Annotated in this window: 57 protein-coding genes (1 of these 57 only partly in view); 26 read left to right on the top strand and 31 right to left on the bottom strand. The window is 75.4% G+C overall.

Features of this window, described 5'->3' with window-relative positions:
- The 4 genes from K4S16_RS09260 to K4S16_RS09245 form a co-directional block, all read left to right on the top strand.
- Positions 1-761 carry the 3' portion of an SDR family NAD(P)-dependent oxidoreductase gene (locus K4S16_RS09260; protein ID WP_149258436.1) on the top strand. The gene continues 22 nt to the left of window position 1, outside the view, so the window shows 761 of its 783 coding nt (coding positions 23-783); the start codon falls outside the window, past its left edge; the stop codon is at positions 759-761.
- A gap of 26 nt (positions 762-787) precedes the next feature.
- Positions 788-3721 carry a BTAD domain-containing putative transcriptional regulator gene (locus K4S16_RS09255; RefSeq protein WP_149258435.1) on the top strand — a complete coding sequence of 978 codons (2934 nt, stop codon included), beginning with the start codon at positions 788-790 and terminating at the stop codon, positions 3719-3721.
- A 61-nt stretch (positions 3722-3782) separates the two neighbouring features.
- Positions 3783-4979 carry an FAD-dependent monooxygenase gene (locus K4S16_RS09250; protein WP_149258434.1) on the top strand — a complete coding sequence of 399 codons (1197 nt, stop codon included), beginning with the start codon at positions 3783-3785 and terminating at the stop codon, positions 4977-4979.
- 101 nt (positions 4980-5080) lie between these two features.
- A complete protein-coding gene (locus K4S16_RS09245) occupies positions 5081-5599 on the top strand; it encodes a MarR family winged helix-turn-helix transcriptional regulator (RefSeq protein WP_149258433.1) in 519 nt (172 codons plus the stop codon).
- Between the two features lie 65 nt (positions 5600-5664).
- Here the strand turns inward: K4S16_RS09245 and K4S16_RS09240 are convergent, their stop codons facing one another.
- Entirely contained in the window at positions 5665-6654 is a 990-nt protein-coding gene (locus tag K4S16_RS09240) for a YafY family protein (protein WP_149258432.1), read from the bottom strand.
- 106 nt (positions 6655-6760) lie between these two features.
- On the opposite strand from K4S16_RS09240, the gene K4S16_RS09235 reads away from it, so the two are divergent.
- Positions 6761-7186, top strand: coding sequence for a VOC family protein (locus K4S16_RS09235; protein WP_149258431.1), 426 nt, complete (start codon positions 6761-6763; stop codon positions 7184-7186).
- A 48-nt stretch (positions 7187-7234) separates the two neighbouring features.
- Here the strand turns inward: K4S16_RS09235 and K4S16_RS09230 are convergent, their stop codons facing one another.
- Positions 7235-9544, bottom strand: a complete 2310-nt coding sequence (locus tag K4S16_RS09230; RefSeq protein WP_149258430.1) for an excinuclease ABC subunit UvrA — start codon at positions 9542-9544, stop codon at positions 7235-7237.
- Between the two features lie 82 nt (positions 9545-9626).
- On the opposite strand from K4S16_RS09230, the gene K4S16_RS09225 reads away from it, so the two are divergent.
- Positions 9627-10445 carry a TetR/AcrR family transcriptional regulator C-terminal domain-containing protein gene (locus tag K4S16_RS09225; RefSeq protein WP_149258429.1) on the top strand — a complete coding sequence of 273 codons (819 nt, stop codon included), beginning with the start codon at positions 9627-9629 and terminating at the stop codon, positions 10443-10445.
- Between the two features lie 6 nt (positions 10446-10451).
- On the opposite strand, the gene K4S16_RS09220 is transcribed toward K4S16_RS09225, so the two are convergent.
- On the bottom strand, positions 10452-10949 hold the full coding sequence (locus tag K4S16_RS09220) for a nuclear transport factor 2 family protein (protein WP_149258428.1): 498 nt from the start codon (positions 10947-10949) through the stop codon (positions 10452-10454).
- An 89-nt stretch (positions 10950-11038) separates the two neighbouring features.
- Between K4S16_RS09220 and K4S16_RS09215 the strand changes: the two genes are divergently transcribed.
- Positions 11039-11893 (top strand): LysR family transcriptional regulator, encoded by an 855-nt coding sequence (locus K4S16_RS09215; RefSeq protein ID WP_235036671.1) that lies wholly within the window; start codon positions 11039-11041, stop codon positions 11891-11893.
- A gap of 144 nt (positions 11894-12037) precedes the next feature.
- On the top strand, positions 12038-12679 hold the full coding sequence (locus K4S16_RS09210; protein WP_149258427.1) for a hemerythrin domain-containing protein: 642 nt from the start codon (positions 12038-12040) through the stop codon (positions 12677-12679).
- Positions 12680-12705: 26 nt separating this feature from the next.
- Here K4S16_RS09210 and K4S16_RS09205 read toward each other — a convergent pair whose 3' ends face one another.
- From K4S16_RS09205 to K4S16_RS09175, 7 genes are read right to left on the bottom strand one after another with little or no spacing between them, the layout of a single operon-like run.
- Positions 12706-14547, bottom strand: coding sequence for a complex I subunit 5 family protein (locus K4S16_RS09205; protein WP_200841762.1), 1842 nt, complete (start codon positions 14545-14547; stop codon positions 12706-12708).
- Entirely contained in the window at positions 14544-14897 is a 354-nt protein-coding gene (locus K4S16_RS09200) for a sodium:proton antiporter (protein WP_149258426.1), read from the bottom strand. The genes K4S16_RS09205 and K4S16_RS09200 overlap by 4 nt, the downstream gene beginning before the upstream one ends.
- Positions 14894-15616 carry an MnhB domain-containing protein gene (locus K4S16_RS09195; protein ID WP_149258425.1) on the bottom strand — a complete coding sequence of 241 codons (723 nt, stop codon included), beginning with the start codon at positions 15614-15616 and terminating at the stop codon, positions 14894-14896. The genes K4S16_RS09200 and K4S16_RS09195 overlap by 4 nt, the downstream gene beginning before the upstream one ends.
- Positions 15613-16032 (bottom strand): DUF4040 domain-containing protein, encoded by a 420-nt coding sequence (locus K4S16_RS09190; RefSeq protein WP_235036670.1) that lies wholly within the window; start codon positions 16030-16032, stop codon positions 15613-15615. The genes K4S16_RS09195 and K4S16_RS09190 overlap by 4 nt, the downstream gene beginning before the upstream one ends.
- A 7-nt stretch (positions 16033-16039) precedes the next feature.
- Positions 16040-16333 (bottom strand): monovalent cation/H(+) antiporter subunit G, encoded by a 294-nt coding sequence (locus K4S16_RS09185; RefSeq protein ID WP_149258424.1) that lies wholly within the window; start codon positions 16331-16333, stop codon positions 16040-16042.
- A 13-nt stretch (positions 16334-16346) separates the two neighbouring features.
- On the bottom strand, positions 16347-16613 hold the full coding sequence (locus K4S16_RS09180) for a monovalent cation/H+ antiporter complex subunit F (RefSeq protein WP_200841761.1): 267 nt from the start codon (positions 16611-16613) through the stop codon (positions 16347-16349).
- On the bottom strand, positions 16610-17227 hold the full coding sequence (locus K4S16_RS09175) for a hypothetical protein (RefSeq protein ID WP_149258423.1): 618 nt from the start codon (positions 17225-17227) through the stop codon (positions 16610-16612). The genes K4S16_RS09180 and K4S16_RS09175 overlap by 4 nt, the downstream gene beginning before the upstream one ends.
- 209 nt (positions 17228-17436) lie before the next feature.
- Between K4S16_RS09175 and K4S16_RS09170 the strand changes: the two genes are divergently transcribed.
- From K4S16_RS09170 to gvpO, 5 genes are all read left to right on the top strand, one after another.
- Positions 17437-17865, top strand: coding sequence for a hypothetical protein (locus tag K4S16_RS09170; RefSeq protein WP_149258422.1), 429 nt, complete (start codon positions 17437-17439; stop codon positions 17863-17865).
- A gap of 228 nt (positions 17866-18093) precedes the next feature.
- Positions 18094-18528, top strand: coding sequence for a gas vesicle protein GvpJ (gene gvpJ / locus K4S16_RS09165; RefSeq protein WP_149258421.1), 435 nt, complete (start codon positions 18094-18096; stop codon positions 18526-18528).
- Positions 18525-19313, top strand: coding sequence for a GvpL/GvpF family gas vesicle protein (locus K4S16_RS09160; protein ID WP_149258420.1), 789 nt, complete (start codon positions 18525-18527; stop codon positions 19311-19313). Before gvpJ ends, K4S16_RS09160 begins: the two co-directional genes overlap by 4 nt.
- Before the next feature lie 6 nt (positions 19314-19319).
- Positions 19320-19571, top strand: coding sequence for a gas vesicle protein GvpG (locus tag K4S16_RS09155; RefSeq protein ID WP_149258419.1), 252 nt, complete (start codon positions 19320-19322; stop codon positions 19569-19571).
- An 11-nt stretch (positions 19572-19582) separates the two neighbouring features.
- Positions 19583-19840 carry a gas vesicle protein GvpO gene (gene gvpO / locus K4S16_RS09150; RefSeq protein ID WP_149258418.1) on the top strand — a complete coding sequence of 86 codons (258 nt, stop codon included), beginning with the start codon at positions 19583-19585 and terminating at the stop codon, positions 19838-19840.
- 144 nt (positions 19841-19984) lie between these two features.
- Here gvpO and K4S16_RS09145 read toward each other — a convergent pair whose 3' ends face one another.
- A complete protein-coding gene (locus K4S16_RS09145; RefSeq protein ID WP_149258417.1) occupies positions 19985-20818 on the bottom strand; it encodes a class I SAM-dependent methyltransferase in 834 nt (277 codons plus the stop codon).
- A 28-nt stretch (positions 20819-20846) separates the two neighbouring features.
- Between K4S16_RS09145 and K4S16_RS09140 the strand changes: the two genes are divergently transcribed.
- A complete protein-coding gene (locus K4S16_RS09140) occupies positions 20847-22445 on the top strand; it encodes a PLP-dependent aminotransferase family protein (protein WP_149258416.1) in 1599 nt (532 codons plus the stop codon).
- Between the two features lie 31 nt (positions 22446-22476).
- On the opposite strand, the gene cydC is transcribed toward K4S16_RS09140, so the two are convergent.
- The 6 genes from cydC to K4S16_RS09110 all read right to left on the bottom strand — a co-directional run bounded on the left by cydC (position 22477) and on the right by K4S16_RS09110 (position 30414).
- Positions 22477-24189: a thiol reductant ABC exporter subunit CydC gene (gene cydC, locus K4S16_RS09135; RefSeq protein WP_235036669.1), complete on the bottom strand. Its 1713-nt coding sequence runs from the start codon at positions 24187-24189 to the stop codon at positions 22477-22479.
- Entirely contained in the window at positions 24186-25802 is a 1617-nt protein-coding gene (cydD, locus tag K4S16_RS09130) for a thiol reductant ABC exporter subunit CydD (protein ID WP_235036668.1), read from the bottom strand. The genes cydC and cydD overlap by 4 nt, the downstream gene beginning before the upstream one ends.
- Positions 25803-25820: 18 nt before the next feature.
- The gene (locus tag K4S16_RS09125; protein ID WP_149258414.1) at positions 25821-26564 is read right to left on the bottom strand and encodes a cytochrome d ubiquinol oxidase subunit II; all 744 of its coding nucleotides are present in this window, start codon (positions 26562-26564) and stop codon (positions 25821-25823) included.
- Positions 26565-26577: 13 nt separating this feature from the next.
- Positions 26578-27828 carry a cytochrome ubiquinol oxidase subunit I gene (locus tag K4S16_RS09120; protein WP_149258837.1) on the bottom strand — a complete coding sequence of 417 codons (1251 nt, stop codon included), beginning with the start codon at positions 27826-27828 and terminating at the stop codon, positions 26578-26580.
- Between the two features lie 118 nt (positions 27829-27946).
- Positions 27947-29035: an MFS transporter gene (locus K4S16_RS09115; protein ID WP_149258413.1), complete on the bottom strand. Its 1089-nt coding sequence runs from the start codon at positions 29033-29035 to the stop codon at positions 27947-27949.
- Between the two features lie 191 nt (positions 29036-29226).
- The gene (locus tag K4S16_RS09110; RefSeq protein ID WP_149258412.1) at positions 29227-30414 is read right to left on the bottom strand and encodes an MFS transporter; all 1188 of its coding nucleotides are present in this window, start codon (positions 30412-30414) and stop codon (positions 29227-29229) included.
- A gap of 127 nt (positions 30415-30541) precedes the next feature.
- On the opposite strand from K4S16_RS09110, the gene K4S16_RS09105 reads away from it, so the two are divergent.
- The gene (locus K4S16_RS09105) at positions 30542-30892 is read left to right on the top strand and encodes a helix-turn-helix transcriptional regulator (protein WP_149258411.1); all 351 of its coding nucleotides are present in this window, start codon (positions 30542-30544) and stop codon (positions 30890-30892) included.
- A 184-nt stretch (positions 30893-31076) separates the two neighbouring features.
- Here the strand turns inward: K4S16_RS09105 and K4S16_RS09100 are convergent, their stop codons facing one another.
- From K4S16_RS09100 to K4S16_RS09080, 5 genes are all read right to left on the bottom strand, one after another.
- Positions 31077-31643 (bottom strand): TIGR03086 family metal-binding protein, encoded by a 567-nt coding sequence (locus K4S16_RS09100; protein WP_149258410.1) that lies wholly within the window; start codon positions 31641-31643, stop codon positions 31077-31079.
- A gap of 200 nt (positions 31644-31843) precedes the next feature.
- Positions 31844-33181: a phenylacetate--CoA ligase family protein gene (locus K4S16_RS09095; RefSeq protein WP_149258409.1), complete on the bottom strand. Its 1338-nt coding sequence runs from the start codon at positions 33179-33181 to the stop codon at positions 31844-31846.
- A gap of 102 nt (positions 33182-33283) precedes the next feature.
- Entirely contained in the window at positions 33284-33781 is a 498-nt protein-coding gene (locus tag K4S16_RS09090) for a GNAT family N-acetyltransferase (protein WP_200841760.1), read from the bottom strand.
- A 175-nt stretch (positions 33782-33956) separates the two neighbouring features.
- Complete coding sequence (locus tag K4S16_RS09085) at positions 33957-34667, bottom strand: DUF72 domain-containing protein (protein ID WP_149258408.1); 711 nt, start codon at positions 34665-34667, stop codon at positions 33957-33959.
- Positions 34668-34719: 52 nt separating this feature from the next.
- Positions 34720-35178 (bottom strand): hypothetical protein, encoded by a 459-nt coding sequence (locus K4S16_RS09080; RefSeq protein WP_149258407.1) that lies wholly within the window; start codon positions 35176-35178, stop codon positions 34720-34722.
- 50 nt (positions 35179-35228) lie between these two features.
- Here K4S16_RS09080 and K4S16_RS09075 point away from each other — a divergent pair, with 50 nt between their 5' ends.
- Complete coding sequence (locus K4S16_RS09075; protein WP_149258406.1) at positions 35229-36299, top strand: tyrosine-type recombinase/integrase; 1071 nt, start codon at positions 35229-35231, stop codon at positions 36297-36299.
- A 76-nt stretch (positions 36300-36375) separates the two neighbouring features.
- Here K4S16_RS09075 and K4S16_RS09070 read toward each other — a convergent pair whose 3' ends face one another.
- The 3 genes from K4S16_RS09070 to K4S16_RS09060 form a co-directional block, all read right to left on the bottom strand.
- On the bottom strand, positions 36376-38766 hold the full coding sequence (locus K4S16_RS09070) for an excinuclease ABC subunit UvrA (protein WP_149258405.1): 2391 nt from the start codon (positions 38764-38766) through the stop codon (positions 36376-36378).
- Positions 38767-38841: 75 nt separating this feature from the next.
- Positions 38842-39318 (bottom strand): helix-turn-helix transcriptional regulator, encoded by a 477-nt coding sequence (locus K4S16_RS09065; RefSeq protein ID WP_149258404.1) that lies wholly within the window; start codon positions 39316-39318, stop codon positions 38842-38844.
- 91 nt (positions 39319-39409) lie between these two features.
- A complete protein-coding gene (locus K4S16_RS09060; protein WP_149258403.1) occupies positions 39410-40048 on the bottom strand; it encodes an HAD family phosphatase in 639 nt (212 codons plus the stop codon).
- A gap of 224 nt (positions 40049-40272) precedes the next feature.
- On the opposite strand from K4S16_RS09060, the gene K4S16_RS09055 reads away from it, so the two are divergent.
- From K4S16_RS09055 to K4S16_RS09040, 4 genes are all read left to right on the top strand, one after another.
- Positions 40273-40980, top strand: a complete 708-nt coding sequence (locus K4S16_RS09055) for a DedA family protein (protein ID WP_149258402.1) — start codon at positions 40273-40275, stop codon at positions 40978-40980.
- 126 nt (positions 40981-41106) lie between these two features.
- Positions 41107-41868 carry a phosphatase PAP2 family protein gene (locus tag K4S16_RS46405; protein ID WP_149258401.1) on the top strand — a complete coding sequence of 254 codons (762 nt, stop codon included), beginning with the start codon at positions 41107-41109 and terminating at the stop codon, positions 41866-41868.
- A gap of 197 nt (positions 41869-42065) precedes the next feature.
- The gene (locus K4S16_RS09045) at positions 42066-42983 is read left to right on the top strand and encodes an ATP-binding cassette domain-containing protein (protein ID WP_149258400.1); all 918 of its coding nucleotides are present in this window, start codon (positions 42066-42068) and stop codon (positions 42981-42983) included.
- 3 nt (positions 42984-42986) lie between these two features.
- Positions 42987-43799, top strand: coding sequence for an ABC transporter permease (locus tag K4S16_RS09040; RefSeq protein ID WP_149258399.1), 813 nt, complete (start codon positions 42987-42989; stop codon positions 43797-43799).
- A gap of 22 nt (positions 43800-43821) precedes the next feature.
- Here the strand turns inward: K4S16_RS09040 and K4S16_RS09035 are convergent, their stop codons facing one another.
- Both K4S16_RS09035 and K4S16_RS09030 read right to left on the bottom strand, forming a co-directional pair.
- A complete protein-coding gene (locus tag K4S16_RS09035; protein WP_149258398.1) occupies positions 43822-44490 on the bottom strand; it encodes a response regulator transcription factor in 669 nt (222 codons plus the stop codon).
- Positions 44487-46286, bottom strand: coding sequence for a sensor histidine kinase (locus tag K4S16_RS09030; RefSeq protein ID WP_149258397.1), 1800 nt, complete (start codon positions 46284-46286; stop codon positions 44487-44489). The genes K4S16_RS09035 and K4S16_RS09030 overlap by 4 nt, the downstream gene beginning before the upstream one ends.
- Positions 46287-46415: 129 nt before the next feature.
- Between K4S16_RS09030 and K4S16_RS09025 the strand changes: the two genes are divergently transcribed.
- From K4S16_RS09025 to K4S16_RS09000, 6 genes are all read left to right on the top strand, one after another.
- A complete protein-coding gene (locus K4S16_RS09025; RefSeq protein WP_235036667.1) occupies positions 46416-47810 on the top strand; it encodes a sensor histidine kinase in 1395 nt (464 codons plus the stop codon).
- Entirely contained in the window at positions 47807-48472 is a 666-nt protein-coding gene (locus tag K4S16_RS09020; RefSeq protein WP_149258396.1) for a response regulator transcription factor, read from the top strand. Before K4S16_RS09025 ends, K4S16_RS09020 begins: the two co-directional genes overlap by 4 nt.
- A 95-nt stretch (positions 48473-48567) precedes the next feature.
- Positions 48568-49278 carry an RNA polymerase sigma factor gene (locus tag K4S16_RS09015; RefSeq protein ID WP_149258395.1) on the top strand — a complete coding sequence of 237 codons (711 nt, stop codon included), beginning with the start codon at positions 48568-48570 and terminating at the stop codon, positions 49276-49278.
- Complete coding sequence (locus K4S16_RS09010; RefSeq protein WP_149258394.1) at positions 49275-50108, top strand: methylated-DNA--[protein]-cysteine S-methyltransferase; 834 nt, start codon at positions 49275-49277, stop codon at positions 50106-50108. Before K4S16_RS09015 ends, K4S16_RS09010 begins: the two co-directional genes overlap by 4 nt.
- Before the next feature lie 156 nt (positions 50109-50264).
- Positions 50265-51341, top strand: coding sequence for an NAD-dependent epimerase/dehydratase family protein (locus K4S16_RS09005; protein ID WP_149258393.1), 1077 nt, complete (start codon positions 50265-50267; stop codon positions 51339-51341).
- Positions 51342-51405: 64 nt separating this feature from the next.
- The gene (locus K4S16_RS09000; protein ID WP_149258392.1) at positions 51406-51657 is read left to right on the top strand and encodes a hypothetical protein; all 252 of its coding nucleotides are present in this window, start codon (positions 51406-51408) and stop codon (positions 51655-51657) included.
- Positions 51658-51811: 154 nt separating this feature from the next.
- On the opposite strand, the gene K4S16_RS46775 is transcribed toward K4S16_RS09000, so the two are convergent.
- From K4S16_RS46775 to K4S16_RS08980, 4 genes are all read right to left on the bottom strand, one after another.
- The gene (locus K4S16_RS46775; protein ID WP_149258391.1) at positions 51812-52132 is read right to left on the bottom strand and encodes a CDGSH iron-sulfur domain-containing protein; all 321 of its coding nucleotides are present in this window, start codon (positions 52130-52132) and stop codon (positions 51812-51814) included.
- Positions 52107-52808, bottom strand: a complete 702-nt coding sequence (locus K4S16_RS08990; RefSeq protein WP_149258390.1) for a HemK2/MTQ2 family protein methyltransferase — start codon at positions 52806-52808, stop codon at positions 52107-52109. The genes K4S16_RS46775 and K4S16_RS08990 overlap by 26 nt, the downstream gene beginning before the upstream one ends.
- A 17-nt stretch (positions 52809-52825) precedes the next feature.
- Entirely contained in the window at positions 52826-53908 is a 1083-nt protein-coding gene (locus tag K4S16_RS08985) for an iron-containing redox enzyme family protein (protein ID WP_375708328.1), read from the bottom strand.
- Positions 53909-54006: 98 nt separating this feature from the next.
- Entirely contained in the window at positions 54007-55281 is a 1275-nt protein-coding gene (locus tag K4S16_RS08980; protein WP_149258388.1) for a glutamate--cysteine ligase, read from the bottom strand.
- Positions 55282-55429 lie beyond the last annotated feature (148 nt).

Here is a 55429-nt window from a genome sequence, read left to right as displayed (position 1 = left end):
CGGCTTTGGTGACGGGCGGCTCGCGGGGCATCGGCCGAGCGGTCGCGCTTCGGCTGGCGGCCGAGGGCGCGCTGGTCGCCGTCCACTACGGCGGCAACGAGGAGGCGGCCAAGCAGACCGTGGCGCGGATCGAGGAGGCGGGCGGCCGCGCGTTCGCGGTCCGGGCGCGGTTCGGCGAGGACGGCGCGGTGGACCGGCTGTTCGACGAACTGGCCGCAGGCCTGGCCCAGGCCGGGCGGGATGGAGCCGGGCTGGACATCCTGGTCAACAACGCGGGCATCGCCTCGACCACCCCGATCGCGCAGGTCACCCCGGCGGAGCTCGGCAGGCTGCTGGAGGTCAACGTCGCCATCCCGTTCTTCGTGATCCAGCGCGCGCTGGCGCTGCTGAACGACGGCGGCCGCATCATCAACATGGGCTCGACGGCCAGCCGGTTCGCGGTCACCACCCAGATCGGCTACACGATCAGCAAGGCGGCGCTGGAGTCGATGGCGCCGTCGCTGGCCAACGAGCTCGGACGGCGCGGCATCACGGTGAACACCGTCGCGCCCGGCGCGGTGCGCACCGACATGACCGCGGGCTACACCTCGATCCCCGAGGTGGTCGCCGGGCTGGAGTCGATCACCGCGCTGGGGCGGCTGGGCGAGCCCGAGGACGTCGCGGACGTCGTCGGGTTCCTGGCGGGCCCGCAGGGCCGGTGGGTGACCGGCCAGACCGTCGACGTCTCGGGCGGGACGTTCCTCGGTCCGATCGCTCCTTGATCGTCCGCCGGTGGATAATCGCCGGCATGCGGTTCGGGATCCTCGGCGAGACCAGGGCGTGGCGCGGCGACGGCGGCGAGGTCCCGCTTGGCGGTCCGGCCCGGCGGGCGCTGCTGGCCCTGCTGCTGGTGCGCCCCGGAGAGGTCGTCTCGTCGGACCGGCTGGTCGAGGAGGTCGATCCGGCCGGAGCGCTGTCGGCGCATTCCCTGCAGTCCCAGGTCTCCAGGCTCCGCACGGCGCTGGGCGGCGGCGCGGTGATCGAACGGGCCGGAGCGGGCTACCGCATCGCGGTCGATCCGGACGACGTGGACGCCTGCCGGTTCGAGCGGCTGGCCGGGGCGGGCCGGGCGGCGCTGGCCGGCGGCGACGCCGGACGGGCGCTCGCCCTCCTGCGCGAGGCCCTGGAGCTGTGGCGGGGACCGGCGCTGGCCGAGCTGCCCGACAGCGAGACGGCCCGGTCCGCCGCCGCACGGCTGGAGGAGCAGCGGCTCGGGGCGGTCGAGGACCGCATCGAGGCCGCGCTCCGGCTCGGCGAGCAGGGCGCGGTCGTAGCCGAGCTGCGCGAGCTGGTCGGCCGCCATCCGCTCCGGGAGCGGCTGGCGGGGCTGCTGATGCGGGCGCTGTTCGCCGCGGGCGGGCAGGCGGAGGCGCTGGTGGTGTTCGAGGAGATCCGCCGGCGGCTGGCCGACGAGCTGGGCGCCGACCCGTCGGCCGAGCTGGCCGCGCTGCACCGGGAACTGCTCAGCGCCGATCCGGCGCCGGCGCCCGCCGCGCCGCCCGCCCAGCTGACGAGCTTCGTGGGCCGCTCCGGCGAGGTGGCGGAGGTCGCGGGGCTGCTGCGGGTGGCCCGGCTGGTCACCCTGACGGGGCCCGGCGGCGTCGGCAAGACCCGGCTGTCGGTCGAGGTCGCCGGCGCCGAGGCGGCGGACGCCGAGGGCGCGGCCGGTGAGGTGTGCTTCGTGGAGCTGGCCCCGCTGCGCGACGGAGCCGGGCTGCCGCAGGCCCTGCTGGGCGCGCTCGGCCTGCGCGAGAACGGCCTCCAGATGGACGGCGGCGCGAAGGCGCCGGTCGACCGCCTGATCGCGGCGCTGTCGGACCAGGTGCTGCTGCTCGTCCTGGACAACTGCGAGCACGTCGTCGACGAGGTCGCGAAGCTGGCGGCGCGGCTGCTGGCGACCTGCCCGCGGCTGCGCGTGCTGGCCACGAGCCGCGAGCCGCTCGGCATCATCGGCGAGCACCTGGTCCAGGTGCGGCCGCTCGACGCCGACGCGGCCGTGCGGCTGTTCACCGAGCGGGCCCGCGCCGTGCGGCGGGGCTTCACCGCCGACCCCGGGCTGCTGCGGCGGATATGCGCGGCGCTCGACGACCTGCCGCTGGCCATCGAGCTCGCGGCCGCGCGGTCGCGCACCCTGGAGGCCGGCGACCTCGCCGGACGGCTGGACGATCTCCTCGGCGTCGCCTCACGCGGCAACCGCACGGCCGACGAGCGGCATCGCACGCTGCGCTCGGTGGTCGCGTGGAGCTGGGACCTGCTCTCCGAGCCCGAGCAGCGGGCGGCGCGGCGGTTCGCGGTCTTCGCCGGGGGCGCGACGGCGGAGTCGGCGATGCGGGTGTGCGGCACCGACGGTGAGACGCTGGAGTCGCTGGTCGACAAGTCGCTGCTGGAGTTCGCCGGCGGCCGCTACCGGATGCTGGAGACGATCCGCGCGTACGGCGGCGAGCTTCTCGACGCGGCGGGCGAGCGCGCGTCGGTGCGGCGCGGCCACGCCCGGCGCGTCCTGGAGCTGGTGCGGGAGGCCGATCCGCATCTGCGGCGGGCCGAGCAGCTGGAGTGGCTGCCCGTCGTGGCCGCCGAGCACGGCGACCTCGTGGCGGCGCTGCACTGGGCGGTCGAGGAGGCGGAGACCGGGCTCGCCTTCGAACTGCTCGCCTCGGCGTTCACCTACCTGTGGATCCGGGGCGCGTCCGCGTCGGCCGCGCCGCAGGCGACCGCGCTGCTCGCGCGGGTGGGCGAGGCGGTCCCCGCCGGGCTCGGCGAGGAGTACGCGGCGTGCGCGCTGCTCGCCGCGTCGGCGTCGGCGTCGGGCGACGCGGGGCAGGAGATGTGGCAGCGGCATCGCGCTGCGGCGGCGAAGGCGCTGGCGGCCGCGTGGCCCGGCGACCGGCCGGGCCGCTACCCGGTCGTCCTGCTGCTGTGGATGATGCGGAACGCCAACGGACCCGACCCGGAGGGCGCGTTCGCGCTCGTCTCGTCCCAGCGCGACTGCGCCGAGCCGTGGGCGCGGGCCGCCGCCCACTACGTGTCGGGGTTCGGACGCCTCGGCGAGGGGGACCCGGCGGGGGCCGAGCACGCCTTCGGCGAGGCCCTGCGGGGGTTCCGTTCGCTCGGCGACCGGTGGGGGAGCGCGCTGGCCCTGGACACGCTCGCCGGAGCGGCGGCCGCCCGCGGCGACCGGGGGCGGGCGGTCGCGCTGACCGACGAGGCCCTCGTGCTCACCGAGCAGCTCGGCGCCCTGGAGGACAGCGCCGACCTGCTGGTCAACCGCGGTGACCACCGCGCCGGCGACGACGCTGCGCTGGCCCGTGCCGACTACGCGCGGGCCGCCGTGCTCGCCCGCCGCGCCGGCAGCTCCACCTACCTGGCGGCCGCCCTGCGCGGCCTCGGCGACATCGCGCTGGGGGAGGGCGACCTGGCCGAGGCCGAACGGCTGTACGCGGAGGCGCTGGAGCGGATCGACCCGCACTGGATCAAGAGCCTCGGGCCCCGGCTGCGGACGCTCATCGGGCTGGGGCGCGTCGCCGACGCCCGCGGCCACGGCGCCGAGGCGCGCGGGCGCTACCGGGAGGCCGCCGCGGCCGCGGACGGGATGGGGACGTCCGCCTCGGAGGTGCTGCGGATGCTGGGGCTGCCCGAAGAGGTCGTGGACACGGTGCTGAGCACGGTGACTTCACTGCGGTGACCGTGGGCGCGGTGAGCGCACGGTGAGCCCGCGGTGAGCGCCCCCTTGGAAGCTCTGGGTCATGACGAACCTCAAGGTACTGATCTCCGGCGCCTCCGTCGCCGGCCCCGCGCTCGCCTACTGGCTCCACCGGCACGGCTTCCAGGCCACCATCGTGGAACGCGCCCCCGCCCTCCGCGACGGCGGCTACGCCGTCGACTTCCGCGGCGAGGCCCACCTGACGGTCCTGCGCCGCATGGGCATCCTGGCCGACCTGGAGCGCGCCCGTACCGGCGTGGGCTCCATGTCGTACGTCAACAGCGCGGGCAAGGAGCAGGCCAAGATGCCCGCCGACCTGTTCGCCGGGGACATCGAGATCCTCCGGGGCGACCTGGCCAGGATCCTGTACGACGCGACCAGGCAGCACACCGAGTACGTCTTCGGCGACTCCATCGCCTCGCTCACCGAGGACGCCGACGGCGTGGAGGTGACCTTCGAGCGGGGCGCGCCGCGCCGGTTCGACCTGGTGATCGGCGCGGACGGGCTGCACTCCAACACCCGCCGCCTGGTGTTCGGGCCGGAGGAGCGGTTCGTGAAGCACCTCGGCGTCAACTGCGCGATCTTCACCACGGCCAACCACCTAGGCCTGGACCACACCGGGCACGCCTACCGCACCGCGGGCAGGCTCGTCGCGATGTACAGCGCCCGCCACAACGCCGAGGCCAAGGCCGTCTTCTACTTCGCCTCGCCGCAGCTGGACCTGGACCGCCGCGACGTGGCGGGGCAGCAGGCCGTCCTCGCCGAGACCTTCACCGGCAACGGCTGGCAGAGCGACCGGTTGCTGCAGGACATGCGGTACGCGCCCGACTTCTACTTCGACTCGGTCGGCCAGGTCCGCATGGACGCCTGGTCGCGCGGCCGGGTCGCGCTGCTCGGCGACGCCGCGTACTGCCCCTCCTCCCTGTCGGGCATGGGGTCGGGGCTCGCTCTGGTCGGCGCGTACGTGCTGGCGGGCGAGCTGGCCGTGGCGGGCGGCGACCACCGTGTCGCGTTCGGGCGGTACGAGGAGGAGATGCGCGAGTACGCGGTGGGCTGCCAGAAGATGGGCAACGGCGTCGCCAAGCTCATGGTCCCCGGAAGCCGCGCCATGGCCACGTTCCTCAACCGCTACTACAAGGTCATGCCGTACCTGCCGGGGAAGAACATGGCCGCCAAGATCGCCCGTAAGGCCGCGGAGAACATCACGCTGCGCGACTACCGCAAGCTCGCCCGGCGGTAGGCGTGCGGCAGAGGGTCGGGCGCGGGTCGCCTGCCATGTCCCCGCCTCGGCCGCGCCCGATTGATAATCTCAACGTTGAGATTGCGGCGGGAGGGCAGGACATGGCGGACGCGGTGGACGCGATCCTGGCGCAGTGGGGCCGCGAGCGTCCCGACCTGGACGTGTCGGCGATGGGCGTGGTGGGGCGCATCTCGCGGGCGCAGTCGCTGCTCGGCCGGGAGTTGAAGGAGTTCTTCGCCGCGCACGGGCTGGAGAGTTGGGAGTTCGACGTGCTGGCGACGCTGCGCCGGCACGGCGCCCCCTACGAGTTGACGGCGGGAGCGCTGCTGCGGGCGGCGATGGTCACCTCGGGGGCGATCACCAACCGGATCGACCGGATGGAGGCCAGGGGCCTGGTGGAGCGGGTGCGCGACACCGGTGACCGCCGGTCGGTGCGGATCCGGCTGACGCCGCGCGGCCTGGAGATCGTGGACGCGGTGGTCGGCCTGCACGCCGCCAACGAGGAGCGCCTGCTGGCGGCGCTGTCTCCGGCCGACCGCGACCACCTGGCCGGCGTCCTGCGGACCCTCCTGGAGTCCCTCGGCGACACCTCCCTCGAAGCCGCCCCCGGCGACCCCTGACACCCGCCCGCCCGGCTCACCCGACCGCCGGAGCGCAGGTGGGGCTCCCCGCGGTGGCCTGGCGGTCAGGGGGCCGCTGGTGTGGTGAAGGGGCGGATGGCGCGGGTGGCGCGGGCGGCGATGGCGGCCAGGTGGTCGGCGAGTTCGGGCGGGTCCAGCAGGGTGTAGTCGAGGGGCAGCAGGGTCACGCGGTAGGCGAGGAAGCGCATCAAGTCCGACCGGGTGTGCAGCAGGCAGGTGCGGTCGTCGGCGGGTTCCAGGACGCCCTGCCAGGCGGTGACGTGCTCGGCGGCCTGCTCGATGGGGGCGTGCAGGAGCAGCCGGGCGCGGATCGTCCCCGATCCGCCGGCCAGGGCGTCCATGGCCCAGGAGGCGGCGTCGGCGCCGCCGGGCAGGTCGCGTTCGGGGCCGCGCATGCCGGTGCGGTGCGGGTCGGTGATGCGGTCGGCGCGGAAGGTGCGCCAGGCGGCGCGGTCCTCGTCGTGGGCGACCAGGTACCAGCGGCGGCCCGCGGTGACCAGGCGGTGCGGCTGGGCCAGGCGGCGGGTGCTGCGGCCGTCGGCGGCGGTGTAGGTGAAGCGGGTCTTCTCGCGGGTGAGGCAGGCGGCGGCGAGCAGGGCCAGGACGGCGGGGTCGGCGGCGGGCGGGGCGCCGTCCTGCGGGGGGAGGGGCACGGCGGCCTCGGTGAGGGCGGCGACGCGGTGCCGCAGGCGGTGGGGCAGGACCTGCTCGAGCTTGGCCAGGGCGCGCAGCGAGGTGTCCTCGATGCCGGTGACGGCGCCCGCGGCGGCGGTGCGCAGGCCGATCGCGATGGCGGTCGCCTCGTCGTCGTCCAGCAGCAGCGGCGGCATCGCGGCGCCGGCGGTGAGCCGGTAGCCGCCGGTGCTGCCGTGGGTGGCGTGGACGGGGTAGCCGAGCTCGCGCAGGCGGTCGACGTCGCGGCGGATGGTGCGGGTGGTGACGCCGAGGCGCTCGGCCAGTTCGGTGCCCGACCATTCGCGGGGGGTCTGCAAAAGTGACAGCAGCTGGAGCAGCCGCCCGGAGGGATCGCGCATGTCCTCCATCCTGCCGTGCCTATAGGACGTTGGGTGACCTAATGGCCCTCTAGCGTCGGAGGCGTCGGGGCCGGACCGTCCGGTCCCCGGTGATCGGAGGCACGACATGCTGCGGGGATTCGCCACCATCAACCTCTGGGCGGACGACATGGAGGCGGCCAAGGACTGGTACGCCGACCTGCTGGGGATGCGGCCCTACTTCCACGTCGCCGGCCCGGACGGCCGTGCGGCCTACTACGAGTTCCGGGTGGGCGACTACGAGCACGAACTGGGGCTGGTCGACGCCCGGTTCCGTCCGGGAGGGCCGGCGGCGGGCCCGGGCGGAGCGATCATGTACTGGCAGGTGGACGACCTGGAGGCGGCGGTGGAGCGGCTGGTGGCGATGGGCGCGCGGGAGCACGAGAAGATCACTGAGCGGGGCGAGGGGACGGGGTTCGCGACCGCGTCGGTGGTCGACCCGTTCGGCAACGTCCTGGGGGTGATGTCCAACCCGCACTACCTGGAGGTGCTGGGCCGGGCGGCGCCGCGCTGACCCGTCCCGCCGCGCGGCCCGCCGGGGTGCCCGGCGGGCCGCGCGGGGTCAGGCGCCGTGGAGGTACTCGCGCAGGTGGCGGGCGGTGAGGGTGTCGGCGCCGGCGACCAGGTCGGCGGGCGTGCCGGTGAACACGACACGGCCGCCGTCGTGGCCGGCGCCCGGGCCGAGGTCGATGATCCAGTCGGCGTGGGCCATGACGGCCTGGTGGTGCTCGATGACGATGACGGTGTTGCCCGCGTCGACGAGGCGGTCCAGCAGGGCCAGGAGCTGGTCGACGTCGGCGAGGTGCAGGCCGGTGGTGGGCTCGTCCAGGACGTAGGTGGCGGCCTTCTCGGCCATGTGGATGGCGAGCTTGAGGCGCTGGCGCTCCCCGCCGGACAGGGTGGTGAGGGGCTGCCCGAGCCCGAGGTAGCCGAGGCCGACGTCGGCGAGGCGGTCCAGGACGGCGCGGGCCTGCCCGGCGGTGAAGAACTCGCGGGCCTCGGCGACGCGCATGGCCAGGACCTGGCTGATGTCCTTGCCGCGCAGAGTGTAGGTGAGGACCTCGGCGGTGTAGCGGCGCCCCTCGCACTCCTCGCACACCGAGGCGACGCCGGCCATCATCGCCAGGTCGGTGTAGACCAGCCCGATGCCCTTGCAGGCGGGGCAGGCGCCTTCGGAGTTGGCGCTGAACAGGGCCGGTTTGACGCCGTTGGCCTTGGCGAACGCGGTGCGGACGTGGTCCAGCAGCCCGGTGTAGGTGGCGGGGTTGCTGCGGCGGGACCCGCGGATCGGGGACTGGTCGACCACGACGACGCCGTCGCGGCCGGGCAGGGACCCGTGGATGAGGGAGCTCTTGCCGGATCCGGCGACGCCGGTGACGACGGTGAGGACGCCGAGGGGGATCTCGGTGTCGACGTTCTTGAGGTTGTGCAGGTCCGCGCCCTTGACGGCCAGGTGCCCCGAGGGCTCGCGGACCTTGTCGCGCAGCCGGGCGCGGTGGTCCAGGTGGCGTCCGGTGAGGGTGCCGGAGGCGCGGAGCCCGGCCAGGTCGCCGGTGTAGCAGACGCGTCCGCCGTCGGCGCCGGCGCCGGGGCCGAGGTCGACGACGTGGTCGGCGATGGCGATGGTCTCGGGCTTGTGCTCGACGACCAGGACGGTGTTGCCCTTGTCGCGCAGGCGCAGCAGCAGGTCGTTCATGCGGGCGATGTCGTGGGGGTGCAGGCCCGCGGTGGGCTCGTCGAAGACGTAGGTGATGTCGCTGAGGCTGGAGCCGAGGTGGCGGACCATCTTGACGCGCTGGGCCTCGCCGCCCGACAGGGTGGTGGACTCGCGGTCCAGGCTGAGGTAGCCGAGGCCGATCTCGACCAGGGAGTCCAGGGTGCCCTGCAGGGTGGCCAGCACCGGCGCGACCGACGGCGCGCCGATCCCGCGGACGAAGTCGGCGAGGTCGCTGATCTGCATGGCGGCGCAGTCGGCGATGTTGAGCCCGTCGATGCGGCTGGCGAGGGCGGCGGGGTTGAGGCGGGTTCCGCCGCAGGCGGCGCACGCGCTGAAGGCGACGGCGCGCTCGACGAACGCCCGGATGTGGGGCTGCAGGGACTCGGTGTCCTTGTCCAGGTAGAGCCGCTTGACCTTGACCAGCAGGCCCTCGTAGGTGGTGTTGATGCCGCTGCTCTTGATCTTCGTGGGCGCCTTGTGGAGCAGGTCGTCCCACTGGGCGGGGGTGTAGTCGCGCAGCTTGGCGTCCGGGTCGAACAGCCCCGAGTCGGCGATCACCTTCCAGTACCAGGACCCGACGCCGAAGTTCGGGACGGTGATGGCGCCCTCGTTGAGGGACAGGTCTCGGTCGACGAGCCGGTCCAGGTCGACGCGGGAGGCGCGGCCGAGGCCCTCGCAGTCGGGGCACATGCCCTCGGCGTTGTTGAAGCTGAACGCCGAGGAGGTGCCGGCGTGCGGTTCGCCGAGCCGGCTGAAGACGATCCGCAGCATGGCGTGGGCGTCGGTGGCGGTCCCGACGGTGGAGCGGGAGTTGGCGCCCATCCGCTCCTGGTCGACGACGATCGCGGCGCTGAGGTTGCGCAGCGCGTCCACGTCGGGGCGGCCGACGCTCGGCATGAACCCCTGCACGAACGCGGTGTAGGTCTCGTTGATCAGGCGCCGGGACTCGGCGGCGATGGTGCCGAACACCAGGGACGACTTGCCCGACCCGGACACGCCGGTGAACACGGTCAGGCGGCGCTTGGGGATGTCGAGGCTGACGTCGGCGAGGTTGTTCTCCCGCGCGCCGCGGACCTCGATGACGTCGTGGGCGTCGGCGGCCCGGAGCGCGCCGGCGTGCGGCTCGGGCTGCGCGGTCGTCGGCTGGAGCGGCATGGGGGCTTCCTCACTCGCTTGATATCTTAGAGCGTAAAGAGATCCTCGATCCAGATCAGTTTATGGCATAAGGAGATGCACGTTGGTCGTCTTCGCCGGGCAGGGCGACCCGCGCCGCTCGATGGACCTGCTGTGGCGCGGCGCGGAGCCGTCCCGGAGGGGGCCGGGGCCGCGGCCGGGGCTGAGCGTGGAGGTGATCGTGGACGCCGCGATCGCCGTCGCCGACGCCGAGGGGATGGCGGCGCTGTCGATGCGCGCGGTCGGCGAGCGCCTGGGCCGCACGGCGATGGCCCTGTACACCTACGTGCCGGGCAAGGCCGAGCTGGTGGACCTGATGTACGACCGCGCGCTGGCAGAGCTGCCGGGCGGCTACGACGCCTCGGACGGCTGGCGGGCGGCGCTGGTGCGCTGGGCGCAGGACTCCTGGGAGTTCTACCTGCGGCACCCGTGGATGCTCCAGGTGTCGCAGGCGCGCCCGGTGCTCGGGCCGAACGAGTACCGGGCGCTGGAGGCGCTGCTGGGCGTGCTGGCCCGTACCGGGCTGCCGGCCCGGCGGGTGCGGCGCGCGGTGTCGGCGCTGTCGAGCGTGGTGCGCGGCGCGGCGCAGACCCTCGCCGAGTCGCGGCAGGCGGTGCGCGACACCGGGATGTCGGAGGAGCGGTGGTGGTACGGCCGCGCCGGGGCCCTGGAGGAGCTGGCGCCCGGGTTCACCGAGTGCTTCCCGCTGGTGGCGTGGCTGGACGCCGAGGGCGGCCTGGCCGTGGACGAGGACGTCCCGTACCTGGAGCGGGCGGCGCGGGAGGCGTTCGAGGGCGGCCTGGCCCTGGTCCTGGACGGCATCGCCGCCGCCGTCGACGCCGAGGGGATCGACGCCGAGGGGGACGGCGCCGCGGGCGGGTGAGGCGGGTCAGCCGAAGATCGCGACGGGGTCGCCGGTGAGCCAGACGTTGTCGATGACGACGCGGCGCATCACCCAGCCGGGCCCGTCGCCGGCGCGGACCAGGTCGACGTCGTAGAGGTTCTTCAGCAGGGCGTGCACGGAGCGGTCGGCGACGAGCAGGTGCTGGGCCTCCACCAGCGCGGTCAGCCGGGCGTCGTCGCCGTCGAGCTCGACGCGGGGGTTGGTGACCTGGTGGGTGGTGGCGACGCGCCCCTCGAACATGCCGAGGATCGTGTCGACGATCGTGTCGCGCCCGGCCATCGGCGGCGGCTCGGCGCCCCACGCCGAGGCGGCCGGGCGGAAGTCCAGCACGGCGTCGGGGGCGAACGCGGAGGCGAACAGCGCCCGGTCCTTGAGGTCCTGGCCGAGCCCGAATCGGTACAGCGCGTCGGTGACCTCGAGGCGGTCCCGCAGGTCGGCGGCTCCGGCGTCGGCGGTCAGGGCGTGCGAACGGGTGACGTACACGTTTCCTCCCAGGCGGGGGTCGGGTCGTGGTGGCGCGTCCAGCCTCCCGGCGGCCGCCGTGGCGATCAACGCCGCATCGTGCAACCATCGTGAAACCACGCTTAACGATCGGGGGTGCGGCGGTGCTGGAGCGGCACGAGATCGAGGCGCTGCTGGTGCTGTCGGAGGAGCTGCACTTCGGCCGGACGGCCGAGCGGCTCGGGGTGTCCACGGCGCGGGTCAGCCAGACGATCCGGGGGCTGGAGCGCCGTGTCGGGACGCGGCTGTTCGACCGGACGTCCCGGCGGGTGGAGCCGACCCCGGCGGGCCGGCGGCTGGCCGGGGAGATCGGCCCGGCGTGGGAGCGGATCGGCGCCGCGGTGCGGCGGGCCGTCGAGGAGGGGCGCGGGGTCACCGGGACGCTGACGGCCGCGTTCACCGACGCCGCGGCGGGGCAGCTGCTGGCCGGCGCGGCCGAGCTGCTGCGCTCGCGCGAACCGGGCTGCCGGGTGGTGCTGCGGGAGGCGCGGCCGGGGCAGGCGCCGGCGTGGCTGCGCGACGGCGAGGCCGAGGTGTGCCTGGCGGAGTTCCCGCTGGAGGGCCCGGGCGTGGTGGCCGGGCCTGTGCTGCTGCGGGAGGCGCGGATGCTGGCCGTCCCGTCCGGGCACCCGTTCGCGCGGCGCGCCGCGGTGCCGCGGGCCGACCTGGCCCGGGTGCGCGTGCTGGACGCGCCGCCCGGCGCGACGACGGCGGAGCTGCTCACGCTCGTCGGCGCGGGCGAGGGGGTGCTGTGCGTGGGCGCCCACACCCGCCGCTACCACGCGCGGCCCGACGTCGCCTACGTGCCGCTCGACGGGGCGCCGCCGCTGGAGTGGGGGCTGGCGTGGCGCGCCGGCGCCGAGACGGCGCGGGTCCGCGCGTTCACCCGCGCGGCCCTGGACCTGCTCGACTCCGGCGGCGCATGACCCGGTGCGGCGGACCCGGCGCGTCCGGCCTGGGCAGGGGCGACCGGACCGCGGGCCGGCGTCCGGCGCGGCGCGGGGTGTGAGGTGCGTCTCTCGTGAAGTCCGGAACGTCACATCGGGGCCCGCAGGGGGCCTCCTATAGGTATGGAGACCTTCGCGGTCCAGCCGCGCGACACGACCTGCCGCACCCTCCTGTACGCCTCCCACCACGCGTTCCGCCGGGATCTGGACCGGCTCGCGGCGGCCGCGGCGGCGGGCAAGGGACGGGCGGCCCATGTGCGCGCGGGCTGGGAGAACCTCAAGGAGCAGATCCGGCTGCACCAGGAGCTGCAGGACCGGTGGCTGTGGCCGCGGGTGGAGCGCGTGGTCGCCCGCCGTGCGGAGCGGGTGGTGCTGGAGGAGATGCGCGCCGACCACGCCCGCCTGGCCCCGCTGGTCGCCCGGGTCGACGCGGCGATGGGCGCGGGCGCGGCGGGGGAGGGCGGCGACCTGCGCGCCGCGGTGCGCGAGCTGCGCGAGGCGCTGGAGCGGCACCTGCGGCACGAGGAGACCAGCGCGCTGCCGCTGGCGGAGTCGGTGCTGGCAGAGGCGGAGTGGCAGGAGCTCGCCGCCGAGTCCCGGGGACGCTGCGAGGCGGGCACGCCGATGTTCGTCCCGTGGGTGGTGGACGGGATCGGGCCGGTGGAGCGCAGCCGGTTCCTGACGTCGCTGCCCAAGCCGCTGCGGGAGCTGAACCGGGTGATGTGGGAGCCCCGCTACCGCAAGCGCCGCCTCTGGAGCATCTGATCCCGCCGCCGTTCATGGGGCGGGTGTCAGAAGCGCGCGGTGAGCAGGGCCAGGACGGCGACGCCCGCGGTGAGCCAGGCGGCGTAGTCGCCGACGTCGCCCGAGTGCAGCGCGTGCAGGCGGCGGGTGGCGGCCCCGGCGGCGCGTCCCGGGGCGGCGCGCGCGGCGGCCGGCGCGCGGGTCCGGGCGGTGCGGCGCACGCCGGTGGCGGCGACGGCCGCGGCGAGCAGCAGGGTGACGGCCGCCCCGGCGAGGCCGGGGGCGGTCCAGGGCTCGGCGGGCGGGCCGTGCGGGTGGGTGAGCCGGCCGTCCAGGACGAGCCCGGCGTAGGCGCCGCGGTCGGCGAACACCTCGGCGGCGCCGGCGACGGGACCGCCGGGCACCAGTCCGGTCAGCAGCCCGCCGGCCAGCAGCGCGATGGCGGGGGCGAGCATGACCCAGGGGATGGAGCTGAGGGTGACGGGCGTCTCGGGCCCCTCGCGCTCACTCTGGCCGGCGGGTTCGTCCTGTTCCGCGGAGCCGTCCCGGGCGTCGGGTTCGCCGGGGTCGCTGGGCAGCGGCCTGCCGCGCCACACCACGAGCCAGACCCGCAGGACGGCGCCGGCGGTGAGGGCGGAGGCGGCGATGGACAGGGGCGTGAACCACCACCAGCCGCGCTCCAGGGCGGCGTGCTCGGTGACCGAGTGCCCGGCGAACAGCCCGGACGGGGGCAGCCCGGCCAGGCACAGCGCGCCGACGAGGAACGCGGCGCCGGTGACGGGCATTCCGCGTCCGCGGCCGCGCAGCTCGCGGGCGTCGACGCTCTGGTGCCGGTTCAGCAGCGCCCCGGCGGCCAGGAACAGCGCGCCCTTCACCCCGGCGTGTCCGGCCAGGTAGTAGGCGGTGCCCGCCAGCGCGCCGGGGGTGCCGGCGGCGACGCCGACCAGCAGCAGCCCGGCGTGGCTGATGGTGGAGTAGGCCAGCAGCCGCTTGATGTGGTGCTGCAGGACGCACATGACGGCGCCCAGCAGCGCGGCCGCGGCGCCGAGGACGGCGACGGCGCGCAGCGGGACCAGGCCGGCGAACACCGCCCAGTAGGTCCGCGCGACCCCGTACACGCCGAGTTCGACCATGACTCCGGAGAACAGGACGCAGACGGGGGTGGGGGCGACGGCGTGGGCGTCGGCGAGCCAGAAGTGGAAGGGCACGGCGGCGGCCTTGACCAGGTAGCCGGTGCAGATGAGCACGAACGCGGCGGTGACCAGGGCGCCCGGGCGGCCGCGGTCGCCGCCGCCGGCGGCGAGGCTCTCTCCGATGGCGGCCAGGCCGAGCTGCCCGGTGCGGCCGTAGACCAGGGCGATGCCGGCGAGGGTGAGGTAGGCGCCGAGGGACTGGACGATGCCGAAGTTCAGGGCGCCGTGGACGGTGGAGGGCTCCTCGGAGCGGTAGCCGGTGAGCGCGAACGCCACGACGCTCATCAGCTCGAAGAACACGAACGCGTCGAACAGGTCGCCGGTGTAGACGAACGCGCACATGGAGGCCAGGAACAGCAGGATGAGCGCGTGGAAGATCGCCTGGATCTCGGTGAAGTACCGCCAGGAGAACGCCAGCGCGGCCAGGGTGAGGGCGGCGGCGGTGCAGGCGAGCGCGGCGGCGAGGGGGTCGGCGGCCAGGGGGATCCCGACGCCGGTGGCCGGGCCCCAGCCGCCGAGCCAGGTGACCTGCGGGTGGTGGGGGGCGCGGGCGAGGGTGAGGGCGGTCAGGGCGGTGACGGCGGCGGCGGTGGCCAGGGCGGCGGTGTCGACGGCCAGGCGCGGCAGCCACCGTCCGGTGGCGGCGAGCAGGGCCGCGACCAGGACGGGCAGCGCGACGGTGGCCTGGAGGATCACGTCTCGAGGGAGCGCAGGGCCCGGGGGTCCAGGGTGCCGCGCCGTTTGGCGACCTGGACGGCCAGGGCGAGCAGCAGGGCGGTGACGGTGGCGCCGACGACGATGTCGGTGAGGGTCATGGCCTGCACGACGGGGTCGGTGACGGGCCCGCCGGCGGGGGGCGGCGGGCGGTCGGAGAACACCGGGGCGGTGGCGCCGGACCGGTACCCGACGGCCAGCAGCAGCACGTAGGTGCCGGACTGGGTGACCGACAGGCACACCACGGCGTGCACGAGGTCGCGGCTGGTGACGATGCCGTAGAGGCCGGCGAGGATGATCCACCCGGCGGTGAGGTAGGGCAGGGTGCTCACGAGGGCTCCCGCGGGTCGCCGGCCGCGCGGTGCTCGCGGACCAGGAGGGCCTGTTCGAAGAACTTGCCGAGCAGCAGGACCATGGCGCAGCCGACCTCGGTCCCGACGGCGGTGTTGAGGGCGGGGATCCGGTCGGCGGGCGGGGCCCCGGCGGCGGCCAGGGCCAGCAGGGCGAACGCGGCGGCGGCGGCGGCCTCGGCGGACTCGAACACCGGGATGGGCCGCAGCCGCTGCAGAGCGGGGTAGTCGCCGGCCAGGTAGAGCAGGTGGACGGCGGTGCCGAGGATGACGCCGCCCTGGAAGCCCCCGCCGGGGGACTGGGCGCCGTGCGCGACGATGTAGACGCCTATGAGCAGGGTGAAGGGCAGCAGGAGGGCCCCGACGACGCGCAGCGCGTCGGAGACCTCGGCGGGCCCGTGCCGCACGGAGGCGCCGTCGCGTTCCTCCTCGGTGCGCACGACGCGCAGCAGCGCCACGGCGGCGACCGCGGCCGACAGCAGGATGAGCTCCTCGCCGAGGGTGTCGAAGGCGCGCTGGTCGAAGTTGACGGAGGAGACGGTGTTGGAGGTGCCCTGCCGCACGGCCTGGTGGACGGCGCGGTCGGCGTAGGGGTGCACGGGGCCGCCGAAGCCGGGCAGGCCGAGTGCGCCGGCGGTGAACAGGGCGGCGGTCCCGGCGGCTCCGGCGGCGAACAGGGGGACGCGGGCGCGGGGCCTCACCGGCGCGCCTCCCGCCCGGCGCCGCTCTCGCCTTGTCCGTCGCCGCCCTTTCCGTCGCCGTCCTTTCCGGGTCCGGTGCCGCGGGTGGGCGGTTCGTCGCCGGTGTCGCGGCGGCGGCGGGTGGCGTGCAGGGCCAGCACCACCAGGAGCGGCACCAGGACGGTCCCGACGCCGATCTGGGACATTGCGACGTCGGGCGCCTGGAGGATGAGGAACAGCAGGCCGAGGACCATCCCGTAGCCCGACAGCACGATCGCCTGCCGGACGGTGTCGCGGGTCAGCACGACGGCGGTGGCCATGAGCGCGGCCAGGCCGAGGGCGGCGGCGATGAGGGCGTCGGCGAGCGGCCCGGACAGCGCGTCCAGCGCCACCGCGGCATGGGCCGCCACGGGCGGGGGCGGGGTCGCGGGTGTCACGGCGGGGTCACTCCGATCGGCCGGCGGCGCGCTCGACGGCCTGCCCGGCGGTGGCGACCGTGGCGGGGCCGGTCGCGGCGAGCAGGACGGCGATGACGGCGAGCTTGGCGACGTCGTGCCACGACGACCAGGGCCGCAGCGCCAGCCCCGCGATGAGCAGCGGCGCGGCCAGGACGGTGACGGGCGCGGCGGCGTGCAGGCGCGCGGCGGCCCCGCGGGTGAGGGGCAGCCGCAGTCCGGCGGCGACGGCGACGGCGGCTCCGGCCCAGGTCAGCACGTCGGCGAGCAGGTCGAGACTCATCGGGGGCCTCCTCTCACAGGGTCCGGCTCAGGAAGCGGGCGAACACCAGCGACCCGGCGAACGACAGCAGCGCCAGCACCAGGGCGACGTCGAGGTAGGCGGGCCGGCCGTAGGCGGCGGCCAGCAGCACCAGCGCGAGGGTCGTCAGCGGCCCGGTGGCGATCAGCCCGGCCAGGCGCCCGGCGGGCCGTCCGCGCAGCGTGGCCAGCAGCGCCGGCAGCAGCGCGCCGGCCATGACGGCCAGGGCGGGCACCGCGGTGCCGGCGACGTCGGCTTTCATGACGGCCCTCCCGCGCGCGGTCCTGCCTTGTTCGGCCCGTCGCCGCGCGGCGGGGCGGCACCGGCGCCGGCGGGTCCGGGGTCGTCGACGAGCCCGGCGCGGCGCAGGCTCCGCTCGAACGGGGTCGGGCCGGCCAGGCGGTGCACCCGCAGCAGCCCGCGGTCGGGGTCGACGCCGCCGACGTAGCTGCCGGGGGAGGCCGACACCAGCAGGGTCGCGGCGCCGCGGGCGGCCGGGCCGGGCGCGACGGCCAGCGCCGTCCAGCGCCCGCCGGACGCGCCGCGCAGGGTGACGCGGGCGGTGTCGGAGACGACCTGGGCGGGCAGCCGCGCGAGGGGCGGCAGGAGCCGCGCGGGCGTGACGCGGCCGCCCGCGTCCCCGGGCGGGCGCGTCACGCCCGCGGAGAGCATGTCGCGGCGCGCGGCGACCGCGGCGGCGGCGCACGCGGCCGCCGCGAGCGCCCCGACGGCGATCTCGGTGGGGGAGATGGTGGACACCAGCGCCAGATACACCGTCGTCAGCGCCGTCCACCAGGCCAGCGGCTCGGCCGCGCGCCGGGCGGGGCCGGGGCGCGGCGGCGGGGCGGGCGCGCCCGCCGGCTCGTCGGGTGGCATGGCCTACGCATACCCGGACCGGCGGTTCCAATCGCCGGAGCCCGGGGTCCGCGCCCCCCGGCGGCGCGCGCCCGCCGGGTGACCGGCAATGTTTGCGGTGCCCCGGTGGGGTACGCCGCGTACAGGCCGAATGCCCGTTTCCGCGCCGGTGAGGTGCGGCGGGCGCCGCGCGCCGGTCGCACTCCGGCGCGCAAAGGAGATTCCCCCTGATGGAAGGACGGAAGATGGACACCCCCTCGGTTTCGGGCGACGGGTCCGGACCAGTGAGCAAGAACGTCGGCAGGGCGGCGGGCACGGCCGAGGCCGCCGCCACGGGAGCCAAGGGCACCGCCCAGGGCGCGAAGGACAGCGCGAAGAACGGCGCCAAGGGCACCGCACAGGGAGCCAAGGGCACTGCACAGGGCGCGAAGAGCGGCGCCAAGGGCGCCGCGCAGGGTGCGAAGGACACCGCGCAGGGCGCGGCGAAGACCGCCGGGACGGGTGTCGCGCGGGCCGGCGGCCAGGTGGCGGCGCTGCCCGGCCGCGTGGCGGGGCTGGCCAAGCTCGTCACGCTCGGCCGGTTCCTGCGCGCGGTGCCGGTGGCCGGGGCCGCCGTCGCCGGAATCGTCGTGGGGCGCATCACCGCCCGCAAACGCTGACCGGCCGCCGGCCGGTAGGCCGCCCGAAGACGCGAAAGCCCCCGCGGAAGACCCTTCCGCGAGGGCTTTCGCGCGCCCCGGAGGGGACCCGGCCGTCGTTTCGGCGCCCGCCGCGGCCTTGACCAACCGATGACCGGAACCAAATTGTCCGTTTAGCGAGGCCGAGGCGGGTACATCGGGGTGCATGCTCAACCCCCTAACGGGTGACACCCGAGAAGGAGCGATCACATGACTGGGCCGGTCGCCCAGCAGACTTCGGGCAGCAATGTCGTGCAGCGCGGCGGCTCCGGCAGCGGCCTTGCCGACGTCGTCGACCTGATCCTGGAGAAGGGTCTGGTCATCGACTTGTATGCGCGGGTCTCGCTGGTCGGAATCGAGATCCTCACGATCGACGTCCGGATCGTCGTCGCCAGCGTCGACACCTATCTGCGGTTCGCCGAGGCGGTGAACCGCCTGGACATCGCCCACGACGGCACCTCGCAGGGCCTGCCGGAGTTCGTCGGCGGCATGCAGGAGTCGGGCGCCAAGAAGAAGACCCGCGGCGCGCTGGAAGGGGCGCAGGAGCGGCTGAAGGAGACCTTCGGCGGCGACTCCGACGACTCCGAGGACAAGGAGCCCGCGCGGCGCCGTTCATCGCGCAAGAAGGAGGACGAGGAAGAATGAGCACGCCGCAAGCCCCTGGCGGCTCCGAGGCCGGGGACCGCATCCCGCAGTACGTGTACGGGGTGACCCGGTCGGGCGCGGCGCTGCCGCCCGACCTGGCCGGGCTGGACGACCGGCCGGTGTCGCTGGTCGAGGACGGCGGCGTGTGCGCCGCGCTCGTCAGCGACCTGCCGGCCGACCGGCCGCTGGGCGAGCGCGCCGACCTGGTGGCGCACCAGCGGGTGCTGAACGCCCTGGTCGACGCCGGGACCGTGGTGCTGCCGTTCCGGTTCGGGGCGGCGCTGGCCGACCGCGGCGCGGTCGAGAAGGAGCTGCTGGCCGACAACTCCGAGCGCCTCGGGCAGGTCCTGGACCAGCTGGAGGGCCGCGTCGAGCTGCGCCTGAAGGCCACCTACGTCGAGGACGCCGTGCTCCGGGAGATCATGCAGAACGACCCGGAGGTCGCCGAGCTGTCGCAGCGCCTGCGGGAGGTGCCGGCCGACGCCGCCGACGCGGTCTACTACGACCGGGTCCGGCTCGGCGAGCTGATCGCGCAGTCGATGCAGCGGCTCCGCGAGAACGACGAGCAGGTCCTGCTGGACGGCGCCACCTCGGCGGCGGAGGCGTTCTCGCGCAAGACCCCGGCGCGGGAGGAGGACGTCCTGGACGCCTCGTTCCTGGTCCGCGCCGACCGCCGCGCCGCGTTCGAGGAGGCCGTGGAGAAGCTGGGGCAGACCCACGGCGACCGCATCCGGCTGCGGCTGATCGGGCCGCTGCCGCCCTACGACTTCGTTCCGGAGGCGTAAAGGACGATGGGATTCTTCACCGGTCTGGTCACGCTGCCGCTGGCGCCCGTGAAGGGCGTGATGTGGCTGGCCGAGACCCTGACCGAGCAGGCCGAGGCGCAGCTGTACGACCCGGGGCGGATCGCCGCGGAGATGCAGCAGGTCGCCGACGAGTCCGCGGCCGGCGAGATCACCGAGGAGGAGGCCGCCGCGCGCGAGGAAGAGCTGATCCACCGGTTGAACGAGGGCCGCGCCCGCGGCTACCAGCCGGGCGGTTAGGGAGGCCGGTGATGTTGTCCGCGTCCAAGGCGGCCCGGATGGCGGTGGAGCACGTCACCGCGATGACCGGCCGCAGCGCCGAGAGCGTCGTGGGGATGGAGCGCACCGAGGAGGGCTGGCGCGTCACGGTGGAGGTCGTGGAGACGCACCGCATCCCCGACTCCGCCGACATCCTCGCGGTCTACGACACCGAGGTCGACGCGGAGGGCGAGCTGGTGGGCTACCGGCGCACCCGACGCTATCCCCGCGGGCGCACGGAGAGGAACTGAGCGGCGGCCGGCCCGCGGCGGGGAGGGCCGCGCGAGGCGCGGCGGCCGCGGGCGGGGGCGGCCAGGACCCCGGTGGGGGGCTCGTGCCGAGGACCGAGCCCCCCACCGGCCCCGCGGGCGGTCCGCCCGGCGGGGCCGGGACGGTCACTGCGGGTTGACGGCGGTGGCCTTGAAGAACGTGTAGTGGAACGTGCCGCCGGGGCCCGCGGCGCGGTGCAGGTCGGCGACCCCGCGGTCGAAGTCGGCCGGGGTGGCCAGCCCCGCCGCGACGGCCTCGTCGCGGACGGACTCGACCATCGCGGTGAAGGTGTCGCGGGTGAAGGCGCGCGCCAGGTCGGGCCGGGCCCCGTCGGCGTAGACGGTGCGCGGCACGACGCCGACCCGCGCGTACCCGGCCTCGGCCAGCAGCGGCCCCAGCCGGCGGCCGAGCAGGGCGTCGCCGCCCGCCGCGGCCTGCAGGACGACCTGGTGGGCGATCGCGGCGCGGGCATGGGCGCTGTCGGGGTGGAAGAACGCCGACCCGTGGTCGCCCTCGATCGCGGTGAGGGTCCCGCCGGGCCGCAGCACCCGCCGCAGCCCGGCCAGCGCCGCGCGCGGGTCGGGCAGGTGCTCCAGCACGAAGCACACGAACACGTGGTCGAACGCCGCGTCGGGGAACGGCAGGTCCCGCAGGTCGGCGCGCCGCCACTCCACCGCCGCCTCGGGGCAGGACGCGGCGACGCGGGCGCGGGCCTGGTCCAGGGAGGCGCCCGACAGGTCCACGGCGGTCAGGCGGACGCCGGGGGAGCGCGACACCAGGTGCACCGTCTGCGCGCCGACACCGCAGCCGGCCTCCAGCACCCGGCTGCCCGCCGGGTAGGCGGTCCCGTCGTGCAGCAGCGCCGCCAGGGCGTCGGCCTGGTCGCCGAGCCGCCGCGCCTCCCGGCCGGAGTACCCGTGCACATACCGGCCTGACCCGGTCGTCGTGGTGGTTTCCATGCGTCCACCGTGGCCGCACAATGGCCTGATGCACAGGTCCAAAGGCGGCGAACACGACCGGTCCATAACGCGGGGACCGGGGTCGGGGGGAGACGCGCGGGGATCGGACTCGGGGGGATCGGACTTCCTGCAACTCGACACCGCCGACGCCCCGCCCGGCGGACTGGCGGACTGGCTCGCCGGGCGGCTGCGCGACGCCGTCGCCGACGGCCGCCTGCCCGTGGGGGCCCGCCTGCCCGCCACCCGCGTCCTGGCCGCCGAGCTGCGCGTCTCCCGCGGCGTGGTCACCGAGGCCTACCAGCGCCTCGCCGACGAGGGCCATGTCGCCGGACGCGGCCGCGCCGGCACCGTCGTCGTCGCGGCCCCCCTCGCCGCCCGCCCCCCGACCGGACCGGCGGTCACCCCCTCCGCCTCCGCGGCCTCCGCGCCGCGGACGCCCGCGGGCACGCCCTTCCCGAGACGGCCGGGCCCCGACCTGTTCGACGTCCTGCGCGCCCTGCCCGCCCGCACCGACCTGTCACCCGGCCTGCCGGACCTCGCCGCGTTCCCCCGCGCGGCCTGGCACCGCGCCGAACGCACCGTCCTGCGCGCCCTGCCCGCCACCGCCCTCGGCTACGGCGACCCCCGCGGCGCCCCCGCGCTGCGCACCGCCGTCGCCGCCTGGCTCGCCCGCAACCGCGGCATCCGCGCCGACCCCGACGGCATCGTCATCGTGGCCGGCACCACCCAGGCCCTCGGCCTCGCCGCCCGCGTCCTGACCCGCGAGGGCATCGACCGGATCGCCGTCGAGGACCCCGGCTCCCTCGGCGTCCGCCAGCACTTGGCGCACTGGGGGACCGGCACCCCGCCCGTCCCCGTCGACGCCGCCGGGATCCGCGTCGACCGCCTGCGCGCCACCGGCGCCCCCGCCGTCCTGCTCACCCCGGCCCACCAGTTCCCCACCGGCGCCGTGCTCGGCGCGGACCGCCGCCGCGACCTCATGCGCTGGGCCGCCGACGGCGGCCTGGTCATCGAGGACGACTACGACGCCGAGCACCGCTACGACCGGCCGCCCGTCCCCGCGCTGCGCTCCATGCTCACCGACCGCGTCTTCTACGTCGGCAGCGTCTCCAAACTCCTCGCGCCCGCGCTGCGGATCGGATGGCTCCTCCCGCCGCCCTCCCACCTGGACGCCGTCGTCGCCGAGAAGCGCTTCGCCGACCTCGGCAACGCCGCGCTGCCGCAGCTCGTCCTCGCCGAACTCATGGACTCGGGGGAGATGGAGCGGACCCTGCGGCTGCTGCGGCGCCGCCACCGCCGCCGCCGCGACACCATGATCGAGGCCATCGCCGCGCACCTGCCCACCGCGGCCGTGCACGGCGCCGCCGCCGGACTGCACCTGACCATCACCTTCCCCGGCGAGCCCCCCGGCGCCCTGCACGACGCCGACCTCGCCGCGGCGGCACTGGAACTCGGCGTCAAGGCCCACCCGCTGTCATGGCACGCGCAGCGGCCCCACCCGCCCGGCCTCGTCCTCGGATACGCGGCCGTCCCCGCCTCGGCCATCCCCGACGCCGTCGCCGCGCTCGCACGCGCCCTCCGCCGCGCCAGAACCGACCCGGCCGAACACCCGCCCCCGGCGCCCTGACCCTGCCGCCCTGACCCCGGCCGCCCGCGGGTCAGCACGCCACCGCGCGGTCGGCGAGCAGCTCGGCCTCCCACAGATCGCGGTAGGCGCCCGGCACCGCCGCCAACTCCTCATGCCGGCCCCGCTGCACCACCCGGCCCCGGTCCAGCACCACCACCTCGTCGGCCGCGCCCAGCGCCGCCAGCCGATGCGTCACCAGCAGCAGCGTCCCGCCGCCGGGCGCCTCGAGCAGGTCCCGCACCACCGCGTCCGCCATCGCCGGGTCCAGCCCCTCGGCCGGCTCGTCCAGCACCAGCACCGGCGGGTCGGCCAGCAGCGCCCGCGCCAGCAGCAGCCGCTGCCGCTGCCCGCCCGACAGGCCCCGCCCGCCCGCCCCCACCACGGTGTCCCACCCGTCCGGCAGCGCCCGCACCACCTCGGCGAACCGCGCGCGCTCCGCCGCCGCCCACAACTCCGCCTCACCGGCGTCCGGCCGCGCCAGCAGCACGTTCGCCCGCACCGTCGCGCCGAACACGTGCGCGTCCTGCGCCAGCCCCCGCACCGCGCCCCGCACCTCGTCCGGCGCGTACCGGCCGAGCTCCCGCCCGCCCAGCACCACCGCACCCGACACCAGCGGCACCTCACCGGCCACCGCCGCCAGCAAAGTGCTCTTGCCCGCGCCGCTCGCCCCCACCACCGCGACCCGCCGCCCCCGCTCCACCCGCAGATCCACCCCGTCCAGCGCCACACCCTCCCCGTAGGCGACCCGCACGCCCAAAAGCTCCACCTCCAACGGCCCCCGCGGCACCACCCCCGCACGCGCCGCGCGCGGCGCCGGGGGAGCGGCCAGCACCGCCCCCACCCGCCGCACCGCCGGCAGCACCTCCCGCAACCGCTGCGCCGCACCCGCCAGCGGCAGCACCGACTCCACCGCCACCAGCGCCGTGAGCGCCAGCACCGCCGCACCCACCTCGTCCACGCCCGCCCGCAGCCCCGCCCACGCCACCGCCGCGACCGCCACGCCCTGCACCGCGAAACCCGCCGCCGCCACCGCCGCCGACACCCGCACCGCCGACCGCTCCGCCCGCTCCAGCCGCCGCGCCGCATCCTCCGCCCGCTCCGCGAACCGGCCGGACGCACCGAACACCGCCAGATCCCGCGCACCCTCCAGCACGTCCAGCGCCCGCACCGCCAGCACCTCGCGCCCGGCCGCCATCCGCGCCGCCGCACGACCCCCCGCCACCGCCGCCGCCACCGGCACCACCACGCCCGCCACCAGCAAACCCACGGCCAGCACCACCGCCGCCGGCACATCCACCAGCGCGCACACCGCCACCCCCGCGGCCCCGCACACCACCGACGCCGCCGCCGGCAGCACGCACCGCAGCAGCAGGTCCTGGACGGCGTCCACATCCGACACCATCCGCGTCAACGCCTCACCGTCCCGCACCCGCCGCGCCCCCGGACGCGCCGCCGCCAACGCGTCGAACACCCGCCCCCGCAACTCCGCCAGCGCCCGCAGCGCCGCGTCATGCCCCGCGAGCCGCTCCACATACCGCAGCGACCCCTTCGCCAGCGCGAACCCCCGCACCGCCGCGATCGCCAACGACAGCGCCGCCAGCTCCGGCCGCTGCGACGCCCGCGCGATCAGCCACGCCGCCGCCGCGATCAACCCCAGCCCGCACAGCTCCGCCGCCGCGCCCGCCGCACCCGCGGCCACCAGCCGCACCGCGTGCGGACGCACCGCGCCCCACACCCCCCTCACGCCGCCGCCTCCCCGGCACCCGCGCCTGATGCCCCGCACACCCGGCCGCGCTCCAACCGCACCACCCGGTCCACCGCCCCCAGCAACGCCGGACGATGCGCCACCACCACCGCCGTCCGCCCCGCCAGCAACCGCACCGCCGCGTCCACCAGCACCCGCTCACTGTGCAGATCCAGCCGCGCCGTCGGCTCGTCCAGCAGCATCACCGGACCCCCCGACAAGTACGCCCGCGCGATCGCCAGCCGCTGCCGCTGCCCGGCCGACAACCCCGCACCGCCCTCACCCAGCACCGTCGCGAACCCCTCCGGCAAACCCCCGACGAAATCCACCGCCGCCGCCCGCGCCGCCTCCTCTACCCGCCCCATCCCGGCCCCCGGATCACCCAACCGGATGTTGTCGGCCACCGACGCCGCGAACAGATGCGGACGCTGCGGCACCCACCCCACACACGCCCGCCACGCCTCCACGTCCAACTCCGCCAGATCCACCCCGTCCACCAGCACCCGACCCGAGTCGGGGGACACCAGCCCGGCCAGCACCAGCAGCAGCGTCGACTTGCCCGCCCCCGACGGCCCCGTCACCGCCACCCGCTCACCCGCCCCCACCCGCAGCGACACCCGATCCAGCGCCGCCCCGCCCGCCCCCGGATACCGGACGGTCACCTCCTCCAGCACGATCTCCGGCGCCCGCCCGCCCGGCACCGCCCCGCCACCGCGCCGCACACCCCCCGCCGCGTCCAGCACCGCGAACGCCTCCCGCGCCGCCGCGACCCCCTCCGCACTCGCGTGGAAACGCTGCCCCAGCGCCCGCAACGGCAGATACACCTCCGGCGTCAGCACCAGCACCAGCAGACCCGTCGCCAGCGCCATCTCCCCGCCCAGCAGCCGCAACCCCACCGGAACCGCCACCAGCGCCACCGACAACGCGCACACCAGCTCCAGCACCAGCGACGACAGGAACGCCACCCGCAGCGCCCGCACGCTCGCCCGCCGATGCTCGCCCGCCAGCTCCCGCACCACCACCGACTGATGACCGGTCCGACCGAACGCCCGCAACGTCCCCAGCCCCGCCACCACGTCCCGGAAATGCCCGCCCAGCCGGTGCAGCAGCCCCCACTGCCGCCCCGTCAGCGCCGCCGTCCGCATCCCCACCAGCGCACCGAACACCGGCACCAGCGGAACCGTCAGCGCCACCACCAGCGCCGACGCCCAGTCCGCCGCCGCCAACCGCACCAGCACCACCACCGGCACCGCGCACGCCGCCACCAGCTGCGGCACATAACCGGTGAAGAACGGATCGACCGCGTCCAAGCCCCGGGTCAGCAGCGTCACCCGCGCCCCCGCACCGTCCGCCGCCCGCCCCAGCAGCGCCCCCCGCAGACCGCGCTTCACCCGCGCCGCCGCCCGGCCCGCCACCAGCGCCGACGCCCACGCCAGCACCGCCCGCCCGGCCACCGCCCCCGCCAACCACGGCAGCGGCCCCGCGTCCAGCCCCGCCACCGCCCGCACCAGCAGCTCCGCCTGCACCACCAGCAGGACGCCCTGCCCCGCCGCCAGCACCCCCAGCAGCACCACCGCCCGCCGAGGAACCGACCGCAGCAGACGCCGCTCCACACCCTTCACCACGGCCGCCTACAGGTACGAGGGCGACTGAACCCGCCCCCGGAACGTCCACCACACCAGCGCCTGCGACGCCACCAGCAGCGGCAGCACCACCACCGTCACCACCGCCGTCATCGTCAGCCCCGCACCCTCGGCCACGACCTCCGACCACTCCACCTGCACCCCGGCCACCACCGGCGCCCCCGCCATCACCAGCGCCGACAACCCGTACCGCGCCGGGACCCGCCCCGCCCGCTCCGCCAGCCCCGCCGGCAGCCGCCACCGCGCGAACCCCGCACCGTGCCAGGCGAACAGCGCCGCCAACGGCAACCCCAGCACGCTCCCCACACCCAGCCCGCCACCGGCCAGCACCGACCCCAGCACCGACCCCCACGCCAGCGCCAGCGCCCAACTCCCCGCCACGACCGCACCGTCCCACAGGCCGCGCCACGCCGCCGCGTCCACCCGGCCCCGCAGCCACAACCCCATGTCCCGCACGACCCAGCCGACCAGCAGCACCGAGAACAGCGGATACAACTCCGCCACCAACCCGTGCTCCAGCCCCGGGAACGCGCCCGCCACCAGACCCGCCGCCGCCACCAGCCACACCTCGTTGCCCAGGAAGAACGGCGCGAACGACGCGATCACCAACCGCCGCTCCCGCTCGTCCCGCCCCAGCCACGGCAGCAGCATCCCCACCCCGACATCGGCACCCGCCAGCACCAGGTACCCGGCCGAGAACACCGCCAGCAACACCACCGCGAGAGAATCCATCACCAGGCTCCTGTCAGAACGTCGGGCTCATCGCCGGCGCGACCGGCTCGACCGGGGGAGAGGCACCCAGCCCCGCCCCCTCCGGCCCCCGCCGCGCGAACCGCGCCAGCAGCCACGCGTTCACCCCGAACAAACCCGCGAACAGCACCGAGAACACCGCGAACGACACCGCGACCGACGCCGACCCCACGCCCGGCGACACCGCGTCCCGCGTCTTCAGCACCCCGTACACCATCCACGGCTGCCGCCCCACCTCGCGGAACACCCACCCCGCGATCATCGCCACGTACGGCAGCGGCACCGCCGCGATCATCAGCACGTGGAACACTCGCCCCCGCACCAGCCACCGCCTGAAAGGGAACTTCACCAACGCCACCACCGCGATCAGCAGCATCAGCATCCACATCGCCATCATCAGCGCCTCGCCGACCCCCGACAGCACCGGCGGCCGGTAGTCGTCCGGACCGAACCGCGCCGTGAAGTCCGCCACCGCGGCCGCCGCCTTGCGACCGCCCAGCTTCGTCGGCTGCGCGTAACTGAACTGCGTCCCCCCGAACACCACCACCGGCATCACCGACACCATCACCGTCAGCAGCCCGATCCGCATCGACCGGCGGAAGAACTCCACCTCCGCCGTCCGCCGCAGCAGATGGAACCCGCTCACCCCCGCCATGAAGAACCCCGCCGTCAGCAGCCCGCCGAACAGCACGTGGAAGAACGCCAGCACCGCCGTCGGATTCGCCAGCAGCGCCCCCGCGTCATCGAGGCGCGCCACACCATCCACCATCACGTAGCCCACCGGACGCTGCAGCCACCCGTTCGCCACCAGCACGAAGTACGCCGACAGGTACGCCGTCAACGTCACCACCCAGATCAGCGACAGGTGCACCCACCGGTTCAGCCGATCCCACCCGAAGATCCACAACCCCAGGAACGTCGACTCCACGAAGAACGCCACGATCGTCTCCAGCGCCAGCGGCGCCCCGAACACGCTCCCCGTCACCCGCGACAGCCCCGACCAGTTCAACCCGAACTGGAACTCCATCACCAACCCGGTGACGATCCCCACCGCATAGTTGATGACGTACAGCTGCCCCCAGAAACGCACCATCCGCGCATGCACCGCACTGCCCGACACCGTCGCCCGCGTCTGCGTCAACGCCACCAGCGTCGCCAACCCCAGCGTCAGCGCCACGAACAGGAAATGCGTACCGGCCGTCAACGCGAACTGCAGCCGCGCCAGATCCAACGACCCCGCACCCATCAGCACCCCAAGAATCGATCCGCAACGACCCCACGATCCTCGGCCCGCACCCGCCCCCCGCGAATCCGGCGAGAGCGTTCAACCGCAATGCGCCTTTCGCGTACCGACCACCCGCCGCCTACGCCTCCGGATGTACACGGCCCCGCCGCGCCGCCAACCCCAGCACTACCGCCACCACCGCATACGGCACCGCGGCCGCACCCATCAGCACCCCGGCCCCGGCCCACCGCGACCCCAGCGCGTACCCCGCGTACACCAGAACCGCCACCACCTCCGCCCCGAAACCCGCCACCGACGTCACCGTCGCCCGCGCCCCGTCACCCACCCGCTCCTGCAACCGCGCGTCCGCCGCCGCCATCGCCCACCGGAACACCCCGAACGCCGCCGCCACCAGCACCAGCCCACCCGGCCGGCCACCCCAGCACCCCACCGCCAGGCACACCGCACCCGCCCCCAGCACCGGCGCCAGCCACCGCACCCCCCGCCCCGCCGACCAGCCGCCCACCGCGTCACCGACCGTCACCACCAGCACCAGCAACGGCACCGCCGACACCGCCACCCCCGTCGACGCCACCAGCAGCGGCACGTACTCATCCAGCGCCGTCACACCCTCCAGCACCACCACCAGCACCAGCGCCCGCCGCACCGCCGGCTCACCCCGCACCTGCGCCCACCCCTGACGCACCACCGACCCCAGCGACGGCTCCGCCCCCTCACCACCGCCCCTGGACTCCGGCAGGAACCACCCCGCCACCGCACACCCCACGCAAGCCGCCACACTCGCCGCACCCAGCGCCCGGAACCCCCACGCCGCCAGCACCGGCGCCGCCACCGCCGACGCCGCGACCACGGCCAGCAGCGACACCGCCTCAGAACGCCCCATCAACCGCGCGTACGCGCCCGGCGCCCCCACCCGCTCCAGCTCCTCGTACACCAGCGCCTGCATCGTCCCCGAACGCAGAGCCGAACCCGCGCCCCACAACACGAACCCCGCCGCGAACACCGGATACGAAGGAAAGAACGCCCACAGCCCGAAACCCGCACCCGCCAGCAGGGGAGAGGCCACCAGCAGCAACCGCCGCGAGAACACGTCCGCCCACAGCCCGGACGGCAACTCCAGCGCGAACGTCGTGACCGACCAGATCACGAACAACGACGAAACGGCGGCGGGGGAGAGCCCGGCATCGGCGAACAGCACCGCGTACACCGGGTACAGAAGAACGAAGTCCTCGAGGAACGCGTAGGCGTACAGCCTCCGCGCGAGCCCCGCCTCAGGTGAAGATCAATGTCGTCGGCGCATACCCGCACCCTAACCGCTCTCCTCATTCAGGAGGAGACCCCTGATGACCACAATCTGAAGGCCCCCGCCGTCCCGAGGCTCGCACCCAACGCAGGGCGTCACGCCTGGGCCTTCTCCGCGGTGGAGCGGGTCGGCCGGGGCGCTGCGGACGCGCGAAGGCGTACGACCGCCAAGTGGTAGAGCAGCGCCAGGGTCGTGACACCGGCTGCCGGCAACCCCAGCGCGGCGGGCGCCATGGCGAACCACTCCTGAACCAGCCCGCCCAAACCACCGCCGAGAGCGATCCCGACATAGATGGCCGAGGAATTGAGGCCGAGCAGAACCGGTGCCGCTTCCGGACTGAGGGCGATGAGCCGGTGCTGCTGCGGCACCACGACGACGCCCAGCGCCGCGCCCCAGATCGCGGCCCATGCCAGAGTGGACACGAGCGTGGCGGTCGCCACCGAAGTGAGGCCAAGGGCGATGGCGGCGATCACGAGAGGCCCGGTCAGCACCCGCGCGGGATCGTGCCGGTCGACCAGCCGTCCGGCGACGATGTTCCCGGCCAGGACGCCGACTCCCCAGGCCAGCAGGACGACGGAGAGCAGCGATTCGGAGCCGCCGGTCGCGTCCTCCAGCGCCGGGCCGATGTAGGTGTAGAGGGTGTAGGCGCCGAGGAACACCAGCGTGGTGACCGCCAGCAGCGCGAGAACCCTGCCCTGCCTGAGCGGACGCAGCCGGTCGCCCAGCGTGGCGGCCGGGAGCCTCACCTCGGGCAGGCCGACGGCGATTCCCAGAAGCGCGGCAAGGCCGATCCCGGCGACGGCCCACAGGGTGATGCGCCAGTCGGTACGGCCGATCAGCGTGCCGAGGGGGAGGCCCAACGCCGTCGCCAACGTGAGGCCGCCCAACACGAAGGCAAGGGCCCTGCCTCGGCGTTCCGGTGGCGCGATGGCCCCCGCGGTGCTGGAGGCGACGGAATTGATCATCCCGGCCCCGACCGCCGTGACGACGCGAGCGGCCATCACCGCCCCGAAGCCGGTCCCGAGGGCGGTGGCGGCGTTGCCGACCACGAACACCCCCAACGCGATCAGCAGCGCGGACCGCCTGGCCAGTCCACTGGTGAGCGCGCCCATGACGGGCGCCGACACGGCCATCACCAGGGCGAACACCGTCACCAGCTGCCCGGCGGCGGGAGTGGAGACCCGCAGGTCCGCGGCGATGGCCGGCAGCAGGCCGGCGATGACGTAACTGTCGGTGCCGACGGCGAAGGTCGCCAGAGCCAGCGGGAGGAGTCGTTTCAACACCGGGCGACGCCGCCTTTCCAGAGGGATCCCAGGAGTACCGAGCGAAACCCTAGGCAATACATGGATGGTTGTCCATATATCAATGAGTTGGTAGCGTGCCGAAGTACGCGGAACACAGGGGGCGGCGATGCGCGAGGTGTCACAGCCGGCGACCGAGGCCATCCGGCTGGTGGACGTTCTGCGAGCGCTCGCCGATCCGGTGCGGCTGGACCTCGTCCTGCGCCTCGACCGGATGGGCGAGGCCTTCTGCAACGCGATCGGCGCCGAGATCGACGTGCATCAGACGACGCTGTCGCACCACTACCGGGTGCTGCGCGAGGCCGGCGTCACATGGACGAAGGTGCAGGGCCGGTCCCGGCTGGTAAGGCTGCGCCGAGAGGACCTCGACGCACTGTTCCCCGGCCTGCTCGACTCCGTACTGAACGCACACCGCCGAACACGCGAAAACGCACCCGCCGGCACTACCAAGGCGCCGTAGGCGCGGGCGCCCCAGCACACCTCGACCACCAGATCGACGCCCTCGTGCGCGCCGGTGTCGACACCGCGGCACGAACTCATCGTCGGCGACGCCTACGACGGCCTGGCCGCCACCCGCGCATCAGAAGAACAACCGGGGGAGAGGCCCACCCGGCCGTCACTCTCCGTAACAACGCTCGCCCGGATCACACGCCCGCGGGGGAGCGGCCGAAGAGCGCCAGCAGACGCGCCTGGACGTCGGCGCCCTCCGGAACGGCGACCTCCGGCCCCAACATGCCCGCCTCACGGCCACCCGGCGCCATCTGCTCAGCCGTCGCCAGCGCGGGACCGACCAGATCGGCATCGAAGACGACCGACTGCCCGGTGGCCTGGGCCAGATCCCAGGAGTGCACGAGCAGTTCCAGGGGATACCCCTCAAGCCAATCGCGCAGCGTCATCTCCAGCCCGAGAGCCAGCTGCACCGGCCGCGCCAAAGCCTCGGGGGAGAGCTCGGCCATCATCCGGGACCGCACCCGCCGCCAGGAGGCCAGCGGGTCCGCGCCGGCGACCTCGCGCCAGTCCGGATCGTCCTCGGGCAGCTCACGCCCGGCGGCCCGCATCTCGACCACCAGCAACCCGGCCGTGACATGCCCGGCCACATCGACCGCGGCCCAGCCCTCGCACGGCGAGGGAGAAAGCCACCGATCCGCGGGCACTCCGGCCAGCACGCCCTCGAAGACGTCCAGCGCACGAACGAACCGGTCCGGCACCATGCACACCACTCCCGCCGATGACCCGGACAACCGACCGAACCAAGCCTCCACGGCCCTCGCCCACAGATCAAACCAGATCGATCACCCGCGACGCCCGAACACCGAGAAGGGCCCTCACCGCGCTCTACTTAACATAATGTTCATTATCGACCATCGACGGCAGGCCCGAGAGAGGGAGTGTAGGACGGAATCCGCCGCCTTCAGCCGCGGTCGACAACGCGCCGCGCCTTGCGCAGACCATCGGCACGCGGCAGCGAGCCTGGATCCAGCACCTGCACCGGGACGCGCTCGCGGATCGCGCCCCGCAGCGCCTCGGCGGCCGCGTCGCCCAGCGCGGCGCGCGCCGGACCGTCGAGCCGTGCACGCGACTCGACCTGCACCGTCAGCGTGTCCGCATCGCGCGACCGGACGAGACGGTACTCGTCACCGAGGTCGTGCATGCCGCGCACCACCGCCTCCACGGCCGAGGGAAAGATGTTCGCGCCGCGATACCAGATCATGTCGTCGGCCCGGCCCTGGATCGAGCCCACGATGCGAGTCCCCACCGATCCGCACGCGCACGCCGAACCGTCGGACAGCACCCCCAGATCACCGCTGCGGTACCGAAGGAGCGGCTGGGTGTCGCCGACCATGTTGGTGTACGTCAACTCGCCCAGATGACCGGGCGGGACCGGTTCGTCGCGATCCGGACGCAGGCATTCGACGAACACGAAGTCATCCGACAAGTGCAGGTCAGCCGAGTACGGGCAGTTACCGCCCAACGGCATCAACTCGGTCATCCCGAGGGCATCGACGAGGTTTCCCGCGCCGAACCGCTCCAGCAACCGGCGGCTGGTCGCCTCGACCGCGCACCCCGGCTCCCCCCACGCGAAGACGGTCCGGACCCCGCACCGGCTCAGGTCGATCCCCGCGCCCTCGGCGACGTCGGCCAGATGCAGCAGGTAGGACGGGGAGCCCGCGACGACCGCGGGCCGCAGTTCGGCGATCGCCTCCACCTTCTGCGGGTCCGGCCGCGTACCGGCCTGGAACACCAGGCCGCCGCGGCGCTGCACCGCGTCGGTGAGGACGGTCGCGCCCATCATGGCGTCCACCGGGGTCGTCAGCACGACGATCTCGCCCGGCCCGGTGAGCGGCGGCTGCCGGGCGACCCAGTCCAGGATCAGCCGCCAGTCCCTGCGGGAGAAGACCCGGCGCAGCGGCTTGCCGGCGGTACCCGAGGTGGTGAACACCTTCAGCCACTGGGCGGGCGGCGTGCAGGTGTATCCGCCGAACGGCGGGTCGCGCTCCTGGTCGGCGAGCAGGTCTGCCTTTGTGCAGGTGGGCAGCCGCGCGACGTCCCGCACGCCGTTGATGCCGGCCGGGCCGATGCCCGCCGCGTCCAGTCTGCGCCGCCAGAAGGGCGCGTTCCGGTGGACGTGATGGACCATGGCCCTCAGCCGCTCGCTCTGCAGATCCCGCAGTTCCGCGGGCGACAGCTTGAGCAGCGCGGGGTCGTTGACCGGATACTCGGGCAGTCCGGTCGCCTGGTCGGCGGTCATGGGCGTCTCACCCCCGGCGTCGTCCTCGCGTGGTCCAGGTCATATGGCCCCCTTGCCCGCCCCCGCCGGGGCGAACCGGTCGGGGCGGAGCGCGGTCGTCCGTCAGAGGTCGATCCAGTAGCGGTCCTCGCCGCGGGCGAGGCCGTCGTGGACGCCGCCGTTGGCGAGGATGACCCGCCGGGACGGTTCGTTGTCGGCGGCGCATGTCAGCAGGACGCGTTCCAGGCCGAGCCGGCGGCTTTCGGCGAGGCCCGCCGCGAGCATCCGCGTGGCGTGGCCTCGGCGCCGCCACGGGAGGACGACGTGGTAGCCGATGTGTCCTCCGACCTCGGCCAGCTCCGGCGTCAGGCGGTGCCGCAGGATGAGCGTGCCGATGTAGTGCTCGCCCGAGACGTACCAGAACGTCGTCGACGGGACGCCCCAGCGTTCCTGGACGCCGCGCCGGCGCGCCACGAAGGCCTCGAAGTCCTGGTGGGCCTCGTCGAGCCAGTCCGTCGGGTCGCCGGTGGCGAGGTGGTCGGTCCTCTCCCCGGCCAGGAACGAGTCGCGCACCGCCGTGGTCGGCGGGGCGAGCCGCGGTGTCATGGTGAGGTCGTTCACCGGACCAGTGTGGTCGGCCGGCGCCTCCGGCGGTACCGCCACTCCTCCGCGCGTGCTCTGCCCCCTTTTCTAGTCAAACCAGACAGAAGCTGGATTCTGTCTGGTTTGCGAACTTTGTGGGGAAGTGGGGCTTTTGCACGGTCGGCCGGGGGTGCAGGGGTCCGCTCCCCGGGCGTCACGGCTTGCCGGTGAGCTCGGCGAAGCGCAGAGCGTTGCGGACGGCGGCGCCCCCCGGGTCGTTGTTGAAGTAGACGTAGGCATCCCCTTCCCCACCGAGCTCGTCCGCCCAGCGCTGGAGGGTCTCGTCGTCGTACTCCGGCCAGGGTTCGGCGGGGCCCTCGTGGAAGCGCATGTAGCGCCAGTCGGCCGTGCGCCACAGCGGCGTCTGCGCCTCGCCGAGGCTGTCGGCCCAGCACAGCGCCGCACCGCGGTCTTCCAGGACGCGGCGGGTCTCGTCGGTCCACCATGAGGGGTGGCGGGGTTCGACGGCGACGCGGACGCCGTCCGGGAACCGGCGCAGGCACTCGTCGAGGCGGTCGGTGCCGGCCTGCAGCGTGGGCGGGAGCTGGAGCAGGACGGGACCGAGCCTGTCCCCCAGGCCCTGGGCGGCGTTCATGAGGCGCGCGACCGGCTCCGCCGGGTCCTTGAGGCGCTTCATGTGGGTCAGGTAGCGGCTGGCCTTGACCGCCATGACGAAGCCGGGCGGCGTGTGGTCGCGCCACAGCTCGAACGTCTCGCGGGTGGGCAGGCGGTAGAAGGCGTTGTTGTTCTCGACGGTGGCGAAGGTGTCGGCGTAGTGCCGCAGCCAGTGCCGCTGCGCTAGGCCGGGCGGGTACAGGACGTCGCGCCAGTCGGTGTACTGCCATCCCGAAGTGCCGATGAGCACGGCCCCTCCCCCGTGTCCGGTGAACGCGTGTCCGATGAACGCGTGTGCGGGGTCATACCCGCCGGCGGTGCGGTTCCAGGGCGCGGATGTAGTCGACGAGGCGGACGCCGATCTCGAAGGGGATGTCGGGGCCGGTGAGGTCGGCGTCGGGCCAGGTCTCGGAGATGCGGCGCCAGGTGTCGCGGCCGAGGAAGGCGCCGGTGCGGGGTTCGTCGCCGAGTTCGGCGCGCCATGCGGGTTCGGTGGTGAGGAGGCGGGTGAGGGCGTCCTGGTTGTCGGGTTCGTCGCGGTGTTCGGCGTGGAAGCCGATCTCGACGGCGTGGTCGCGGGCGCCGGGGGCGAGGGCGGCGGGGATGATCTGGGCCTCGTAGTGCTCGCGCTGGGGCGCGGGGTCGCCGAACCAGGCCTTGACGCCGTTGTGGCGGACCTGGACGTGGGGGTGGCCGAGGGCCGGCGGTGTGGAGCCTCGGACGATCTCGCCGACCTGGTCGAACAGTGCCCTCTCCCCCATGTTGTCGATCTTACGGGGTTGTGTCGGTGGCGGGCGGTAGCGTCCGGCGGGTGCGTCCTGCCGATGTTCAGCGTCTGTCCGTGGCCGAGTGTGTGGACCGCTATGCGGAGATGGTGCGTGCGAAGGCGTCGACGGGTGCGCTGGCGCCGTCGTCGGCCGAGGTGTACGTGCGGGACGTGGTGACGTTCGCGGCGCTGGCGGGTGAGGACCGGGTGCTGGACGATCTGACGGGCGAGGACGTCGATGAGGTTCTGCTCAGGTTCGCGCGCAAGCCTGATGAGCGGCGGCGCCGGGGGGCGCGGCCCGCTGGGGCCGCGGGTGCGCCGTCGCAGAGTGCGGCGTCGCAGGCGCGGTTCCGGCGTTCGGTGTCGGCGTTCTTCCGGCATGCGGTGGTGGCGGGGTGGGTGCAGCTGAATCCGATGCAGGCGGTGACGGTGCGGCCGAAGGAGCGGGGCGGGCTGCGGGCGGAGCGGCGTGCGTTGACGGTGGAGCAGGCTGAGGGGCTGCTGGGTGCGGCGCGGGGTTTGGCCGAGGCGCCGGGTGCGGGGTCGGGTGCGGTGCGGCGGCGTGCGGATCAGCGGACGGAGTTGCGCGACGGTCTGATCGTGCTGCTGCTGGCGGCGGTGGGGCCGCGGGTGTCGGAGTTGACGGCGGCGAATGTGGAGGACTTCTTCGTCAACGGGGGGACGCGGTATTGGCGGATCTTCGGGAAGGGCGGGCGGACGCGGGATGTGCCGCTCCCCCGTCCGGTGGCGGAGGTGCTGGACGCGTATCTGGCGGAGGGGCGGGTGGTGCTGGATCGGGGGCGGGAGCCGAAGGCGCTGCTGTTGTCGTGGCGGGGGCGGCGGTTGGCGCGGGGTGATGTGCAGGGGGTGATCGACCGGGTGCTGGAGCGGGTGGAGCCGGGGCGGCGGCGGAGTGTGACGCCGCATGGGCTGCGGCATACGACGGCGACGCATCTGCTGGCGGCGGCGACGGACATGGACGCGGTGCGGCGGGTGCTGGGGCATGCGGATCTGTCGACGCTGGGCCGGTACCGCGATGAGCTTCCGGGTGAGCTGGAGGCGGCGATGCGGGTGCATCCGCTGCTGGGTCCGGTGGAGGGCCGGCGGCGTGGTTGACGCGGTGCGCGGGGCCGGGTGAGGGGGCCGCGCAGGGGTTTGTGTTCCTGCGCGGCCGTGGGTTTCGTGGGCCCGGTCAGGTGGCGAGGTAGGCGGCGAGGTGTTCGCCGGTGAGGGTGGAGCGTTCGGCGGCGAGTTGCGCGGGGGTTCCTTCGAAGACGACGCGTCCGCCGTCGTGGCCGGCGCCGGGGCCGAGGTCGATGATCCAGTCGGCGTGGGCCATGACGGCCTGGTGGTGCTCGATGACGATGACGGACTTGCCGGCGTCGACGAGGCGGTCGAGGAGGGCGAGCAGGTGCTCGACGTCGGCGAGGTGGAGGCCGGCGGTGGGTTCGTCGAGGACGTAGACGCCGCCGTCCTCGGCCATGTGGGTGGCGAGTTTGAGGCGCTGGCGCTCGCCGCCGGACAGGGTGGTGAGGGGTTGGCCGAGGGTGAGGTAGCCGAGGCCGACGTCGGCGAGGCGGTGGAGGATGCGGTGGGCGGCGGGGGTGCGGGCGTCGCCTTCGGCGAAGAACTGCTCGGCGTGGTCGACGGGCATGGCGAGGACGTCGCTGATGTTCTTGCCGCCGAGGGTGTAGGTGAGGACCTCGGCCTGGAAGCGCTTGCCTTCGCATTCCTCGCAGGTCGTGGCGACGCCGGCCATCATGGCGAGGTCGGTGTAGATGACGCCCGCGCCGTTGCAGTTGGGGCATGCGCCTTCGGAGTTGGCGCTGAACAGTGCGGGCTTGACGCCGTTGGCCTTGGCGAAGGCCTTGCGGATGGGGTCGAGGAGTCCGGTGTAGGTGGCGGGGTTGCTGCGTCGTGAGCCGCGGATGGGGGTCTGGTCGATGGAGACGACGCCGGCGCCCTTGGGGATGGATCCGTGGATGAGGGAGCTCTTGCCGGAGCCGGCGACGCCGGTGACGGCGACGAGGATTCCGAGGGGGATGTCGACGTCGACGTCGCGGAGGTTGTGGGTGTCGGCGCCGCGGATCTCGAGTGTGCCGGTGGGGGTGCGGAGGGTGTCCTTGAGGGGGGTCTTGTCGTCGAAGTGGCGGCCGGTGATGGTGCCGCTGGTGCGCAGGCCGTCGACGGTGCCCTCGTAGCAGATGGTGCCGCCGGCGGTGCCGGCGCGGGGGCCGAGGTCGACGATGTGGTCGGCGATGGCGATGGTCTCGGGCTCGTGTTCGACGACGAGGACGGTGTTGCCCTTGTCGCGGAGGCGGAGCAGGAGGTCGTTCATGCGTTGGACGTCGTGGGGGTGCAGGCCCATGGTGGGCTCGTCGAAGACGTAGGTGACGTCGGTGAGCGAGGATCCGAGGTGGCGGATCATCTTGGTGCGCTGGGCCTCGCCGCCGGACAGGGTGCCGGAGGGGCGGTCGAGGGAGAGGTAGCCGAGGCCGATCTCGACGAAGGAGTCGAGGGTGTCGCCGAGTGCTTTGAGGAGGGGGGCGACGGAGGGGGCGTCGAGGCCGCGGACCCATGCGGCGAGGTCGCTGATCTGCATGGCGCAGGCGTCGGCGATGCTGATGCCGTCGATCTTCGATGAGCGGGCGGTGTCGCTGAGGCGGGTGCCGTCGCAGTGGGGGCAGGGGGTGGTGGTGACGGCGCGGTCCACGAAGGCGCGGATGTGCGGCTGCATGGAGGCGCGGTCCTTGCTGAGGAAGGACTTCTGGATCTTTGGGATGAGTCCTTCGTAGGTGACGTTGACGCCTTCGACCTTGATCCTGGCGGGTTCCTTGTAGAGGAGGGCGTGGAGTTCGGCGTCGGTGTACTTGCGGATGGGCTTGTCGGGGTCGAAGTAGCCGCAGCCGCGGAAGATGCGGCCGTACCAGCCGTCCATGGTGTAGCCGGGGATGGTGAGGGCGCCCTCGTTGAGGGAGAGGGTGTCGTCGTAGAGGGCGGTGAGGTCGAAGTCGTTGGCGGTGCCGGTGCCTTCGCAGTGGGGGCACATGCCGCCGGTGACGCTGAAGCTGCGTTGTTCCTTGACGGTCTTGCCGGCGCGTTCGGTGGTGACGGCGCCTGCTCCGCTGATGGAGGCGACGTTGAAGGAGAACGCCTGGGGTGAGCCGATGTGGGGCCGGCCGAGGCGGCTGAACAGGATGCGGAGCATGGCGTTGGCGTCGGTGGCGGTGCCGACGGTGGAGCGGGCGTCGCCGCCCATGCGCTGCTGGTCGACGATGATCGCGGTGGTGAGGCCTTCGAGGACGTCGACGTCGGGGCGGGCGAGGGTGGGCATGAAGCCCTGGACGAAGGCGCTGTAGGTCTCGTTGATCATGCGTTGGGACTCGGCGGCGATGGTGCCGAAGACCAGTGAGCTCTTGCCGGAGCCGGAGACGCCGGTGAACACGGTGAGGCGGCGTTTGGGGATCGCGACGTCGACGTCCTTGAGGTTGTTCACGCGTGCTCCGTGGACGCGGATCAGGTCGTGGACGTCGGCGGCGTGCGGCGCGGGCGGGGTGGTGTCCGTGCTCGTGGCCTTGCTCATCGTGTCTCCATGTGTCGGGCGCGGCAGTGGGCTCTGTCTACCCGATCGGCGGTGCGGGAGGGGGGTGGACGGTGGTCACGCTAGGGGCGGCGGGGCGGTGGGCGCTTCTCGATTCCTGATCGGTCTGGTGACCTGTTTTTCCAGGCAGGAGGGGACGCCGGCGGCGGTGCCGGAGGAGGTGGGCGGGGGCGGGGTGTCGGCTGCTCGGCGGCGGTAGGCGCTGGGCGGCATGCCGACGAGTTCGGTGAAGCGGGTGCTGAAGGTGCCGAGTGAGGAGCAGCCGACGGCGAAGCAGACTTCGGTGACGGTGAGGTCGCCGCGGCGCAGGAGGGCCATGGCCCGTTCGATGCGGCGGGTCATGAGGTAGGAGTAGGGCGATTCGCCGTAGGCCTGGCGGAACTGGCGGCTGAGGTGGCCGGCGGACATGTTCACGCCGCGTGCGAGGGCCTCGACGTCGAGGGGGCGGGCGTACTCGCGGTCGATGCGGTCGCGGACGCGGCGCAGGCGTGCGAGGTCGCGCAGGTGGTGCGGTGCGGCGGGTGTGCTGGTCACGTGTGTGATCGTGCCATGTCGGGGCGGGGTCGGCGAGTGGCGGCGTGTCGGCCAGGTTCGATGAGTCGCGCCAGGTCAGTGGTGGTGTGGGTCAGGTGGGGCGGAGGGTGCGGGCGAGGGTGTAGGCGGCGTTGAGGTCGGTGCCGCGGTAGTCGAGGGCGGCGATGTCGGCGAGGTGGTGGTCGGCGTTGACGGCGACGGTGTTGGCGAGGTGGCGGAACAGGGGCGCGTCGGACATGGAGTCGCCGTAGGCGGTGCACTGGTCGGTGGTGAGCCGGTGGCGGGCGAGGAGGTCGTCGGTGATGCGGACCTTGTCGTCGGGGGTGAGGATGCCGGCGGGGTCGAGGGTGCCGGTGAAGGGCATCGGGGGGAAGCGGGAGGCGACGACGTGGTCGAAGCCGTGGTCGAGGAGGTGGTGGGCGAAGAAGTCGGGCGACATGGTGATGACGGCGGAGTGCTCGCCGCGGGCGCGGATGTCGGCGCAGACGTCGGTGATGCCGGTGAGCCAGGTGGCGGCCTGGTAGGCGGTGGCGACGACGGCGGGGGTGAGGTGGCGCCACAGGCGGTGGATCTCGGTGGAGAAGCCGCGGGTGTCGAGGGTGCCGGCGGCGAAGCGGGCCTCGAGGTCGCGGAGCTCGGGGAGGGTGCCGAGGTGGCGGGCGATCTCGAGGTTGGCGGTGGTGCCGGTCAGCAGGGTGCCGTCCATGTCGAAGATGTGCAGGTGTCCCACAGGGTGTGAAGTGTGGTGGAGGCGGGGGCGGGAACGCGACCCGTTTTCCGGCGGGCCGCGCGGGCCGGGTGGTGCGGGCCGGGTGGTGCGGAGTGGTCCTTCGGGGGGAGGCGGGTGTCGTGCCCGGACCTGAGGGCGCGGGCCCGGCCCCTGCCGAAAGTGGGGGGTGAACAGGGCCTTTCGCGGGATCCGCCGGGTGGTGGCGCTTCCTTAGCGTCGTGCCCATGGACGGATTGACGGGTGTGATCGACACCGCGGTGACGTCGCCGTGGTTCTATCTGGCGCTGTTCGCGGTGGCGGCGCTCGACGGGTTCTTCCCCGTGGTGCCGAGCGAGAGCATGCTCATCACCGGAGGGGTGTACGCGGCGTCGGGGCGGCCGGAGCTGGCGCCGGTGGTGGCGGTGGCCGCGCTGGGCGCGTTCGCCGGCGACCACGTGTCGTATCTGGTGGGGCGCCGGGCGGGCGGGCGGCTGGTGCGCGGGGCGCGGCCGGGGACGCGGCGGCACGGGGCGTTCGGGTGGGCGCGGCGGACGATGGCCGAGCGGGGCGGGCTGATCCTGGTGGTGGCGCGGTACGTGCCGGGCGGGCGGACCGCGGTGACGGTGACGATGGGCGCGGTCGGGTTCAGGCTGCGGTCGTTCTCGGTGTTCGCGGCGGTGGCGGCGGTGTCGTGGGGCCTGTACGGGGCATTGCTGGGGTATGCGGGCGGGGTGGCGTTCGAGGACGACCCGCTGAAGGGCGTGGCGGTCGGGCTCGGGCTGGCGCTGGGGGTGACTGCGGTCGTGGAGGGCGCGCGGTTCGCGCGGCGGCGCCGTCGCGGCGCCGCCCGACCCGCCGAAGGGGTCGAGGCCGCGGAGGCCGCCGAAGTCGCGACGGCCGAGGGGCCGGAGCGCGAACCGGCGCTACGAGTGGGGCCATTGCCCGGCGAGTGATCCCCCTAAGGTGAAAAGCTTGACCCTCCATGGCCGTGGAGTGAACATCAGCGGTCTTTTCGGTGTCTGACAGATGACGGGTCTGGCAGATGACGGGCACGGGCCGCTGCGAGCGTGAGGGAGAGCATGGGAGCGCCGGATTTCAGCGCGGATCTGTACCGGGAGATCACCGAGTTCGCGCAGGGCACGCCCTCGTGGGTGCATTCGGCGGCGGACGTGGGCACCGACGCGGGGCTGCTGCTGTTCGCGGTGCTGTTCGTCGCGGGCTGGGTGCGGGCCCGGGGCATGGACGCGCGGGCGATGGGGCTGGCGCTCGCGGCGCCGTTCGCGATGGTGTCGGCGTATCTGGTGAGCGAGGTGTCCAAGAGCTTCATCCAGGAGGAGCGGCCGTGCCGCGCGGTGGCGGGGGCGGTGCACATCGCGGCGTGCCCGGCGCAGGGCGACTGGTCGTTCCCGAGCAACCACGCGACGATCGCGGCGGGGTCGGCGGCGGCGATCGTGGTGGCGTGGCGGGCGATGGCGCCGCTGGTGCTGCCGCTGGCGGCGCTGATGGCGTTCTCGCGGGTGTTCGTGGGCGTGCACTACCCGCATGACGTCGCGGCGGGGTTCCTGGTGGGCGTCGTGGTGGCGCCGACGGCGGCGATGGTGCTGGTGCTGGCGCTGCGTCCGCTGGTGGAGGCGCTGAGGGGCGTGGCGGTGGGCGCGGTGCTGCTGGGGGCCGGCCCGTCGGCGCCGCGGGGTCCGGGCCTCGGGGTGCCGCTCGGGACGCCGCGGCCCGCGGCCGCGGCGGCGCCGATGGTGGGCGCGGCCGCGCCGATGGACGACGCGTCGGTGACGATGCCGGACGTGATGGGCGGCGTGCCGCCCCGCCGGGGTCCCCTCCGCTAGCCGTTCGATCGGCGGGCCGGGTTTCACGGGCCGTCCCAGGTGGTGCTTCGGCGCCGCTCGGGGCGGCCCGTTCGCGTGCGCCGTCCGGGGTGCCGGGTTCCTGACGAAAGTCGGGGGCGGGCGGTGGCGTCCGCCCGGTGCGGGGCTCCTCCCCCGCTGCCTAGCGTCGCTCGGGACGGCTGGACGGGAGGACCTTGATGATCGTGTTGCGGGGCCTGACGAAGCGGTTCGGGGACAGGACGGCGGTGGACGGGCTGTCGCTGGAGGTGGCGGCGGGCAAGGTGACGGGGTTCCTGGGCCCCAACGGCGCCGGGAAGTCCACCACGATGCGGTTGGTGGTGGGCCTGGACCGTCCGAGCGCGGGCGAGGCGCTGGTCGGGGGCCGCCGGTACGCGGAGATGCGGCATCCGTTGCGGGAGGTGGGCGCGCTGCTGGACGCGGGCGCGGTGCATCCGGGGCGGTCGGCGCGGGCGCATCTGCTGGCGATGGCGCGCAGCAACGGGATCGCGCGGGGCCGGGTGGAGGAGGTCCTGGCGATGGTGGGGCTGGAGGCGGTCGCGGGGCGGCGGGCGGGGGCGTTCTCGCTGGGGATGCGGCAGCGGCTGGGGATCGCGGGCGCGCTGCTGGGCGATCCGGGGGTGCTGATGTTCGACGAGCCGGTCAACGGGCTCGATCCGGACGGGGTGCTGTGGGTGCGGCGGCTGATGCGGTCGCTGGCGGAGCAGGGCCGGACGGTGTTCGTGTCCTCGCATCTGATGAGCGAGATGCAGCTGACCGCGGACCGGCTGGCGGTGATCGGGAAGGGCAGGCTGCTGGCGGACGCGCCGATGGCCGAGGTGATCGCGGCGGGGTCGGGGAACGCGGTGCGGGTCCGCAGCCCCCGCGCGCGGGCGCTGGCGGAGCGGCTGGAGGCCGCGGGCGGGCGGGTGCGGCGCGTCGGCGAGCAGGAGCTGCGGGTGGCGGGGCTGGCCGTGGAGCGCGTCGGGCTGGTCGCGTTCGAGGTGGGGGCGCCGGTGCTGGAGCTGGGCGCGGTGCAGGCGTCCCTGGAGGAGGCGTACATGGAGTTGACGGGCGCGAGCGTGGAGTACGGCGCGGTGCCGGGGACGGGGGTCTGAGCGATGGCGATCATGGGAGTACGGGCGGGCGGCGGCGTCCGAGCGGCCGAGGGCGGCGGGTGGCGCGGCGCGGTCGCCGCGGAGTGGACGAAGCTGTGGTCGGTGCGGTCCACCTGGTGGGGGCTGGCGTCGGCGGTGGCGCTGATGGCGGTGATGGCGTTCACGCTGGCGACCTCGACGGTGTCCAACAACACCAACGCGCTGCCCGGCGACGACATGGGCGTGGTGTCGGTGAGCGGCGTGGCGGTCGGCGCGCTGGACATGGTCCAGTTCGTGGTGCTGGCCCTGGCGATCCTGGTGGTCACCGGTGAGTACGCGACGGGCAGCATCCGGGCGGCGCTGCAGTGGGTGCCGCCGCGGGGCCGGATGCTGGGCGCGAAGGCGGCGGTGGTCGCGGCGGTGGCGTTTCCGCTCGGGGTCGTGCTGAACGCGGCCGGGACCGCGGTCGCCGATCCGGCCCTCGGGCGGTGGGGGCGGCTGCGGGCCGGGGAGTTCGCGGCCGACGCGCTGCAGTCCGGGGTGTACCTGGCGCTGGTGGCCGTGCTGGTGCTGGCGGTCGGGGCGATGCTGCGCAGCACGGCGGCGTCGCTGACGGCGGCGTTCCTGTTCCTGATGGTGGCGCCGATGCTGCTGGGCGCCGGGGACGGGGCGGGGCTCGCGCGGCGGGTGTCGGACTCGATGCCCAGCACCGCCGGCCGGTACTTCATGTCCGGGGACGGCCCGTATCCGCAGGCGGTGGGGTTGGCGATCCTGGCGGCGTGGACGGCGGCGGCGCTGTGCGGCGGGGTGGTGGTGCTGCGCCGCCGCGACGCCTGACCCCGCGCGGGGGCGGGCGGGGTCAGGTGGGGTCGTCGGTGCCGTCGACGAGGCCGGCCTGGTGGGCGAGTACGGCGGCCTGCACGCGGTTGCGCAGGTCCAGGCGGGTGAGGATCGCGCTGACGTAGGCCTTGACGGTGCCTTCGACGACGTGGAGGCGCCCGGCGATCTCGGCGTTGGACAGGCCGGCGCCGAGCAGGGCCAGCACGTCGTGCTCGCGGGGGGTGAGCGCGGCGACGCGGCGGCGGGCGCGGGCGCGGGCGTCCAGGCGGCCGCCGCCGATCTGGGTGATGACGCGGTGGGCGACCTTCGGGGACAGGTAGGCGGCGCCGTCGGCGACGGCGCGGACCCCGGCGATCAGTTCGCGGGGGTCGCCGGACTTGAGCAGGAAGCCGCTGGCGCCGCCGGCCAGGGCGCGGGCGATGTACTCGTCCTCGCCGAAGGTGGTGAGGATGATGACGCCGGTGGCGGGGGCGAGGCGGCGCAGTTCGGCGGCGGCGGCCAGGCCGTCCAGGCGCGGCATGCGGATGTCCAGGAGGGTGACGGCGGGGCGGTGCCGCAGTGTGAGGTCGACGGCCTCGCGGCCGTCGGCGGCCTCGGCGACCACCTCGATGCCGGGGTCGGCGGTCAGGATTGCGCGCACGCCCGCGCGGATCATCGCCTCGTCGTCGGCGAGCAGGGCGCGGATCACTGGTCCTCCTGGCGGTCTCCGCGGTGGGCGCCGAGTTGCCGTGTGTCGTAGGTGTTCTTGGCGATGAGGCGGCCGCCGGCGAAGCAGAGCCGGTAGATGCGGCCGATGCCGAGCACGTTGGCGTCGGGCCGGTAGTAGCGGCAGCGGGCGCGGGCGGGTTCGGGGACCGCGGAGCGGACGGTGCCGGCGTCGGGGGTCTGCATGGGCGGCAGGGCCTGTTCGACGCGGCGCTGGGGGTCGCCGACGGCCAGTGCGCCGTAGTCGGCGGGCCGCAGGACGGAGTTGAGGGTGGCGAAGACGTGGTAGCCGGCCATGATCGCGCCGAGCAGCGCCATGAGGGCGGTCGGGGCGGCGATCGCGGTGATCAGGCCGCGGCGGACCCGGCGGCGTTCGCGGGCAAGGTGCCAGGCCGATTCCGAGGGCCACTCCCCCGTGGCCGCCTTGGGGGCGGGGCCTGGGGCGGGGGTGAGGCCGAGGGCGGTGCGCAGCGCGTCCCGCGGGGTCGGCGCCTTCCCGGCCGGGGCCGTCCGGGCGGCCGGTGCGGGGGCGGGCGGGGCGGCGGGCAGGTCGGCGGTGACGCGGAAGCCGCCGTCGGCGGTGGGCGCGGCGTGCAGGGTCCCGCCCAGCAGTCGGACGCGCTCGGTGAGGCCGGTCAGGCCGCGCCCGCCGGACGGCAGCAGCGGCGGCCCGCCGGGCGGGGGGTCGTTGGCGACCGTGACGGTGACCCCGCCGGGCTCGCCGCCGGGGTCGGCGAGGGCGACGGTGACGGCGGCGCGCGGGGCGTGCTTGGCGGCGTTGGTGATGGCCTCCTGCACGACGCGGTGCGCGGTGAGCGCGGCCATCGGCGCGAGCCCGGCGGGGGCGTCGCCGGTGAGGCGGACGGGGACGCCGGAGGCGCGGGCGCGGTCGACCAGGTCGGAGATGCTCTCGCGCGCGGGCCGCACCGGCGCGGGGTCCGGGACCGCTCCCCCGGTGCCGGGCGCGGCGGGGGGTTCGGCGGTGTCGTCGCGGAGGAGGCCGATGATCTCGCGGAGGTGGTCGGTGGCCTCGGCGGCGCCGGTGCGCAGTTCGGCTGCCGCGGCGCGGTGCCGGTCCCCCAGTCCGGGCGCGACCTCCAGCGCGCCGGCGCGCACGGCGATCAGGGCCAGTTCGTGGCCGAGGGAGTCGTGCATGTCCTGGGCGATGCGGGCGCGCTCGCGCAGGCGTTCGCGTTCGGCGACGATGCGCTGCTGGTGCTCCAGGCGCTCGGCGCGCTCCCATCCGGCGTGCAGCAGTTCCTGGTACTGGCGCCAGTAGCGGCCCACCAGCCAGGGCAGGACGCCGAGCAGGACGAGCCAGACGGTGAGGGGGAACCAGGCGGTGACGTCCATGCCGCGGAGCACCGACAGGAGCGCCCCGCCGACCAGGACGCCGGTGAAGGTCCACAGCAGCGGCTGCGCGCGGGCGCTGCGCAGGCCCGCCAGGTAGGACAGGACGGGCATGGCGAACACGAAGTTGCCGTGGACGAGGGTCAGCGCGATCACGGTGAGCACCGCCGGGGCGGGCCGGGCCCGGGCGGCGGCGATCGCGGCGGCGAGCACGGCGAGCCCGGCCGCCTGCAGCCACCACGACGGCCGCGCGGGCTGCGGCGGGGAGGCCATGCCGGCCGCGACCGGCAGCACCAGGACCGCGTACAGCAGGACGTCCCTGACCAGCGCCGCGCGGGACGGCCGCCGGACCAGCGCGCGCAGCCGGACCCGCGCGGACGGCGCGGGTGGGGCGGGCGCGGGGAGACCGGGGGCCGCGGAGTCGTTCACGGGACTCACGCTACTGGCCGGTGATCTGGGCCGTTACTGACGAAAGTCAGGGGCCGGGCCGCTCCCGCCCGGGCAGGGACGATCTTCGTTGGGGCGCGGGACGGGCCCGGGCTGAACTACGGTTGGCGCGTGACAGCGACCCCCCGGCGCCGCCGGCGCCCGTCCGGCCCGGACGCGCGGGCCCGGGGCGCGGCCGAGACCGCGCCACGGGCCGCGGCGGCGCGCGGGATCGCCGGGCGGATCGCGGGCGGCGCGCGGTGGCCGCGCGGGCGGGCGGCCGACGCCCTGCTGGCGGCGGCGGTCCTGGTGGTGTCGGTGGCGATGAGCGAGGCGGCGGTCAAGCCCGGGGACCGGCCGCTGTGGCCGGGCGGGCTGGCGCTGATCACGGTGGCGGCGGCCGCGCTGGCGTGGCGGCGGAGCCGTCCGGTCGCGGTCCTGGTGGTCGCGGTGGTGGTGCCTCCCCTGTACTACCCGCTGGGGTACCCGGACGGGCCGGTCGCGGTGGTGCTGTGGCTGGCGCTGTTCAACGCGGCCGTGGAGTGCCGGCTGGCGGTGTCGCTGGGCGCGGTCATCGTCGTCAACGCCGGGTTCCTGGCGGCGGCGTCGCTGCGCGGCGGGGGCGGCGATCCCGACGCGGTCACCGACGCGCGCAGCGTGGCGTCGCTGTCGCTGGGGCTGCTGGTCACGGTGGCGGTCGGGCAGTACGTGCGCGGCCGCCGCGCCCTCGCCGAGGCCGCCGAGCGGCGCGCCGCCGCGGCCGAACGCGACCGCGAGGACGAGGCGCGGCGCCGCGCGGTGGCCGAGCGGCTGCGCATCGCGCGCGAGCTGCACGACGTGCTGGCGCACCAGATCTCGCTGATCAACGTGCAGGCCGGGGCGGCGCTGCACCGCCGCGACGACCCCGCCCGCGCCTACGCGGCGCTGGAGGCGATCAAGGCGGCCAGCAAGGAGACGCTGCGGGAGCTGCGCGGCGTCCTCGGCGTGCTGCGGCAGGTCGACGCGGCGGAACCGGACGGGGCCGGGGCGGCGGAGCGGCCGCCGGCGCCGCCGCCGTCGCTGGCGCGGGTGGGTGAGCTGCTGGACCAGACCGCCGCGGCCGGGCTGGCGGTGCGGCGGTCCGGCGACCTGCCCGAGCCGGGGTCGCCGGGGACGGCGGCGCTGGAGGAGCTGCCTGCGCCGGTCGGGCTGGCGGGGTACCGGATCGTGCAGGAGGCGCTGACCAACGCCGTCCGGCACTCGGGGGCCGCGGCGGTGACGGTCGAGGTGCGGCTGTTCCCCGGCGAGGTGGTCGTGCGGGTGGACGACGACGGCGCCGGCCCGGCCGAGCGGGCCGCGGACGGCAACGGGGTGCGGGGCATGCGGGAGCGGGCGGCCTCGGTCGGCGGGGAGCTGACCGCGGGGCCGGGCCCGGCGGGCGGGTTCCGGGTGTGGGCGCGGCTGCCGCTGGACGGCGCCGGCGACCCGCCGGAACCGCACCGGCCGGGCGGGAAGGGCGTAATGGGCGAGACAGAGGAGAGCGCGTGATCCGGGTGATGCTGGCCGACGACCAGACGCTGGTCCGGGCGGGGTTCCGGTCGATCCTGGAGGGCGAGGACGACATCGAGATCGTCGCCGAGGCCGGGGACGGGGAGCAGGCCGTCGCACGGGCCCGCGAGCTGCGGCCCGACGTGGTGCTGATGGACATCCGCATGCCCGTCCTGGACGGGCTGGAGGCCACCCGGCGGATCATCGCCGACCCGCGGCTGGCCGACGTCCGGGTGGTGATCTTGACGACGTTCGACCTGGACGACTACGTCTACGGCGCGATCAAGGCCGGGGCCAGCGGGTTCCTGGTCAAGGACACCGAGCCGCCCGAGCTGATCCACGGGGTGCGGGTGGTGGCGCGCGGCGACGCGCTGCTGGCGCCCACGGTGACCCGGCGGCTGATCGCCGAGTTCGCGTCCCGGATCTCCGCGCCGCCGCCCGCCGCCGAGCTCAGCTCGCTGACCGACCGGGAGCGGGAGGTGCTGGAGCTGGTCGCGGCGGGCCTGTCCAACGAGGAGATCGCGCGGCGGCTGGTGCTGTCGCCCGCCACCGCCAAGACCCATGTCAGCCGTATCCTGGCCAAACTCGGGGCCCGCGACCGCGCGCAGCTGGTGGTGCTGGCCTACGAGACGGGGATGATCCGCCCCGGCTGGCTGAGCTGACCGCACCGCACGGCCTCGGCGAACGGCCCGACCCGGCCCGCCGCCGCACGGCCGTGCGGCTGCAACCGGGCCGGTCGCGGCGGTGTTGAACGGATGTGACGGTCACGGACGAAGCTCTCAACCGCGCCGCGGACACCGCGACGGGCGGCACCGGCGGCGACACCGCGGGCGCGCACGTCGCCGCCGCCCTCGCACGCGACCTCGACGACGGGTTCGCCGCCCTGTACGAGGCGTACCGGGGCACGGTGTTCTCCACGGCGCTGCGGCTGTGCGGGCGGTGGGCCGAGGCCGAGGACCTGTCCGCCGAGGCGTTCCTGCGCGCCTACCGCGCGCTGGCCGGCTACGACGCGGGACGGATCGCCGGGCTGAAGCCGCGGGCCTGGCTGCTGACGATCCTGACCAACGTGTGGCGCAACAGCCTGCGCTCGGCCGCGCGGCGCCCGGCGGCGGCCCCCATCGAGGACGCCCCCGACCCGCCCGACCCCGGCGAGGGCGTGGAGGACGCCGCGACCCGCCGCGAGACCGGCCGGGAGCTGGCCGGGCTGCTGGCCCGCCTGCCCCACCAGCAGCGCGCCGCGGTCGTGCTGCGGCACGTCACCGACCTGCCCGTCGCCGAGATCGCCGCCGTCCTGGGCCTGCCCGAGGGCACCGTCAAGTCCCACATCTCCCGCGGCCTGGCCCGCCTGCGCGACCTGCGCGCCGCACCCGACCGCACCCCGCCCGACCAGGCGGACCAGGCCGGCCCCGGCCGCGCCGCACCCGGCCGGACCGCAGCCCACCCCGAGCAGAAAGGGGGCCACCGATGAACCGCACCGACCCCGCCGGCGGCACGCCCGACCCGCTGGCCGGCGACCTCGCCGGGGACCGCGACCCGGCCGGCGAATGGGCGGGCGGCCTGGCGGGCGAACTGGCGGGGCTCGCCGCCGACGCGCCCCCCGCCCTGCTGGACCGCATCGCCGCCCGCCGCGTCCACGTCCCCGGCCCCCTGGAGGGCCTGCAGGTCGCCTTCACCGACCACGGCGTCGCCTACCTGCGCGCCGGGATGGACGAGCGGGAGTTCGCCGCGGCGTTCCGCGCCCGCTTCGCCCGGCCCCTGCTGCCCGCCGAGCGCCCCCCGGCCGGGCTCGTGCCCGCCCTGCGCACCGGCCGGCTCGGCCCGCTGCGCCTGGACCTGCGCGGCCTCAGCGACTTCGAGGCCGCCGTGCTGCGCGCCGCCGCGCGGATCCCGCGCGGGCAGACCCGCCCGTACGCGTGGGTCGCGCGGCAGGCCGGGCGGCCCAAGGCCGTGCGCGCCGTCGGGTCGGCGCTGGGCCGCAACCCCGTCCCGCTGCTGATCCCCTGCCACCGCGTCACCCGCTCGGACGGCTCGCTCGGCGACTACGTCTTCGGTGCCGGCGCCAAGGAGCGGCTGCTGCGCGCCGAGGACGTCGACGTGGAGGAGGCGGCCGAGCTGGCGCGGAGCGGCGTGCGGCTGGTGGGCTCCGACACCACCGGGATCGTGTGCTACCCGACGTGCGGGGACGCGCGCCGGATCACCCCCGGCCACCGGCGCGGGTTCCGCGACCTGGCCGCCGCGCGGGCCGCCGGGTACCGGCCGTGCCTGCGCTGCCGCCCCGGCGAACCCCAGCCCGCCTGACCCGGCGCGCTCCCCCCGTCGGCGGCACCGCCCGGCGGCAATGCCCGGCAGCACCGCGCGTTGGGCGGCGGGCATACATCGGCGCGGGACGGGAATGGGGCCGTCCACCTGCGGGGACGATCCCCGGAGGTGGACCGCCGACGAGGGGGGATCGCCATGCGCGTCGTCGTCACCGGCGCCACGGGCAACATCGGGACCAGCACCGTCCGCGCGCTCGCCGGGGACCCGGCCGTCACCGAGATCGTCGGGCTGGCCCGCCGCGACCCCGGCCCCGGCGCCGCCCGCGAGGCCGACCCCGAGGGGACCGGCAAGCTGCGCTGGGCCGAGGCCGACGTCACCGACACCGACCTGGTCCCGCTCCTGCGCGGCGCCGACGCGGTCGTCCACCTGGCGTGGCTGTTCCAGCCCACCCACCGGCCCGCGGTCACCTGGGACTCCAACGTCGTCGGCAGCGCCCGGGTGTTCGACGCCGCCGCCAGCGCGGGCGTGCCCGCGCTGGTGTACTCCTCCTCCGTCGGTGCCTACTCCCCCGGCCCCAAGGACCGCCCGGTCGACGAGTCCTGGCCCACCCACGGGTGGCCCGAGGCCGCCTACAGCCGCGAGAAGGCCTACGTCGAACGGCTCCTGGACGCCTTCGAGACCGCCAACCCGCAATGCCGGGTCGTGCGGCTGCGGCCCGGGTTCGTCTTCGAACGGCAGAGCGCCAGCGAGCAGCGCCGCCTGTTCGCCGGGCCGCTGCTGCCCGGCCGCCTCGCCCGCCCCGACCTGATCCCGGTCGTGCCGGACCTGCCCGGCCTGCGGCTGCAGGTCCTGCACTCCGCCGACGCCGGGCAGGCGTTCCGGCTCGCCGCCACCGGCGAGGCCCGCGGCGCCTTCAACCTCGCCGCCGAGCCCGTCCTGGACGCCGCCGAACTCGCCGACCTGCTCGGCGCCCGGACCGTGCGGCTGCCCGCGCGGGGCGTGCGCGCCGCGATCGCCGCCGCCTGGAGCCTGCACCTGGTGCCCGCCTCCCCCGCCCTGTTCGACCTGGCCCTGCAGATCCCGCTCATGGACACCACGCGGGCCCGCGACGAGCTCGGCTGGACGCCCCGGCACACCTCCCGCGAAGCGATCAGCGAGTTCCTGGAGGGGCTGCGCACCGGCGCCGGCCGCGGCACCCCGCCGCTGGCCCCGGGCACCGGCGGCCGGATGCGCGGCCGCGAGATCGCCACCGGCGTCGGCCAGAAGCCCTGACCGCCCCGCCACGTCCGACAGCCGCCACGTCCGACGGCTCCCGACCAGATCCGGAGGTCACCCGATGCCGACGATCACACCCGAGCACCTGCACACCCTGCTGGCCTCCAGCGACCGCGACGCCGCCCTCGTCGTCGTCGGGGGCCGCGCCGCCGTCGTCCCCACCGACCCCGGGCGCGGCGAGGGCCCCGAGGAGGCCATGGTGATCACCACGAGGGAGGCCGTGATCGCCGAGCTCGACACCGGCGCCAACGAGGAGCAGATCGAGGCCCTCGCCCAGCGCCTGGACACCGCGCTGGAGAGCCTCGGCGGCTGACCGCCGCCGCTCACGCACCCGCCCCGGACCCGACCGCCTCCACGACGACGCCTGGAAGACGCCCCCGCACGGCGCACCCTGCACGGTGCACCGCCGTGCGGCGAGGAGCCTCGCGACCGCGCTCCGGCGCCGTCCCGCTCAGTCCGCCTCGCGCTCAGTCCGCCTCGCGCTCGGCCGCCGCGCCCGGCCGGTCGCGGCGGCGCCGGCGGTGGCTGGTGTCGCAGAACGGGTAGGAGCGGCTGCGGCGGCACGCGCACAGCGCGACCAGCCACCGGTCCGACACGACCGTCGACCCGTCCTCCAGCACGACCTCCACCGGGCCCTCCACCAGCACCGGCCCGCCCGGCACCATCCGCACCCGGCGCGGCTCCCGGCCTCCGGCCCCGCCTCCCGGCGGCCTCGCCGCACCGGCCGTGCCCGCGACGGGCCCGGGCGGTGCGGCGGGCGCCTCAGGCGGCCGCCCGGTCGCGGTCATCGCGCGCCTCCTCCCCGACCCGGTCGGCGCGCACCACCACCAGGTCCTCGTGCCGCTGCCCGGCGACCAGCAGCCCCCGCGACCGCAGCGCGCCCGCGCGGCGCCGCATCACCGGCCCGAACGGCTCTCGGTGCCGCGCCACCACCGACGCCCGCATCCCCGCGTCCCGCAGCCCCACCAGCGTGGCCGCCACGCCGTTCAGCGCCGAATGCACCACCAGCAGCGTCCCCGCAGGCGCCAGATGCCCCGGCGCCTGCGCGCAGATCCGGTCCAGCAGCGCGCGGCCGTCCGGCCCCGCCTCCCACGCCCGCGCCCGGCCCCGCACCGACGCCGGGTCGGCCTCCCCCGCCACGTACGGGGGGTTGGCCACGATCACGTCGAACTCCTCCCCCGTGACCGGCGTGAACAGGTCCCCGCGCAGCACCCGCACCGGCAGGCCCCGCATCCGCGCGTTCACCCGCGCCGCCAGCACCGCCTGCGCCGAGGCGTCCACCGCGACGACCTCGCAGCCGGCCCGCGCCGCGGCCAGCGCCACCGCGCCCGTCCCGGTGCCGAGCTCCAGGACCCGCGCCCCCGGCGGCGCCCCCGCCCGCGCCAGCGACGCCAGCAGCGCCCGGGTCAGCAGGGAGGTGTCGGTCTGCGGCCGGTACACGCCCGGCGGCCTGAACAGCATCATCGGCCTCCTCGTCCCCTTCACCCGGCCCCCGGCGCGTCGGCCGGCGCGTCGGCGAGCGGGCGCCGCAGCGCCGAGCGCCCCGCCCGCCAGCAGCCGAGCAGGTGGTCGGCCAGCCGGTCCTCCAGCAGGCCCGTCGCGCGCACGCCCAGCACCACGTCCCCGGCCAGGCCCGGCTCGGCCTCCAGCAGCCCGCCGATCACCTCGTGGCGCAGCACCTGCTCGTGGACGGCGTCGGCCTCGATGTGCTCGGTGTAGAACAGCCGCGCCCGGGGGCCGGCGCCCAGCCGCTCCAGCGCGCCCGCCATCCGCCGCGCCGCGGGCGCCGTGGTGATCTCCGCCGCGGCGAAGTGCCCCACCAGCGCGGCCCGCAGCGACCGCCGCAGCCCGAACAGCGACATCATGTTCACCGTCGCCAGCATCACCGCCGGCGCCGCGTCCACGTACGCGCCGTAGGAGGGGTCCAGCCCCAGGTCGTCCAGCAGGTCGGCGTACAGGCCCTGGTGCGTCATCTCCGGGCGCCCGCCGCCGAACTCGTCGTTCTCCACCGCCACCAGCGCCGCCTTGGCCCGCCCCCGCAGCCGCGGGATGACCCAGGCGTGCGGGTCGGCCTCCTTCAGGTGGTACACCGACCGCAGCGCCGCGTGCTCGCGCACCTGCCACCACGCGCCCTCGTCGCGCAGGAGGTGGGACACGCCGCGAGCGTCCACCGGCTCGACCAGCAACTCCTCCAGCGCGCCCTGCACGTCCCGGGCCGCCTCCGACCCGGCCGTCCGCCACACGTCGCGGCGCAGCGCCGCCAGGAACACCGCCTCCATCGCCCCGCGCAGCCGCAGCAGCCCCGGATCCCACTCCCAGTCGGGGTCCACACCGGCGAAGCCCTGGTAGTGCAGCTCGTAGCAGGTGTGCAGGGCCAGTTGCAGGTCCTCGCCGTAGGGGTCGCAGGCCTGCGTCTCGGCGACCAGCCCGGCGGTCTCCGGCGTGTCAGCGGGGTCGTGGACGGGGCCCGGGGGCGGGCCGGAGGCCAGGATGGCCGCCACGGCCCGCGACAGCGGCCCGCGCGGCGCCGGCAGCACCGGGGCGCGGTCGGCGCGCGCCCGCACCGGGCCGAGCGCGGAGCCGAAGCCCGCCGCCGGGGCGGCCGCGCCGGGACCGCGGGAGGGCGGTCGTTCCTGCTGAACGGTCATTTTCTCCTCCGTCGTCAAGGGGCGTCCGGCTCCGGTACCCGCTCACTCGCGTCCCATACGCCCGGTTTCTCCCCTGGGGCCGCGCCGGGAGGCTCCCCCGGCCCCTCCGCCGCCCCGCCGAGCGGCCCGCCCTCCGTACCCGGCCCCGCGCCCGCGGCCAGGCCGCCCGACTCGGTCTGGCGCGCCAGCATGTCCACCACCGCGCGCGGACCGCCCCGCCGCGCCGCGCGGCGCTGCCGGTCCGTGCCCGTCCCCGCCCGGCGCACGCCCTCCACCAGCGTGAACACGGTGTCCAGGTCACCGGCGTCCTCCAGGGCCGAGGCCGCGTGGGCGACCATGGCGTCCACCAGCCGCCACGCCGGGACGGCCCGGCCCGCCACCGGGTCCACCATCGCGCCGTCCAGGCCGTGCCGGGCCGCGTTCCACAGCGCGGCCGCGCACACCTGCGCGTCCGCCCGCGGCGCCTCCCGGCCCGCCGAAAGCTCCGCCAGCGCCGCGCCGACCAGGCCCCGCACCAGCGCGGCCTGCAGCACCGCCTCGTCCGCGGTCGCCGCCGCGTCCCCCGCCCGCACCTCCACCGTCGGCCACCGCGGCGACGGCCGCGCCAGCCAGAACGTCATCGCCCGGTCCACCAGCGCGCCCGACTCCACCAGCGCCGCGACCCGCGCGTCGTAGTCGGCGGCCGACGCCGACCACGGCGGCACGCCCGCCCCCGGGAACCGCGCCATCTCCATCATCCGGCGCGCGGCGTAGCGGGTGGGGCGCCCGCGGTCGAACGGCGAGTTCGCCGCCAGCGCCACCAGCACCGGCAGCCACGGCCGCAGGTGGTTCACCACCGCCACCGCGGCCTCCCGGTCCGGGACGCCGACGTGCACGTGGCAGCCGCATGCCTGGTAGTCCTCGACCACGTCGCCGTAGGCGGCCACGATCGCCGCGAACCGCTCGCCCCGCGCGGCGGCCGGCGGATCGCCGCCCAGCACCGGCGTCCCCGACGACACCAGCAGCGCGCCCGCCCCGCGCGCCGCCTCGGCCAGCCGCGCCCGCCCGTACCGCAGCTGCGCGCGCAGGCCCGCCAGGTCGTGGCACACCCCGGTCACCGCCTCGACCTGCGACCCCAGCAGCTCGGTGTGGAACGAGCCGCCCGACGCGCGCCAGCGGTGCGGCCCGGCCCGCTCCAGGACGTCCTCGGCGTCCGCGACGCACTGCCCCGACGCCGCGTCCACCAGCAGGAACTCCTCCTCCACCCCCATGCTGACGCCCGGCGCGTGCCCCCTGCCGCCTCCGCCCATGCCGAGTCCCCCTCACTCGCGCAGACCCCCTCACCTCGGGGGATTCCCGCCCAGAACGTCCCCTCCCTCCCCCGCCCGAGATCCTTTACCCAGGCCCCGCCCCGGCCGGTGACCGGATCGTTCCGCATCCCGCCGCGATGATGCCTGC

It is taken from the genome of Actinomadura sp. K4S16, assembly GCF_008327685.1.
Taxonomy (GTDB): Bacteria; Actinomycetota; Actinomycetes; order Streptosporangiales; family Streptosporangiaceae; genus Spirillospora.
The sequence above is the reverse complement of the archived record's forward strand: the minus strand, read 5'-3'. Positions and strand labels throughout refer to the sequence as shown.

Excerpts from the sequence above, each read along its gene's own strand:
- K4S16_RS09070 (WP_149258405.1), bottom strand. The coding sequence starts at position 38,766 with ATGAGCAAGGCCACGAGCACGGACACCACCCCGCCCGCGCCGCACGCC.
- K4S16_RS09160 (WP_149258420.1), top strand. The coding sequence starts at position 18,525 with ATGAGCACGCCGCAAGCCCCTGGCGGCTCCGAGGCCGGGGACCGCATC.
- K4S16_RS08990 (WP_149258390.1), bottom strand. The coding sequence starts at position 52,808 with ATGATGCTGTTCAGGCCGCCGGGCGTGTACCGGCCGCAGACCGACACC.
- K4S16_RS09250 (WP_149258434.1), top strand. The coding sequence starts at position 3,783 with ATGACGAACCTCAAGGTACTGATCTCCGGCGCCTCCGTCGCCGGCCCC.
- K4S16_RS09255 (WP_149258435.1), top strand. The coding sequence starts at position 788 with ATGCGGTTCGGGATCCTCGGCGAGACCAGGGCGTGGCGCGGCGACGGC.
- K4S16_RS09245 (WP_149258433.1), top strand. The coding sequence starts at position 5,081 with ATGGCGGACGCGGTGGACGCGATCCTGGCGCAGTGGGGCCGCGAGCGT.
- K4S16_RS09140 (WP_149258416.1), top strand. The coding sequence starts at position 20,847 with ATGCACAGGTCCAAAGGCGGCGAACACGACCGGTCCATAACGCGGGGA.
- K4S16_RS09240 (WP_149258432.1), bottom strand. The coding sequence starts at position 6,654 with ATGCGCGATCCCTCCGGGCGGCTGCTCCAGCTGCTGTCACTTTTGCAG.
- K4S16_RS09080 (WP_149258407.1), bottom strand. The coding sequence starts at position 35,178 with ATGGGGGAGAGGGCACTGTTCGACCAGGTCGGCGAGATCGTCCGAGGC.
- K4S16_RS09120 (WP_149258837.1), bottom strand. The coding sequence starts at position 27,828 with ATGGGTGCGGGGTCGTTGGATCTGGCGCGGCTGCAGTTCGCGTTGACG.
- K4S16_RS09095 (WP_149258409.1), bottom strand. The coding sequence starts at position 33,181 with ATGACCGCCGACCAGGCGACCGGACTGCCCGAGTATCCGGTCAACGAC.
- K4S16_RS09100 (WP_149258410.1), bottom strand. The coding sequence starts at position 31,643 with ATGGTGCCGGACCGGTTCGTTCGTGCGCTGGACGTCTTCGAGGGCGTG.
- K4S16_RS08980 (WP_149258388.1), bottom strand. The coding sequence starts at position 55,281 with ATGGGCGGAGGCGGCAGGGGGCACGCGCCGGGCGTCAGCATGGGGGTG.
- K4S16_RS09125 (WP_149258414.1), bottom strand. The coding sequence starts at position 26,564 with ATGGATTCTCTCGCGGTGGTGTTGCTGGCGGTGTTCTCGGCCGGGTAC.
- K4S16_RS09040 (WP_149258399.1), top strand. The coding sequence starts at position 42,987 with ATGGCGATCATGGGAGTACGGGCGGGCGGCGGCGTCCGAGCGGCCGAG.
- K4S16_RS09180 (WP_200841761.1), bottom strand. The coding sequence starts at position 16,613 with ATGAAAGCCGACGTCGCCGGCACCGCGGTGCCCGCCCTGGCCGTCATG.
- K4S16_RS09175 (WP_149258423.1), bottom strand. The coding sequence starts at position 17,227 with ATGCCACCCGACGAGCCGGCGGGCGCGCCCGCCCCGCCGCCGCGCCCC.
- K4S16_RS09105 (WP_149258411.1), top strand. The coding sequence starts at position 30,542 with ATGCGCGAGGTGTCACAGCCGGCGACCGAGGCCATCCGGCTGGTGGAC.
- gvpO (WP_149258418.1), top strand. The coding sequence starts at position 19,583 with ATGTTGTCCGCGTCCAAGGCGGCCCGGATGGCGGTGGAGCACGTCACC.
- K4S16_RS09000 (WP_149258392.1), top strand. The coding sequence starts at position 51,406 with ATGCCGACGATCACACCCGAGCACCTGCACACCCTGCTGGCCTCCAGC.
- K4S16_RS09185 (WP_149258424.1), bottom strand. The coding sequence starts at position 16,333 with ATGAGTCTCGACCTGCTCGCCGACGTGCTGACCTGGGCCGGAGCCGCC.
- gvpJ (WP_149258421.1), top strand. The coding sequence starts at position 18,094 with ATGACTGGGCCGGTCGCCCAGCAGACTTCGGGCAGCAATGTCGTGCAG.
- K4S16_RS09155 (WP_149258419.1), top strand. The coding sequence starts at position 19,320 with ATGGGATTCTTCACCGGTCTGGTCACGCTGCCGCTGGCGCCCGTGAAG.
- K4S16_RS09055 (WP_149258402.1), top strand. The coding sequence starts at position 40,273 with ATGGACGGATTGACGGGTGTGATCGACACCGCGGTGACGTCGCCGTGG.
- K4S16_RS09230 (WP_149258430.1), bottom strand. The coding sequence starts at position 9,544 with ATGCCGCTCCAGCCGACGACCGCGCAGCCCGAGCCGCACGCCGGCGCG.
- K4S16_RS46775 (WP_149258391.1), bottom strand. The coding sequence starts at position 52,132 with ATGACCGCGACCGGGCGGCCGCCTGAGGCGCCCGCCGCACCGCCCGGG.
- K4S16_RS46405 (WP_149258401.1), top strand. The coding sequence starts at position 41,107 with ATGGGAGCGCCGGATTTCAGCGCGGATCTGTACCGGGAGATCACCGAG.
- K4S16_RS09010 (WP_149258394.1), top strand. The coding sequence starts at position 49,275 with ATGAACCGCACCGACCCCGCCGGCGGCACGCCCGACCCGCTGGCCGGC.
- K4S16_RS09045 (WP_149258400.1), top strand. The coding sequence starts at position 42,066 with ATGATCGTGTTGCGGGGCCTGACGAAGCGGTTCGGGGACAGGACGGCG.
- K4S16_RS09145 (WP_149258417.1), bottom strand. The coding sequence starts at position 20,818 with ATGGAAACCACCACGACGACCGGGTCAGGCCGGTATGTGCACGGGTAC.
- K4S16_RS09235 (WP_149258431.1), top strand. The coding sequence starts at position 6,761 with ATGCTGCGGGGATTCGCCACCATCAACCTCTGGGCGGACGACATGGAG.
- K4S16_RS09005 (WP_149258393.1), top strand. The coding sequence starts at position 50,265 with ATGCGCGTCGTCGTCACCGGCGCCACGGGCAACATCGGGACCAGCACC.
- K4S16_RS09170 (WP_149258422.1), top strand. The coding sequence starts at position 17,437 with ATGGAAGGACGGAAGATGGACACCCCCTCGGTTTCGGGCGACGGGTCC.
- K4S16_RS09210 (WP_149258427.1), top strand. The coding sequence starts at position 12,038 with ATGGAGACCTTCGCGGTCCAGCCGCGCGACACGACCTGCCGCACCCTC.